This is a genomic window from Micromonospora carbonacea, from assembly GCF_014205165.1.
Classification (GTDB): Bacteria; Actinomycetota; Actinomycetes; order Mycobacteriales; family Micromonosporaceae; genus Micromonospora; species Micromonospora carbonacea.
Genome location: NZ_JACHMZ010000001.1, coordinates 2,879,462 through 2,936,301, shown reverse-complemented (window position 1 = coordinate 2,936,301; position 56,840 = coordinate 2,879,462). Strand labels below are relative to the sequence as shown.

48 protein-coding genes and 2 pseudogenes (1 of these 50 cut by a window edge) are annotated in these 56,840 nt (G+C 74.5%); 27 read left to right on the top strand and 23 right to left on the bottom strand.

The genetic code is table 11. The features are described from left to right. Both HDA31_RS12735 and HDA31_RS12730 read right to left on the bottom strand, forming a co-directional pair. Positions 1-587 carry the 5' portion of an SRPBCC family protein gene (locus tag HDA31_RS12735; protein ID WP_178065225.1) on the bottom strand. 142 nt of this gene lie to the left of the window's left edge, so the window shows 587 of its 729 coding nt (coding positions 1-587); the start codon lies at positions 585-587; the stop codon falls past the left edge of the window. A gap of 121 nt (positions 588-708) precedes the next feature. Next, positions 709-1,041: a TcmI family type II polyketide cyclase gene (locus HDA31_RS12730; RefSeq protein ID WP_178065224.1), complete on the bottom strand. Its 333-nt coding sequence runs from the start codon at positions 1,039-1,041 to the stop codon at positions 709-711. Between the two features lie 422 nt (positions 1,042-1,463). Between HDA31_RS12730 and HDA31_RS12725 the strand changes: the two genes are divergently transcribed. The 5 genes and pseudogenes from HDA31_RS12725 (at position 1,464) to HDA31_RS12705 (ending at position 5,779) form a co-directional block, all read left to right on the top strand. After that, on the top strand, positions 1,464-2,273 hold the full coding sequence (locus tag HDA31_RS12725; protein WP_178065223.1) for an AfsR/SARP family transcriptional regulator: 810 nt from the start codon (positions 1,464-1,466) through the stop codon (positions 2,271-2,273). 95 nt (positions 2,274-2,368) lie between these two features. After that, positions 2,369-2,719 (top strand): TcmI family type II polyketide cyclase, encoded by a 351-nt coding sequence (locus HDA31_RS12720; RefSeq protein WP_074477209.1) that lies wholly within the window; start codon positions 2,369-2,371, stop codon positions 2,717-2,719. Between the two features lie 16 nt (positions 2,720-2,735). Beyond that, positions 2,736-4,085 carry an FAD-dependent oxidoreductase gene (locus HDA31_RS12715; protein WP_178065222.1) on the top strand — a complete coding sequence of 450 codons (1,350 nt, stop codon included), beginning with the start codon at positions 2,736-2,738 and terminating at the stop codon, positions 4,083-4,085. A gap of 1,057 nt (positions 4,086-5,142) precedes the next feature. Next, positions 5,143-5,385, top strand: a pseudogene (locus HDA31_RS33445) (helix-hairpin-helix domain-containing protein); the annotation flags it as partial. Positions 5,386-5,569: 184 nt separating this feature from the next. Next, positions 5,570-5,779, top strand: coding sequence for a hypothetical protein (locus tag HDA31_RS12705; protein WP_178065221.1), 210 nt, complete (start codon positions 5,570-5,572; stop codon positions 5,777-5,779). A gap of 168 nt (positions 5,780-5,947) precedes the next feature. Here the strand turns inward: HDA31_RS12705 and HDA31_RS12700 are convergent, their stop codons facing one another. From HDA31_RS12700 to HDA31_RS12680, 5 genes are all read right to left on the bottom strand, one after another. Continuing rightward, positions 5,948-7,516, bottom strand: coding sequence for a hypothetical protein (locus tag HDA31_RS12700; RefSeq protein ID WP_178067513.1), 1,569 nt, complete (start codon positions 7,514-7,516; stop codon positions 5,948-5,950). Between the two features lie 187 nt (positions 7,517-7,703). Continuing rightward, on the bottom strand, positions 7,704-9,752 hold the full coding sequence (locus HDA31_RS12695) for an APC family permease (protein WP_178065220.1): 2,049 nt from the start codon (positions 9,750-9,752) through the stop codon (positions 7,704-7,706). A 120-nt stretch (positions 9,753-9,872) separates the two neighbouring features. Then, on the bottom strand, positions 9,873-10,622 hold the full coding sequence (locus HDA31_RS32950) for a phosphotransferase (RefSeq protein WP_178065219.1): 750 nt from the start codon (positions 10,620-10,622) through the stop codon (positions 9,873-9,875). Between the two features lie 102 nt (positions 10,623-10,724). Next, on the bottom strand, positions 10,725-11,501 hold the full coding sequence (locus tag HDA31_RS12685) for a DUF5995 family protein (RefSeq protein ID WP_178065218.1): 777 nt from the start codon (positions 11,499-11,501) through the stop codon (positions 10,725-10,727). Between the two features lie 129 nt (positions 11,502-11,630). After that, entirely contained in the window at positions 11,631-14,552 is a 2,922-nt protein-coding gene (locus HDA31_RS12680; RefSeq protein WP_178065217.1) for a helix-turn-helix transcriptional regulator, read from the bottom strand. A gap of 187 nt (positions 14,553-14,739) precedes the next feature. Here HDA31_RS12680 and HDA31_RS33340 point away from each other — a divergent pair. After that, positions 14,740-15,906 (top strand): annotated as a pseudogene (locus tag HDA31_RS33340) (adenylate/guanylate cyclase domain-containing protein); the annotation flags it as partial. A 719-nt stretch (positions 15,907-16,625) separates the two neighbouring features. On the opposite strand, the gene HDA31_RS33335 reads toward HDA31_RS33340, so the two are convergent. Next, entirely contained in the window at positions 16,626-17,051 is a 426-nt protein-coding gene (locus HDA31_RS33335; RefSeq protein WP_343071149.1) for a nucleotide disphospho-sugar-binding domain-containing protein, read from the bottom strand. Between the two features lie 18 nt (positions 17,052-17,069). Between HDA31_RS33335 and HDA31_RS12670 the strand changes: the two genes are divergently transcribed. Further along, the gene (locus HDA31_RS12670; RefSeq protein ID WP_178065216.1) at positions 17,070-18,185 is read left to right on the top strand and encodes a hypothetical protein; all 1,116 of its coding nucleotides are present in this window, start codon (positions 17,070-17,072) and stop codon (positions 18,183-18,185) included. A gap of 81 nt (positions 18,186-18,266) precedes the next feature. On the opposite strand, the gene HDA31_RS12665 is transcribed toward HDA31_RS12670, so the two are convergent. Next, the gene (locus HDA31_RS12665) at positions 18,267-19,235 is read right to left on the bottom strand and encodes a zinc-binding dehydrogenase (protein WP_178065215.1); all 969 of its coding nucleotides are present in this window, start codon (positions 19,233-19,235) and stop codon (positions 18,267-18,269) included. Positions 19,236-19,322: 87 nt separating this feature from the next. Beyond that, a complete protein-coding gene (locus tag HDA31_RS12660; protein WP_219824911.1) occupies positions 19,323-19,757 on the bottom strand; it encodes a DUF6766 family protein in 435 nt (144 codons plus the stop codon). A 323-nt stretch (positions 19,758-20,080) separates the two neighbouring features. Between HDA31_RS12660 and HDA31_RS12655 the strand changes: the two genes are divergently transcribed. The 5 genes from HDA31_RS12655 (at position 20,081) to HDA31_RS12635 (ending at position 22,499) form a co-directional block, all read left to right on the top strand. Then, positions 20,081-20,773, top strand: coding sequence for a class I SAM-dependent methyltransferase (locus HDA31_RS12655; RefSeq protein WP_246384695.1), 693 nt, complete (start codon positions 20,081-20,083; stop codon positions 20,771-20,773). Further along, the gene (locus HDA31_RS33330) at positions 20,662-20,991 is read left to right on the top strand and encodes a pentapeptide repeat-containing protein (RefSeq protein ID WP_376701381.1); all 330 of its coding nucleotides are present in this window, start codon (positions 20,662-20,664) and stop codon (positions 20,989-20,991) included. The genes HDA31_RS12655 and HDA31_RS33330 overlap by 112 nt, the downstream gene beginning before the upstream one ends. A 40-nt stretch (positions 20,992-21,031) precedes the next feature. Next, positions 21,032-21,571, top strand: coding sequence for a FluC/FEX family fluoride channel (locus HDA31_RS12645; RefSeq protein WP_178065212.1), 540 nt, complete (start codon positions 21,032-21,034; stop codon positions 21,569-21,571). After that, complete coding sequence (crcB, locus tag HDA31_RS12640) at positions 21,568-21,930, top strand: fluoride efflux transporter CrcB (RefSeq protein ID WP_178065211.1); 363 nt, start codon at positions 21,568-21,570, stop codon at positions 21,928-21,930. The genes HDA31_RS12645 and crcB overlap by 4 nt, the downstream gene beginning before the upstream one ends. A gap of 101 nt (positions 21,931-22,031) precedes the next feature. Beyond that, complete coding sequence (locus tag HDA31_RS12635; RefSeq protein ID WP_178065210.1) at positions 22,032-22,499, top strand: hypothetical protein; 468 nt, start codon at positions 22,032-22,034, stop codon at positions 22,497-22,499. Positions 22,500-22,635: 136 nt separating this feature from the next. Here the strand turns inward: HDA31_RS12635 and HDA31_RS12630 are convergent, their stop codons facing one another. Next, the gene (locus HDA31_RS12630) at positions 22,636-23,127 is read right to left on the bottom strand and encodes an FBP domain-containing protein (RefSeq protein ID WP_178065209.1); all 492 of its coding nucleotides are present in this window, start codon (positions 23,125-23,127) and stop codon (positions 22,636-22,638) included. A 68-nt stretch (positions 23,128-23,195) separates the two neighbouring features. On the opposite strand from HDA31_RS12630, the gene HDA31_RS12625 reads away from it, so the two are divergent. After that, positions 23,196-23,777: a TetR/AcrR family transcriptional regulator gene (locus HDA31_RS12625; RefSeq protein WP_178065208.1), complete on the top strand. Its 582-nt coding sequence runs from the start codon at positions 23,196-23,198 to the stop codon at positions 23,775-23,777. A 50-nt stretch (positions 23,778-23,827) separates the two neighbouring features. On the opposite strand, the gene HDA31_RS12620 is transcribed toward HDA31_RS12625, so the two are convergent. Continuing rightward, positions 23,828-25,033, bottom strand: coding sequence for a PucR family transcriptional regulator (locus tag HDA31_RS12620; protein ID WP_178065207.1), 1,206 nt, complete (start codon positions 25,031-25,033; stop codon positions 23,828-23,830). 141 nt (positions 25,034-25,174) lie between these two features. Between HDA31_RS12620 and HDA31_RS12615 the strand changes: the two genes are divergently transcribed. Together HDA31_RS12615 and HDA31_RS12610 are read left to right on the top strand one after the other, a co-directional pair. After that, on the top strand, positions 25,175-27,466 hold the full coding sequence (locus HDA31_RS12615; protein ID WP_178065206.1) for an aminotransferase class III-fold pyridoxal phosphate-dependent enzyme: 2,292 nt from the start codon (positions 25,175-25,177) through the stop codon (positions 27,464-27,466). A gap of 4 nt (positions 27,467-27,470) precedes the next feature. Further along, entirely contained in the window at positions 27,471-29,060 is a 1,590-nt protein-coding gene (locus tag HDA31_RS12610; RefSeq protein ID WP_178065205.1) for a xylulokinase, read from the top strand. A gap of 57 nt (positions 29,061-29,117) precedes the next feature. On the opposite strand, the gene HDA31_RS12605 is transcribed toward HDA31_RS12610, so the two are convergent. Further along, on the bottom strand, positions 29,118-29,987 hold the full coding sequence (locus HDA31_RS12605; RefSeq protein ID WP_074477191.1) for an LLM class F420-dependent oxidoreductase: 870 nt from the start codon (positions 29,985-29,987) through the stop codon (positions 29,118-29,120). Between the two features lie 150 nt (positions 29,988-30,137). Here HDA31_RS12605 and metH point away from each other — a divergent pair, with 150 nt between their 5' ends. After that, on the top strand, positions 30,138-33,782 hold the full coding sequence (gene metH, locus HDA31_RS12600) for a methionine synthase (RefSeq protein ID WP_260422039.1): 3,645 nt from the start codon (positions 30,138-30,140) through the stop codon (positions 33,780-33,782). Positions 33,783-33,828: 46 nt separating this feature from the next. Here metH and HDA31_RS12595 read toward each other — a convergent pair whose 3' ends face one another. Then, the gene (locus HDA31_RS12595) at positions 33,829-34,860 is read right to left on the bottom strand and encodes a serine hydrolase (protein WP_178065204.1); all 1,032 of its coding nucleotides are present in this window, start codon (positions 34,858-34,860) and stop codon (positions 33,829-33,831) included. A 249-nt stretch (positions 34,861-35,109) separates the two neighbouring features. Here HDA31_RS12595 and chvE point away from each other — a divergent pair, with 249 nt between their 5' ends. The 3 genes from chvE to mmsB all read left to right on the top strand — a co-directional run bounded on the left by chvE (position 35,110) and on the right by mmsB (position 39,125). Beyond that, complete coding sequence (gene chvE, locus HDA31_RS12590; RefSeq protein WP_141723980.1) at positions 35,110-36,234, top strand: multiple monosaccharide ABC transporter substrate-binding protein; 1,125 nt, start codon at positions 35,110-35,112, stop codon at positions 36,232-36,234. A gap of 102 nt (positions 36,235-36,336) precedes the next feature. Then, positions 36,337-37,872 carry a multiple monosaccharide ABC transporter ATP-binding protein gene (mmsA, locus tag HDA31_RS12585; RefSeq protein WP_178065203.1) on the top strand — a complete coding sequence of 512 codons (1,536 nt, stop codon included), beginning with the start codon at positions 36,337-36,339 and terminating at the stop codon, positions 37,870-37,872. After that, the gene (mmsB, locus tag HDA31_RS12580) at positions 37,872-39,125 is read left to right on the top strand and encodes a multiple monosaccharide ABC transporter permease (RefSeq protein ID WP_178065202.1); all 1,254 of its coding nucleotides are present in this window, start codon (positions 37,872-37,874) and stop codon (positions 39,123-39,125) included. The genes mmsA and mmsB overlap by 1 nt, the downstream gene beginning before the upstream one ends. Positions 39,126-39,154: 29 nt before the next feature. Here mmsB and HDA31_RS12575 read toward each other — a convergent pair whose 3' ends face one another. The 5 genes from HDA31_RS12575 to HDA31_RS12555 form a co-directional block, all read right to left on the bottom strand. Further along, positions 39,155-40,402, bottom strand: a complete 1,248-nt coding sequence (locus HDA31_RS12575) for a dihydroorotase (RefSeq protein WP_178065201.1) — start codon at positions 40,400-40,402, stop codon at positions 39,155-39,157. Continuing rightward, positions 40,389-41,243, bottom strand: coding sequence for an iron-sulfur cluster-binding protein (locus HDA31_RS12570; RefSeq protein ID WP_178065200.1), 855 nt, complete (start codon positions 41,241-41,243; stop codon positions 40,389-40,391). Before HDA31_RS12570 ends, HDA31_RS12575 begins: the two co-directional genes overlap by 14 nt. Beyond that, on the bottom strand, positions 41,240-42,499 hold the full coding sequence (locus HDA31_RS12565) for a Zn-dependent hydrolase (protein WP_178065199.1): 1,260 nt from the start codon (positions 42,497-42,499) through the stop codon (positions 41,240-41,242). Before HDA31_RS12565 ends, HDA31_RS12570 begins: the two co-directional genes overlap by 4 nt. Positions 42,500-42,523: 24 nt before the next feature. Further along, the gene (locus tag HDA31_RS12560) at positions 42,524-42,973 is read right to left on the bottom strand and encodes a hypothetical protein (RefSeq protein WP_178065198.1); all 450 of its coding nucleotides are present in this window, start codon (positions 42,971-42,973) and stop codon (positions 42,524-42,526) included. Positions 42,974-43,041: 68 nt separating this feature from the next. Then, entirely contained in the window at positions 43,042-44,004 is a 963-nt protein-coding gene (locus HDA31_RS12555; protein WP_178065197.1) for a dihydroorotate dehydrogenase, read from the bottom strand. A 151-nt stretch (positions 44,005-44,155) separates the two neighbouring features. Between HDA31_RS12555 and HDA31_RS12550 the strand changes: the two genes are divergently transcribed. The 6 genes from HDA31_RS12550 (at position 44,156) to HDA31_RS12525 (ending at position 51,060) form a co-directional block, all read left to right on the top strand. Continuing rightward, complete coding sequence (locus HDA31_RS12550; RefSeq protein ID WP_178065196.1) at positions 44,156-44,749, top strand: LOG family protein; 594 nt, start codon at positions 44,156-44,158, stop codon at positions 44,747-44,749. A gap of 121 nt (positions 44,750-44,870) precedes the next feature. After that, entirely contained in the window at positions 44,871-45,842 is a 972-nt protein-coding gene (locus HDA31_RS12545; protein ID WP_178065195.1) for a ribokinase, read from the top strand. Continuing rightward, complete coding sequence (locus HDA31_RS12540) at positions 45,839-48,214, top strand: extracellular solute-binding protein (RefSeq protein WP_178065194.1); 2,376 nt, start codon at positions 45,839-45,841, stop codon at positions 48,212-48,214. Before HDA31_RS12545 ends, HDA31_RS12540 begins: the two co-directional genes overlap by 4 nt. 67 nt (positions 48,215-48,281) lie before the next feature. Continuing rightward, positions 48,282-49,172, top strand: a complete 891-nt coding sequence (locus HDA31_RS12535; RefSeq protein WP_219824910.1) for a carbohydrate ABC transporter permease — start codon at positions 48,282-48,284, stop codon at positions 49,170-49,172. Between the two features lie 2 nt (positions 49,173-49,174). After that, the gene (locus tag HDA31_RS12530; RefSeq protein WP_178065193.1) at positions 49,175-50,029 is read left to right on the top strand and encodes a carbohydrate ABC transporter permease; all 855 of its coding nucleotides are present in this window, start codon (positions 49,175-49,177) and stop codon (positions 50,027-50,029) included. Continuing rightward, positions 50,026-51,060: a nucleoside hydrolase gene (locus tag HDA31_RS12525; RefSeq protein ID WP_178065192.1), complete on the top strand. Its 1,035-nt coding sequence runs from the start codon at positions 50,026-50,028 to the stop codon at positions 51,058-51,060. The genes HDA31_RS12530 and HDA31_RS12525 overlap by 4 nt, the downstream gene beginning before the upstream one ends. A gap of 75 nt (positions 51,061-51,135) precedes the next feature. Here the strand turns inward: HDA31_RS12525 and HDA31_RS12520 are convergent, their stop codons facing one another. From HDA31_RS12520 to HDA31_RS12505, 4 genes are all read right to left on the bottom strand, one after another. Beyond that, positions 51,136-52,353, bottom strand: coding sequence for an NAD(P)/FAD-dependent oxidoreductase (locus tag HDA31_RS12520; RefSeq protein ID WP_178065191.1), 1,218 nt, complete (start codon positions 52,351-52,353; stop codon positions 51,136-51,138). Further along, positions 52,350-52,553 (bottom strand): ferredoxin, encoded by a 204-nt coding sequence (locus HDA31_RS12515; RefSeq protein WP_178065190.1) that lies wholly within the window; start codon positions 52,551-52,553, stop codon positions 52,350-52,352. The genes HDA31_RS12520 and HDA31_RS12515 overlap by 4 nt, the downstream gene beginning before the upstream one ends. Beyond that, positions 52,550-53,245 carry an MOSC domain-containing protein gene (locus HDA31_RS12510; protein WP_178065189.1) on the bottom strand — a complete coding sequence of 232 codons (696 nt, stop codon included), beginning with the start codon at positions 53,243-53,245 and terminating at the stop codon, positions 52,550-52,552. The genes HDA31_RS12515 and HDA31_RS12510 overlap by 4 nt, the downstream gene beginning before the upstream one ends. A gap of 244 nt (positions 53,246-53,489) precedes the next feature. Beyond that, the gene (locus HDA31_RS12505; RefSeq protein ID WP_178065188.1) at positions 53,490-54,248 is read right to left on the bottom strand and encodes an IclR family transcriptional regulator; all 759 of its coding nucleotides are present in this window, start codon (positions 54,246-54,248) and stop codon (positions 53,490-53,492) included. Between the two features lie 96 nt (positions 54,249-54,344). Between HDA31_RS12505 and HDA31_RS12500 the strand changes: the two genes are divergently transcribed. Further along, positions 54,345-55,232 (top strand): bifunctional helix-turn-helix transcriptional regulator/GNAT family N-acetyltransferase, encoded by an 888-nt coding sequence (locus HDA31_RS12500; protein ID WP_178065187.1) that lies wholly within the window; start codon positions 54,345-54,347, stop codon positions 55,230-55,232. A 119-nt stretch (positions 55,233-55,351) separates the two neighbouring features. Beyond that, a complete protein-coding gene (locus tag HDA31_RS12495; RefSeq protein WP_221486607.1) occupies positions 55,352-56,695 on the top strand; it encodes a LacI family DNA-binding transcriptional regulator in 1,344 nt (447 codons plus the stop codon). Positions 56,696-56,840 lie beyond the last annotated feature (145 nt).

The following is a 56,840-nucleotide window of genomic DNA, read 5'->3' as shown; positions in this document are numbered from 1 at the left end:
ATCGCGAAGTCCTGCACCCAGGTCATCCGGGTGCCCTCCGGCTCGGTGTCGTAGCGCCAGTGGATGCGCATGTACTCGAACGGGCCGGTCTCCACCCGGTGCGCCCGCACCTCGCGGTTCTCCCAGTCGGTGGTGCGTTCGCTCACCCAGCTCCACACGGCGCCGTTCTCGTCGGGGTGCATGGTGAGGCGGAACCGCACGGTGCGGCCGTCGCGTTCGAGGATCTGCGCCGAGGCGTACTCGGTGAACAGGTCCGGCCAGTGCGCCACGTCGTTGGTCAGGTCCCACACCAGCCGCAGCGGCGCGGCGATGACGATGCTGTTCTCGGTGTGCCCGGGCGGGTCGGTCGCCCCGGCGACCAGGTCGGCGACCTCGGCGATGCTCAGCCGCGTGGCGTCCTCGGGCAGGCGCACCCGGTACCGGTCGGCGACCACCGCCGACAGTTCGAGCAGGGCGAGGGAGTCCATGCCGAGGTCCTCCAGGGACGCCCCGGGCTCCCGGGCCGCGGCCTCGGCGTCCAGGCCGCAGTTCGCCACCAGGATCTCGGTGATCTCGGCGGTGAGCGGGCGGCCGTGGGTGACGGTCATCAGTTTCTCCTCTGGTCGGGGCCGGGCGGACCGGCGGCGGGGACGCGAACGGGGCTTCTCCCGTCGTCCGGTGCGGCGCATCCGGCGCGGCGCGGCCGCACCCGCCCGCCGACGGTGGCGGTCACGGCCGCCGCCCGCCGTGGTCCCAGCGGTAGAAGCAGCGCGCCATGGCGTCGCGGGGCGAGCGCCAGGTCGGCAGGTACGGCGAGACGTACGGCCGCAGCCGCGCGCTGACCCGGGCGAACTCGGGGTGCTCCCGGATGCCCTCCACCGCCGTCTCCCCCGGCCGCTCGGTCTCCAGCAGGTGCACGTAGAGGTCACCCAGCCGGTACAGCGACCGGTGCCGGACCCCGGCCAGGCGCGGCAGCTCCGTGGCGTCGGACTCGGCGAAGATCTCGGCGACCCGCTCCTCGGCGTCGGGGACCACCTTGGCGACGATCAGCGAACGATCCATGGACTGCCTCCCTGGGGCGCGCGGCGGCGCGGCATGAGCTCGCCGTCACGCGGGACGACTGCCGCCACGGTGCGCGCACCGCCGTCACCGAGGCGTCACCGCCGGGCCGCCCGCCGACACGACCAGCGGTGACGCTGCGTTGATGAATCCTGTGGACAATCCATGCCCCTCCTGAGAAGGTGACCCTGATAACGACAAATATTCGCAGTTGGCAGGCACACTCGGTCCGCGATGCCGGCAGCCGCGCCGTACCCAACGTTGACTCACCGTAATCATTGTGGTTAATCTTCGAGCGGGCCAGCCCGGCGGTCGCGACGCCCGGGCCACGACGCGTGGAGCCACCGGAGACAGTGGCGCCCCCGGGGCGAGCGCGCCGGGACGCACGAGGAGTCCGGACCAGGTCCGGTGCAGGGGGTGCCGCCGTGACCGCTGATCCGCCCACGCCGACCACGGGCGACGGCCACGCCCCGGACGTCTCGCTGCGCCTGCTCGGCGGCTTCCAGTTGCTGCACGACGAGACGCCCGTCGTCGTGCCGCGCGGCCTGCAACGGGTCCTCGCGCTCATCGGGCTGCGCCCCGGCGCCACCCGCAGCCACCTCGCCGGCCTGCTCTGGCCCGAGGCGCCGGAGGAACGGGCGCTGTCCTCGCTGCGCACCGCGCTGTGGCGGCTGCGCCAGGACCCGTGCTGCCCCCTGGTCACCAGCGGCGACACCACCCGCCTCGACCCCCGCGTACGGCTCGACGTCGACGACCTGGCCAGCACCGCCGCCCGCGTCCGCGACGGCGACGACCCGGGCAGCACCGGCGTCGCCCTCACCGCCGGCCGGCACGACCTGCTCCCCGGCTGGTACGACGACTGGGTGCTGCTGGAACGCGAACGCCTACGCCAGCTGCGGTTGCACATGCTGGAGCAGGTGGCCCGCAACCACCTCGCGGCGGGACGGCACGGCGAGGCCCTGGAGGCCGCGCTGGAGGCCATGGCGGCCGAACCGCTGCGCGAGACCCCGCACCGGCTGGTGGTGCGCGTCCACCTCGCCGAGGGCAACGTCTTCGAGGCCGTGCACGCCTTCTACGCGTACCGCGACCTGCTCCTGCGGGAACTGCGCCTGGAGCCGTCCCCGGCGATGACCGCCCTGCTGCACGACACGCTCGCGCCCATCCGGCAGGCCAGCCGCCCGACGCCCCCCGAGCCGCGCCGGCCGGGCGCGTCACCGCAAACACACCCACGGTGACGGCAACGTGACAGATCGGTCGGCATGGTGGTCGCAGAAGCGGCGCCACGGTCGCCCGACCTTGATCCAGAGGTGCCGCCTGCGGGAGGGGACCCATGAGTCGTCTACTGATCGTCAGCAGGATCATCCCCGGCGCGGAGGGACGCGTCGCGCAGATCTTCGCCGAGTCCGACGCGACGGAGCTGCCGGGCCTCACCGGCGTGCGGCACCGCTCCCTGTACTGCCTGCACGACCTGTGCGTACACCTGATGGAGACCGCCGACGTCGAGGCCGACGCCCTCGCCGCGGCCCGCAACCATCCGCTCTACCTCCAGGTCAACGAGCGGCTCTCCGCGCACACCTCGCCGTACCTGCCGACCTGGCGCTCGCCGCGCGACGCGATCGCCGGCTGCTTCTACAGCTGGGACGCCACCTCGCCGGTCGGCGTCACCGGCACGGCCGGCTGAGCCGGCGGGCCGCGACATGGTGGCCAACCCGCCGCAGGTGATGATCATCGGGGCCGGCACCGGCGGCCTGTGCCTGGCCCACGGGCTGCGCCGGGCCGGGATCGGCGTCTCCGTCCACGAACGGCACGCCGACCGGGCCGACGGGCTGCTCGGCTACCGGGTCGGCATCGGGCCCACCGGCAGCAGGGCGCTGCGGGAGTGCCTGCCGCCGGAGCTGTTCGACATCTTCGCCGTCACCTGCGCCCGGGGGCCCCGCTACTTCAACGTCGTCACCGAACGGCTGCGGCAGACCGCCTCGTTCCCGCTGCGCCCGGACACCGACGACGTCGGCACCGAACGCTCGGTCGCCCGGATGACCCTGCGCCAGGTCCTGCTCACCGGTCTGGAGGACACCGTCGAGTTCGACCGGACCTTCACCCACTACGAGCAGCGCGACGACGGGACGGTCACCGCCCACTTCGCCGACGGCAGCACGGCCACCGGCGACCTGCTGGTCGCCGCCGACGGCACGCACTCGGCGGTACGCCGCCAGTACCTGCCGCACGCGGTGATCCGCGATGCCGGCACCGTCAACATCGCCACCCGGATCCCGCTGACCGAACACACCCGCTCGCTGCTGCCCGAACGTGTCGCGCAGGGCATCTCGCTGGTCTTCGGCGCGGGCGGGACGATGGGCGTGCTGCACGTGATGGAGTTCAAGTGGGACCGCGGCGGCGACGTCAAGCCCGGCGTCGCCGCCGCCGACGCCGACCTGCTGCGCCGCTGGCCCGGCCTGCGCCACGACACCACCCGCGACAACATCAACTTCATCATCTGGAGCGCGGCCCGCCGGTTCCCCGCCGACGTCATGAGCCGCCGCGGCGAGGACCTCGTCCGGATCGCCCAGGAACTCACCCGCAACTGGCACCCCCGCCTGCGGGAACTGCTGGCCCGCAGCGACCCCGGCAGCGCCCTGCCCATCAGGGTGTCCACCTCCGAGCCCGTGCCGGCCTGGAAGAGCAGCACCGTCACCCTGCTCGGCGACGCCATCCACACCATGACCCCGGGGCGCGGGGTCGGCGCGAACACCGCCCTGCGCGACGCCGCCCTGCTCTGCCGGCAGATCAGGCTGGCCGCCGCCGGGGAGAAGACCCTGGTGCAGGCCGTCGCCGACTACGAGGCCGCCATGCTCCCGTACGGGTTCGCCCGGGTGCACGACTCGCTGCACCGCAGCGGCACCAGCGGCGACGACCGGATCTACCGTCCGGTGATCGGGCGGCTCGCGCTGCTCGGGGCGCGCGGCTACTTCGGCATCACCAGTCGGGTGCCCCGGCTACGGCGCAAGTTCGTCGACGACTTCTACACCTATCGCGGCGAGGAGGACTGACCCCGGCCGACCACGCTCGGTCATCTCGCCGCCACCCCGGGTACGAAGCACCCCACCAGCGCCGGAAGGCCCCGGACCTCCCTGTCGCCGACACGGCGCGTGTGCGAAGCTGCGACGGATTTTCTTCGCGACTTTTCACCGATGCTCTCAAAGAGGGAGGTTCCCCGTGCCGTCGAGTTTCGGGCAATGGCTGATCGTGATCCTGGCGCTGCTGGTGGGTGCGGCAGCCGGATGGGCGCTGCGGGGCCGCCAGGAGACGCCTTCCGGCCCGACGCCCATCGTGGAGGGTGACCCGGTCGCCGGCGTGGCGGTGGTGTCCGGCCCGGCCCCCGAGGCCACGGTCGACGAGCAGCGGCCGGAGGCGACGGTCGCCCCGGCGGCGGCCCCGGTCGCCGTCCTCGACCAGCCCACCCCGGACACCGCCTCCCCCACCCCGCCCGGCGGGGTCCTCGGCGACGCCGACCCGGCCGCCTTCACCCCGGCCGCCACGGACGACGCCCCCACCAGCACGGACGGCACCTCCGCCGCCACGATCGACACCCCCGGCGCGGAGAGCACCCCCACCACGCTCGACGCTCCCGGCACGGACGACACCCCCGCCGCCACGATCGACGCCCCCGCGACCGATGGCTCCCCCGCCGTCGCCACCGACCCGGAGCCGGCGGCGACGCCCGAGCCGGCCGCCGCGACCCTCGCCCCGCCGGCCGACGCGACCCCCGCCGAGCCGACGGCGCCCGAGCCGACCGCGGCTGTCGAGCCCGCGGCCGAGACCACGGCTGTCGAGCCGGCGACCGGAACCGCGGACGTCGAGCCGGTGGCCGCGACCACGGACGTCGAGCCGGCGGCGACCGAGCCGGTCCAGCCGGCGGCCCCAAGCGCGCCGGCCGAGGCCGCAGCGGAGGCCGAGGCCGCCACGCCCGTCGTCCCCGCGCCGCGCACCCCGGTCGACGACGCCCTGCCGCCGGCCGTCGTGGTCGGGCCCGAGGCGCAGCACGTCCCGGTCGAGCCCGAGGCCGCGCCGGGCGTCGCCGCGGCGGCGGACCCGACCACCGGGTCGGCCGACGACTTCCGTCGCATCCAGGGCATCGGCCCGAAGATGGCCGCCGCGCTCCAGGACGCCGGCATCCGCACCTACCGGCAGCTCGCCGACCTCGACGAGGCGACCCTGCGGGAGACGATCCGCTCCGCCGGCCTGCGGGCCGCGCCCAGCCTGGCCACGTGGCCCCAGCAGGCCAAGGTCCTCGTCGGCGCCCCGGCCGAGGCCGACCGGGTGCTCCCGGCCGGCGACGCCGACGCCTGACGGCCCGTCCCGGCGGCGGCGCAGCACGCCAGGTCCGACACACCCGCCTGGCAGCGGCCCCGCACGTCGATCACGGCGCTGCCCCGTCCGCACCTGCGCGGACGGGGCAGCGGTCGTTTAGCCGCGAGTGGCGGTTGGGTACATCGGGCTCACCTCGAAACCCACCACTACCCGGGAGGAAGCCATGCGGCGCGGCCCGTCGATTCTGGGAATCATCCTTGTCATCTGGCTGGTCATCGGCGCCATCGCCGCTGGGCAGCGGGGCTACTACGACGGCGACGACAAGAACTGCGCCGAGGCGGGCACCATCCTGGTGACCATCGTCGCCGGGCCGTTGAACTACATCGGCGCGAACCCGAAGATCGACTGCGAGCTCCCCGAGCCGTCCAAGTAGGTCGAGCGGCACGACACGAGCGGCCCGCCCCCTTGCGGGGGCGGGCCGCTGTCGCTTCACTGATCCTGCGACGTTCCTGGACGGTTGCCGTCACGAGCGAACACGAACCGTCCAAGATCTGCCGCCGGTGCCGGCGGGCCCGCCGAACGCGCCGAGCGGGCCGCACGGTCAGCGGAAGCAGTGGGCGATCGGCACCTTGCTGCCGAGGCAGTTGGTGGGCCGGTTCTCGATGACGACGCTGGCGTCGTCGATCCTGACCTGGGCCCGGTCGGCGAAGATCCCGCCCGGGGGCAGGGTCGCGCTGTTGCCGACCACCTTGCTCTTGAACAACGAGAGCTGCCCGGCGACGGTGTAGACGCCGCCACCGGCGGACTTCGCGCCGACCGCGGCGTTGCCGCCCACCTCGCTGGTACGCACCAGGGTGTTGGAGCGGTCGGCGAAGATGCCGCCGCCGTTGCCCCGGGCGTGGTTGCCGCTGACGACGCTGTCGTCCATCGGCAGCAGGCCCTGGACGCTGGAGATGCCCCCGCCGTTGCCGCTGGCGGCGTTGCCCTGGACGACCAGGCCGCGCAGGACCAGCACCGCGTCGGAGTTGGCGATGCCGCCGCCGATCTTGGCCGTGTTGTCGACGACCCGGGTGTCCTCGACCTTGGTGCGGGCCGAGAAGCTGGCCAGGCCGCCGCCCTGCCCGGCGATGTTGTGCGCGAGGACGGTGGTGGCGACGTCGGCCGCGCCCCGGTAGTTGGCGAGCCCGCCGCCGTAGCCGTTGGCGCTGTTGTCGCGGAACTCGGTCTTGGTCATGGTCAGCACGCCGCCGTTGAGCATGCCGCCGCCCTTGCCCTCGGCGCCGGCGGCCGAGTTGCCGACGAACCGGCTCTCGCGGACCACCATGTTGCCGTCGTTGAAGACCCCGCCGCCGCCCTCCTTCGGCGAGACGGAGGTGCTGCCGACGACCGTGGTGCGTTCGAGGACGGCCGTGGCCCCGTGCACGACGTGGACGCTGCCCCCCTCCGAGGTGGACCGGCCGTTGCGCAGGGTGACGTCGCGCAGCGTCAGCTCGCCGCCGTCGCGCACCGTGAAGAAGCGGAAGGTCTCGGCGTTCTCGCCCCGGGCGATGGTCGCCCCGGAGCCCTCGACGGTGATCGCCTGGTAGATCACCGGCAGGCCGGTGTTGTCGTCGCCCGGCTGGCGCGGCGGCAGTTCGGCGTCCCCAGGGGTCTCGGCGGCGTCGGCGGCCTCCCGGGCGTCGCGGATACCGCCGTCGTACTCGTCGGGCTGCTGGAAGGCGTGGCTGAGCGTGTAGGTGCACTTCGGCGCGAGCCGCACCGTCGCCCCGCCCTCCGCGTTGGCCTGCACGAGCGCGGCGACGAGCCGGGCCGAGTCGCAGGGCACGGTGAGCAGGGGCGGCCGGCGGGTGCCCGGCCCGTCCGGCTTGCCGTCCGGCGTCCCCGGTCCATCCGGGGCACCCGCCCCCTCCGTCCCGGCCTCGGGCCGGCGGGGACCGCCCGGGGCGCCCTCGTCGGTCCACCGTCCCCCGTCGGGGCCGTCGTCGCGCACGGCCGCCGCCGGCCGCCCCTGGTCGGTCACGCCGGGGGCACGGTCGGCGGCCAGTGCGGCGACGCCGGTGACACCGGCCGCGCCGACCACCAGGCTGCCGGCCACCACGCCGCCGGCTAAGAACCACCGGGACCGTCGCCTGCTGGGCGTCGCTCGCCGGTTGCCCTGGTACGTGAACATCACGGTCCTGCCTCTCCTGCACGAAATGACGCGGCGGCACCGGAACGGGGCGCCGGGTGGCGTACCTCGCGGCGGCCACCGAAGGTCACGATACGGAGCAGAATCGGGCAAGGCAGGCGTACGTGAATAAACGTATGATTCATGTCGAGACGGGTGATCGGGGCCGCGCCCGGGGTGTCCCCGCGGCTCAGCCGCCGACGTGGATGCCGGGGCGGCGGGACGGGTCCCGCTCCGACTTGCGGATGATCTCCCGCACCACGGGCGGGGTGTCGCCGCGCCCCAGGATCAGATAGCGCAGCAGGTGGGCGATGGGGTTGCCCTCGGACCACTCGAAGTGCGCGTGCGGGCGGACCCCGGTGGCGTCGCGCAGCGCGAGCAGGATCGCGGCGATCGCGTTGGGCACGGCCGGGCTGGCCGCCCGCAGCACCCGGTACCCGCCGACCTCCACCCCGTGCACCCGCAGGACCCGGCTGAACTCCGACGGGTCGACGACGTCGACCTCCAGGAACAGCACGTCGGCGGCGCCCGGGACCGGGTTCATGCCGCGCTGCGCGCGCTCCTTGACCGTGTACTCCTTCACCGCCCCGCTGTCGCGCTTGTTGGCGATCAGGTGCAGCCGTCCGTCGTGGGCGAGGGACTCGGCGACGAACCGGCGGGCGGCGTCGTCGAACTCGATCCGGTCGGCGCGCAGCTCCGTGGTGCGGGTGACCCGGGAGATCAGCGAGACGCCGATGATGCCCGCGATGAACAGGCCGGAGATGGCGATCCCGTCCGGCTTGGCGATCACGTTCTCCGTGAGGGCGTAGAGCAGGACGACGGTGAGCACGGCGAAGCCGACCGCCGCGAACCTGTGCCGGGCGCGGGCCGTCGCGATCGTCACCGCCACCGCGGCGGAGACCATCATCGCCAGGATCCCGGTCGCGTATGCGCCCGCCTGGGCGTTGACGTCCGCGCGGAAGGCCACGGTGATCGCAATGCTGATCAGCGTGTAGACGATCACCACGGGGCGTACCGCCCGGCCCCACTCCGGGGCCATCCCGTACGAGGGCAGGTAGCGGGGCACGATGTTGATCAGCCCGGCCATCGCCGAGGCCCCGGCGAACCAGAGGATCAGCACGCTGCTGACGTCGTAGGCCGTGCCGAACGCCTCGCCGAGCCGCTCGTGCGCCAGCCAGGCCAGCGCCCGGCCGTTGGCCGCCCCGCCCGGCCGGAACTCCCGCGCGGGGATCAGCACGGTGGTGACGAGCGTCGTGGCGACCAGGTACACCGACATGATCAGCGCGGCGGCGGTGAGCAGCCGGCGCGTGTTGCGGATCCGGGCGGCGAGCCGACGCTCGGCGTCCGGGCCCTCCCCGCGCACCAGGGGCATCATGCTCACCCCGGTCTCGAAGCCCGACAGGCCCAGGACCAGCAGCGGGAACGCCAGCACCGCCGGGCCGAGCAGGCCGGCGACCCCGCCGCCGCCGGCCGTCAGCGCGGCGGTCCAGTCCCCCAGCGTGGCCGGGTCCGCCACGATCGCCGCCACGCCCGCCGCGACGATCACCGCGTTCAGCCCCAGGAAGACCACCACCAGGGGCACCGCCACCGTCACCGCCTCGCGGAACCCGAGCAGGAAGACCCCGCCGAGGACCACCAGCAGCAGCACGGTCACCGCCACCGCCGCGAGGGTGCCGCGCGGGAACGACGCCGGCAGGTACGGGTTCTCCAGCAGGTGGACGGTGGCGTCGGCGGCGGACAGGGTGATCGTGATGATCCACGAGGTGGCCACGAAGCCGAGCAGGACGAGGACGAAGACCTTGCCCCGCCAGAACGGCAGCAGCCGCTCCAGCATCGCCACCGACCCCTGCCCGTGCGGGCTCTCCCGGGCCACCCGCCGGTACATCGGCAGCATCCCGAACAGGGTCAGCGCCACGATCAGCAGCGTCGCCACCGGGGAGAGCGCCCCGGCCGCCAGCGCGGCGATGCCGGGCAGGTACGACAGGGTGGAGAAGTAGTCGACGCCGGTCAGGCACATCACCTGCCACCACGGGTGCGCCCGGCCCTGCGTCTCCCCGGTCTCCGGCCCGACCGGCGGCACCCGGTGCTCGAACAGCCAGCGGCCGAACCGGCCGGCGGGCTGCCGCGGCCGGGTCGCCCGGTCGACGCAGGCCGGGACGACCACGCCGTCGCCCGGGGCCGCCGCACGCCGGTGGCCCCGGGTCCGCCTCGCCTGCCCGCCGTCCCGCCGCTGCGCCATGCGCGCCCCCTCCACGCCCTGAACCGACGGTAGGCGCAACCCGCCGCCCGCTCCGGCCGAACCGGCGAGGAAGGTCGGCCGGTCAGCTCGGCGCGGCGGACCAGGAGGAAGGTCGGCCGGTCAGCTCAGCGCGGCGGACCAGGCGGCCACGTGGGCGTCGAGGTGGTCGGCGGTGGCCCGCCAGTAGGGGCCGTCGTCCACCCAGATCCGCGCCCACGGCTGCCGGCCCTCCCGGGCGCCGGCCGCGAGCAGGTCGTACATGGCGCGGGCCCGCCGGCCGAGCAGCCGGGGCAGCTCGGCCCGCTGCGGGCCGTCGAGGCCGTAGCCGTCGACGAGGGCCCGCAGCCGCGCCGCCGACTCGGGCACCGGCCGGTCCGCCCGCATCCCGGCCATGCTCTGCGCCGCGTACGCCAGCTCCCACGGCCGCGACCCGGGCCCGGCGCCGTCCCAGTCGATCAGGACCCAGCCCCGGGGCGAGCGGATCAGGTTCCACGGCGCGGGGTCGTGGTGGCAGACCAGGTCCTCGCGGTCCGGCGGGATCACCCGCTGCCACACCGCCGGCTGCGGCGGCACGAACCCGGCCGTCGCGCGGTGCAGGTCGGCCAGGAGCGCCCCGATCCCGGCCAGCTCCCCCAGGGAGTACGTGCCGGTGACGTCGCCGGCCGCGCCGGGCACGTACTCCAGCACCTGACGGCCCCGGTCGTCGCGGCCCAGCGGGCGGGGCGCGCCGGGGAACCCCACCCGGTGCAGGTGGGCCAGCAGGGCGTCGACGGTGTCGGTCCACGGGCCGGCCGGCCGGCGGACCGTGTCGCCCACCCGGACCACTCCGGCGGTGGCGTTGCCGGGCAGCGGCTCCTCGCGGGTGCTCACCCCGCCATCGTGGCGGCCGCCCCGCCGGCCCGCCACCCCGTTACGGGACAGGGGGTGTCCCCGCGCTTCCCCCCCGGTAGCGCGGGGACCCCCCGTACCCGGCTACTGCAGGAACGCCCCGAGGGGCGAGAGCAGCAGCCGACCGAGCGCGGCGGCGTTGTCGTCCAGCCGCTCACGCTCACACTCGCGGGCCTCCGGATCGTGCCGGCAGCGCCAGATCTTCTGGGCGTTGCGCCACGCCACGTTGCGCGTGTACTCGACCAGTTCGCCCTGGTACCAGTCGTCGATGTCGCCGTTGAGCATGTCGATCATGAGCTGCCAGTTGTCCAGGTAGCCGCGCCGCAGCTCCGGGATCCGCTCGGCGAAGATCTGGTTGATCTCCAGGTAGTCGTGGTGCTGGTCGGTGCCGTCGACCGGCTCGGACTCCAGGCTGTCGAACGTGGTCACCAACGCGAACGGCAGGTCGAAGTTGATGTGGGCGTTCACCCCGGCCGCGGCCGACGGCAGCGGCCGGGCGTCCGGGCCGCGCATCCGCCGGAACAGGCAGGACCAGGCCCGGGGGGTGGCCGGGCTGGACTCCGTCCAGTAGCGCAGCGCGTCGAAGTAGCGGGCGGCGAACTCCACGTCGAGCCGGGCCAGGAAGACCGGGTCGGCGAAGCGGTCGTCGTACAGGCCGTTCAGCACGCTGGTGGTGATGGTCAGGTACAGCTCGTTGAAGTCCGCGAGGGGGCAGCTTCGCTCCAGCGGAGGCAGCCGCACCAGCAGGTCCTGGAGCTTGGTGAGGTGGTCGACCACCGCCGGCACGTCCGCCGGGTGGTCGGCGAGCAGCCCCACGATGTCCTGGTGCACCGGGCCCCACACCGGTTCGTCCTTCCCCATGCGTCCTCCCCCCTGCGCGCCGCGGCATTCCCGCGCCGTGGCCTCGGGGCACAGCCTCTCAGCCGTGATCCGTGCGGCGGATCAGTAGAACGACGTATAAGCGGGCGACGGGCGTACGTCGTGGGGGATCTACTCGGGACGGTTACGCAGGAAGATCGCGCTGGCCTGGACCCGGGTGCGCACCTGGAGCTTGTCGAAGATGTGCGACACGTGCACGCCGATGGTGCGTTCGCTGATGAACAGCCGCTGGCCGATCTCCTTGTTGGTCAGGCCCTCGGCCACCGCGGCGAGCACCTCGCGCTCCCGGGCCGTCAGCATCGCCAGCTCGTCGCCGGACGGCTCGGCGCCGGCCGCGGGGCGCCCGTCGGCGAGGGCGCCCCGGTCCTCCAGCGCCACCCGGGCCCGGGTGGCCAGGGTGCGGATCTCGGTGCTCAGCGGCTCCGCGCCGAGCCCCTGCGCCACCTGGTACGCCTCGCGCAGCAGCTTGCCGGCGGTGGCCGTGCGGCTGCGCCGGGCCAGCAGCGCCTCGGCCTGCCGCAGCCGCGAGTACGCCGCCGGGTAGGGGTGGTGGCGGCGGTCCCACTCGGTCACCGACCGGGCCCACAGCTGCGGGTCGCTGCCGTCGAGGCGGCTGACCTCGGCCTCGCACAGGGCCAGGAACCCGTCGACGACGTCGCGCACCGGCCGGGCGGCGTGCTCGCTCTTGCGGGCCACCCGCTCGGCCACCTCGCGCAGCCGCCGCACCACCGTCGTGTCCACCGGGACGCGGGCGGCGTGCGCCTCGGCCTCGGCGCGCAGCCCGTGCCAGACCAGGGCGGCGAGGATGCCGACGTCGTCGGAGCGGATCTCGGTGAGGCCGCGCTGCACCGCCTGCCGGGCCAGGTCGTGCCGGCCCTGCCACATGGCCAGGCCGGCGCGCAGGGTCAGCAGCGGGATGACGTGCCGGGCCCCGCCGCCGGCCAGCACGGTGGCCACGGCCTCCAGGTCGCGGTCGGCGGCGGCGATGTCGCCGTAGCCGACCCAGAGCCGGCAGCGGGCCAGCAGCAGCTCGACGGCGTCCGCGCCGGACGGGCGGTGCCGCAGCGCCGCCGCGACCACCTTCTCCGCCTCCGCCCACTGTCCCACCCGGAACAGCCCGTTCGTGGCGATGGCCAGCAGCCGGGTCTCGTAGGTGCGGCCCAGGCCCAGCTCGGCGACCCGCTCGGCGCCCCGGCGGGCCACCACCACCCCTTCCTCCAGGATGTTCAGCGGCCCGGTCAGCAGCTCCGCCAGGTGCAGGTAGGCGCAGGCCACGTCCTCGGGGCGGCCGGCCCGCTCGGCGGTGTCGAGGGCTTCGCGCATGACGGCCAGCCCGGCGTCCGGGTCCTCCAGGTATGCCTCGCTGAAGCCCAGCGCCATGCTGGCCAGCACCACCTCGGAGACGGACCCCTCCACCTCGGCGGCCAGCTCCAGGGCCTCCCGGGCCCACTCGCCGGCGTCGGCGTAGCGGCCCAGGTGCAGCAGCAGCTCGGCCAGGTGCGCGGCGGCGGTGGCCCGCTCCCGGGGGGTGCAGTCGGCGGCGGCCAGGGCCCGCCGGTACTCCGCCTCGGCGGGCGCGGACCGGCCGGCGGCGGCCAGGTAGCGGGCCCGCCGGATGTGCAGCGCGCAGGCCGGGGCCGCGTCCTCGGCGTCGGCCAGCTCCTCCAGCAGGGACAGCGCCCGGGCGTGCTCGCCGCAGTGGTGGGCCGCCTCGGCGGCGTGGCGCAGCAGCTCCGCGCGGTCGGCGGTGATCCCGCCGTCGACCGGGGCGACCCCGGGGGCCTGCGGGCCGGCCAGTTGCAGGGCGACCGACCAGTGGCGGTGCGCCTCGGCGTAGCCGTGCAGCCGCTCGGCCTCCTGCGCCGCCGCGACCGCCGCCGGCAACGCCCGCGCCGGCTCCCCCGCCAACCGCCAGTGGTGCGCCAGCCGCGCCTGGTGCAGCTCCGCCGGGGCCGTCGTCAACGCCTCCGCGTAGCGGCGGTGCAGCACCGACCGCTCCGCCGGCAGCAACTCGTGGGCGAGCACCTCCGCCACCAGCCGGTGCCGGAGCCGGTAACCGTCGTCGTCACCCACCAGCAACCGGTGCGCCACCGCCGCCCGCACCGCGTCGATCAGCTCCCCCTCCGGCAGCCGCATCACCTCGGCCAACAGCCAGTGCGCCACCGGCTCCACCCCGGCCGCCACCGCGTGCACCACCGCGTGCGCGGCCTGCGGCAACGCGTCCACCCGGGACAGGAACACCTCCCGCACCGTCTCCGACAGCCCGTCGCGCCCCTCGCGCAGGTCCCGCGCCAGCTCCTCCACCACGAACGGGTTCCCGCCGCTGCGCTGCCACAGCGACTCCGCCGCCTCCGCGCCCAACGGCCCGCCCAGCACCGCCGCGGCCAACTGCTCGGTGCCCGCCCGGTCCAGCGGCGCCAGGTCGACCACCCGCACCGACCGCAGGCGACGCAGCTCCGTCAGCACCCGCCGCAGCGGGTGCGCGCCCTGCAACGACTCCGCCCGCACCGCCGCCAGCACCGACAACTGGAGGTCGCCGAGCCCGGCGAGCAGATAGAGCAGCAACTGCCGGGTGGTGCGGTCGACCCACTGCAGGTCGTCGAGCACCAGCACCAGCGGCCGCCCCTGCGCCACCAGGTGCAACCCCCGGGAGACCCGCTCCAGCAGGGCGCCCGCCCCGTCCGGGCCGGCCGTCTCGGCGGCGAACGTCTGCAACAGCCCGCGCACCGCCGACGACGTCCGCGCGTGCGAGGCCGTCAGCTCGGCGTCGAAGCGCCGTAACGCCTGCAACAGCGGATGCAGGGGAGACGAGTCGCCGATGTCGAGGCACGAGCCGGTGAGCACGAGCGCTCCCCCGGCGCGGAACCGGTCGCCCGCCTCGCGCAGCAGCCGGGTCTTGCCCACCCCGCTCTCGCCCGTGACGAACACCGCCGCCGTCTGCCCCGGACCCACGCCGTCGAGCAGCGCGGACCGCAGCGTCGCGAGGTGGTCGGCACGGCCGACGAGTGGTGCGAGGTCCACATCGCTGGCCATGTTCGCAGCCTAGTCACAGGTCCCCGGACCGTTCTACGGGTCTTCGCCCCCACTGGTACGCCTCGCGTCGACATTGCGACCAAAGGTTGCGGTAGGCCGACATACGTCGTTCTGCCGATCCCCCGTCGGACCGGTGGTGGGAGTCTCCTGAGGTCGTCAGGCACCAAGCGGGGGGAAAGGCGGTGCGATGCCCATGTCCACGACCGTCAACGGAACGCAGTCGTCGACGCCGGCCGACTGGCCGGTGCCCGAGGAACTACGGACGGTCAGCGTCCTCTTCGCCGACATCGTCGGCTCGACCGCGCTGATCGACCGGCTCGACCCGGAGGAGGTCCGGGCCCTGCAACGCGCCTACTTCGACACCGTCGTCGGGGTGCTGGACCGCTGGGGCGGCGTGGTCGAGAAGTACGTCGGCGACGCCGTGATGGCCCTGTTCGGGGCCCGCGAGTCCGACGGCCACGACGCGTACCGGGCGGTGCGCGCCGGGCTGGAGATCCAGCGCGCCCTGGACGGTCGGGCCCTGCCGGGCGTGGCGGCCCTGCGCACGCGGGTCGGCGTCGCCACCGGCGAGGCCCTGGTGGACGTCGCGGGCATCCGCGCCGGCGCGCACGGCATGGCCAGCGGCGCGGTGATCACCGCCGCCGCCCGTCTCCAGGAACACGCCCCGCCCGGCGGCGTCGTGCTCTGCGCGGCCACCCGCCGCGCCACCGCCGGGGTGATCGTCCACCGGGCACTCGGCCCGCTGAGCGTCGCCGGCAAGCCGCTGCCCATGGACGTGGCGCTCGCCGTCGGGGCCGCCCGCCCCGAGCCGGTCCGCCACCACGGCCCGCTGGTCGGCCGCCGCCGGCAGCTCGCCGCCGCCCGGGACCGGGTGCTGCGGGCCGCCCGCGAGCGCGCCCCCCGCTGGGTGGCGCTGGTCGGCCCGGTCGGCAGCGGCCGCAGTCGGGTGCTGCACGAGCTGGGCCGCACGGTCGGGACCGTCGACGGCGCGCCGGTGCGCTGGTACGCCGCCGCCTGCCCGCCGCGTCCCGAGCAGCCGCTGACCCCCGTCGCCGACCTGCTGCGCGCGTTCGCGGGCCTGCGCGCCGACGAGCCGCCCGCGACCGTACGCCGACGGCTGCTGGCGGCGCTCGACGGCGTGGTCCCTGCGGGACAGGCGCTGTCCACGGTGGTCGCGTTGGAGGGGCTGCTCGTCGGCCCGTCGCCGGTCGGCGCGGCGGTGTGGCAGCGGGTGCTGCTGCGCCTGGCCGACCGCCAGCCCGTCGTGCTGGCGCTCGACGACGCCGACCGGGCCGCCCCGGCGACGGACCGCTTCCTGCGTGCCCTGTTCGCGGCGGCCGTCGCCCGGCGGGTGCCGCTGGCGGTGGTGACGACGCGGCGTCCGCAGTGGAGCGGCGACCGCACCGGCCCCGAGGGCGGCCACGACGAGGTGCCGCTGCCCCCGCTGGCCGCGGTGGAGACCGGTCGGCTGCTCCGCGGCCTGCTGGTCCGGGCCGGACAGCCGGCGGCGCTGGCGGCCCGGCTGCTGCCGCTGGTCGCCGGGTCGCCGGGGCACGCCGAGGCGTACGTGCGGCACGTGGCCGACGGGACGGACCCGGCGCTGCCGCCGCAGCGGGTGCTCGCGGTCGCCGCCGCCCGCCTGGACGCCTGCGCCGGCCGGGAACGCGCCGCGCTGATGGTCGCCGCCGCGCTGGGCTCCGGGACCGCCGCCGCGACGGTCGACCGGGCCCTCGGGTGGCCGGCGGGCCAGGCCGAGCGGACCATGTCCGCGCTCGCCGCGCGCGGGCTGCTGCGTCGAACGCGGGGCGGGTACGACGTCGCCGACCCGGCGCTGCGCCGGGTGGCGCACGACCGGCTGCCCCGGGCGGTCCTGGCGGCCGTCGTGCGCCGCGCCGGTGCGACCGCACCGGTGCCGCCGGCGCGGCCCGCGACGCACCCGGCCCCGGCGCGGCCCCGGCCGACGGCACCGGCCCGGCCGACGCGCCCCGGCCCGCGCGACCGGTCGCCCGGCGGCGGTGCCCGGCCGGACGGGATCCGGGAGCCGGGCCGGCGCGGCCCCCGGCCGAGCCGGGATCAGCGCAGCGTCTCCAGCCGGGGCGCCGGGTCCGCCGGGGCCGGCATGGCGGCGGTCCCGCCGCTGACCCCGCGGGCGGCCCCGGCCGGTGCCGGGTCGGTGAGCAGCCGGGTGAGCAGTTCGGCGGTGATCCGCCGGGCCGGGGCGGCGAGGCCGGACCCCCGGGCGGCGATGAGCCCGGCGTTGTGCCGACGGTCCCCCGGCCCCGTGGTCGCCAACTGCGGGATGCCGGCGACGAACGCACCGTACGCGCTGCCCGAGCCGCCGTGGCACACCAGCGCCGCGCTCGCCGGCACGGCGCGGATGAGGCCGCCGCCCGCGCCAGCTTCCCAACATGTGGACGGTGGCGCGACGCGCCCGGCGTGGACGGCCGCCGGTCCCGGATCGTCGCCCACGGGAGCCGCACAATGACGCTGAGTCGCCATCTCCCGAGAGGACCGCCGATGACCAGCAGCGGAGTCCGCCACGACACTTCACCGTCCGCAGTCGCCTCCCCCGGAGTGCCACCGGCCACCCGCCGGGAGGACCTCGTCACCGTCCTGTTCGGCGCGGTGCTCACCGCCGGGGCGATGTCCGACGGCTGGGCGCACAGCAACATCATCGAGACCATCGAGGGCTTCTTCACCCCGTGGCACGGGCTGCTCTACGCGGGCTTCGTCGCCACGGCGGCGTGGACGTGCTGGCTAGCGTACCGGCGGCGCGGCGGCGCGCCCCGGTGGTGGCGGGACGGCTGGCCCGCCGGCTACCGGGTCGGCGCGATCGCGGCGGCGACCTTCCTGCTCGCCGGCCTGGCCGACCTGACCTGGCACGAGACGCTGGGGGTGGAGGTCGGGCTCGACGCCGCGTTCAGCCCGAGCCACCTGCTCCTCGACGCCTCGGCGGTGCTGCTGGTGACCAGCCCGCTGCGTTCGTGGTGGGCCAGCGGCGAGGGCGGCGCGCGCTCGGCCACGGGCGTCGCCTCGCTCGTGCTCGGCGCGATGGCCCCGTCCATCCTGCTCACCTACGCGTCGGCGTTCCTCACCCTCGCCCCGACCCGGTTCATCGGCGGCCTGGGCACCCAGCAGCAGGCGGTGCTCGGCGTCGACGCGTACCTGCTCACGACGCTGCTGCTGGTGGGACCGTTCCTGCTGGTCCACCGGCGGCGCGCGGCCCCGGGCACGGGCGTGGCCCTGGTCGCCGGGGTGGCGTTGTTCAACCTGGTGATGCAGGAGTTCCCGACGCCGCAGACGTGGGCCGCGCTGGGGACCCTGGGCGGCACCGCCCTCGCCGACGCGCTGCTGTGGCGGCTGGACGCCGTACGCGGCCCGGACGCGCCGCTGCGGCTGCCGCTGGCCGGGGCGCTGCTCGGCGGCCTGCTGGTCGCCGGCCACCTGACCGGCCTCGCGCTGGCCGTCGGGGTGCGCTGGACGCCCGAGGTGACCGGCGGCGTCGTCGTCCTCGCCGCGCTGCTGGGCGCCCTGCTCGGCGGCCTGGCCGCACGCCCCGCCGGGCCCGCCCCGGCACCGGTGCCGCCGACGCCGGCGGTGCCGGCCCAGGCGGTCCCGCTCGGCCGGCGGTGACCGGCCCGACCGCCGCCTGCCCGCGACCGGCCCGGCCGGGCGGGACGCGGTGCAGCGCGGCGGCTCACCCGGCGGTCCCGCTCACGGGGTGAGCAGGGTCTTGCCGACCGCCGCCCGCTCCTCGACGGCGCGGTGCGCGTCGGCGGCGCGGTCCAGCGGGAACGTCCGCCCCACCAGCGGCGTCACCCGGCCGGCCGCGACGGCGTCCAGGGCGGCCAGCAGGTGCGCCCGCCTGGTCTGCGGCCCGGCCGCCTGGAGAGCCCCGATGCCGGTGACCGCGATGCCCCGGGCGCGGGCCGAGGCGGGTTCGGGGACGGCGAAGCCGCCGGCCGGCGCGCCGTACGCGCAGACCCGTCCGCCCGGTGCCACCAGGTCGTGCGCGGCCCGGCCGTACGCGCCGCCGGCGCCGTCGAGGAGCACGTCGACGCCGCCGAGGACGGCGCGTACCCGGTCGGTCCAGTCCGGGGCGGCGTAGTCCACGACGTCGGTGACGCCGAGGCGACGCAGCGCGTCCCCCTTGGCCGTCCCCCGCGCCGCCGCGACCACCCGGGCCCCTGCGGCCCGCGCCGCCTGGACCAGCAGCGCGCCCGCTCCCCCGGCGGCGGCGGTGACCAGCACCCGGTCGCCGGGGCGCACGCCGACCAGGTCGAGCACGGCGAACGCGGTGGCGCCGTCGGTGAGCAGGGCCGCGGCGTCCCGCAACGACACCGTGGCAGGCACGGCGAGGACGTCGTCGACCGGCACCGGGGCCCGGTCGAGGTAGCCGCCGACCGGTCCGGTCCGCGCGACCACCCGCCGGCCGGCCCAGGCCGGATCGACGCCGGGCCCCACCGCGCTCACCGTGCCGGACACCCCCGACCCGGGGCGGTACGGGGGCTGGACCGGGAACCACTGCCCGGCCCGGCCCGCGCGGATCGCCGTGTCGATCCAGAGCACGTTGGCGTACGCCGTCTCGACGACCACCTCGCCCGTCCCGGGCGACGGGTCGGGGGCCTCCGTCAGGGTCAGCACCTCCGGCCCGCCGAACCGGGCCACCTCGATCACTCGCATCCCGCGCCTCCGTGTCGCTCGACCGTGTGCGCACAGCGTCGGAGGTGAAGCGGGGTTGAGGTCAACCGGCGCGCGGGGTGGGCCGGGTCACGGGTTCTCCGGATCCAGGTTGCGTTCGCGCAGCAGCGCGTCCAGCTTGGCCTCGATCCGGTCGTCGGACTCCCGCGACTGGGACGAGCCCCAGTAGTAGAAGAGGGCCAGCCCGGCGGCCTGCCAGATCAGCTGGAGGAACTCCGACTGCCAGTTCTCGAAGGTGCTCGCGAAGAACTGCGGCAGGAACTCGGACCAGGCGAACGCCTGGCCGTGCTGGCCCGCCTCGTTGCGCTGCACCACGAGCTGGAAGAGGAACTGGCCGACCCACGAGAAGAGGAAGAGCGCGCCGGTGACCAGCGCGAAGGCGTACGCCTTGGGCCATCGCGGCTTGCGGAACGGCGGGCCGGCCGCCGGGCCGCGACTGCGGCCACCCCCGGTGTCGGCGCTGACGGACGGGCGCGTGCCGGCCGGTGTGCTGGTCTCCGCCATCACGATCCCCCTCTCGGTAGTCGATCTCACCCGTGATGTGCCCCGCCCGGACCCGGTCGAAACCGTACTGAAAAGGGACGGAGACCGCGAACAGCACTCCCCCCTTGTTGCCAATAACTGGCAACAAGGTCTGGACGTCGACCGTCGGCGTAACTAGCCTGATGCGTATGACTCCTTACATCAGCGAGGGTGTGGCCGAGGCGGCCGCCGGGTGCCCCGCGACGATCACCGAGGGTTCCGCCGACCCCGCCGACCCCGCCCCCGGGCTCGCCGCGACGGCGGCGGCCTGGCAGGTGAGCTGGGATCGGCAGCAGGAGGGGTTCATGCCGGACCGGGAGGAACGCCTCGCCGCCATGCTCGACGCCGTCGAGGCCGTGGTCGACACGGACTCACCCCGCCTGCTCGACCTCGCCGGTGGCACCGGCACGATCACGCTGCGCGCCCTGGCCCGCTTCCCCCGGGCCCGGGTCACCCTGGTCGACCTCGACCCCGCCCTGCTCGCCCTGGCCCGCGCGTCGCTGGGCGACCGCGCCGTCGTGCTCACCGCCGACCTGACCCGCCCCGACTGGTCCGACCGGCTGCCGCACCGCGACTACGACGCCGCGCTCACCGCCACCGCCCTGCACTGGCTGCCCGCCGAGCGCCTCACCGCCCTCTACGGCGAGCTGCGGGACCTGCTGCGCCCGGGCGGCCTGTGCGTCAACGCCGACCACATGCCCGACGACGCGCTGAAAACGCTGACCGACCGGCTGACCGCCCGGGCCCGGGAGCGACGCGCCGCCCGGCACGCCACCGGCGCGGCCCTGTCCTGGTCCGACTGGTGGGCGCGGGCCGGCGCCGACCCGGTGCTGGGCCCGCTGGTGCGCCGCCGCCACGAGATCTACCCGACCGGGCACAGCCCCGAGTGGAACCCGCCGGTCTCCTGGCACCTCGGCGCGCTGACCGCCGCCGGCTTCACCGAGGCCGGCACGCTGTGGCGGGGCGGCGCGGACGCGGCGGTGGCCGCCCTACGCTGACGCCCCGCCCCGCCTGCCCCGCCCCGCTGCGCCACGCCACGCTGCGCCACGCCACGCTGCGCCGCGCCACGCTGCGCCGCGCCACGCTGCGCCGCGCCACGCTGCGCCGCGCCGCGCCGCGCCTTGATCGTCTGCGCGGAAAGGAGACGACACGCCGGCCGCACTCTCCGTTTCCCGCAGACGATCAAGGGGCCCTCCGTGCGGGGCGGCGGGGGTAGGCTCGCGCTCGTACGCCCAGGCGGCTGGTGGGAGGGCGAGGTGGCAGGACCGACCCCGCGCCGGGTCGACCCCGACGTCGACCTGCGGGTGCCGGAAGACCGGGGCGAGCTGCGCGCCCACCCGGCGGTCGTGCTCGGCGTGATCGCGGCCGGGGGCGTGCTCGGCGCGCTCGCCCGGGCGGGCGTCCAGGCGGCGTTCCCGCACCCGCCGACCGGGTTCCCGTGGGCGACGTTCGGCGTCAACGTGTCCGGGTGCCTGCTGATCGGGGCGCTGATGGCGGTGGTCACCGCCGGCCGCGTCCCGCCGCTCACCCGGCCGTTCCTGGGCGTGGGCGTGCTCGGCGGCTACACCACCTTCTCCACGTACGTGGTGGACGTGCGGCAGGCGGCGCTCGCCGGCGCGGCGGGCACCGCGCTGGCGTACCTCGTCGCCACCCTGCTGGGGGCGCTCGCCGCGGTCTGGGTCGGCGACGCCGCCGCGGCCCGGCTGCTCGGCCGCGCGACCGGCTCGCACGCCCACCCGACGACACCGGGGCCCGCGGGCCCCGACGGGGCACGGGCCGACGGCGGGCCGGCGTGACGGCCCTGCTGATCGCCCTCGGCGCGGCCGTCGGTGCGCCGCTGCGCTACCTCACCGACCGGACCGTGCAGGCCCGGCACGCCTCACCGTTCCCCTGGGGCACCCTGACGGTGAACGTGGTCGGCTCGCTGGTGCTCGGCGCCCTGGTCGCCGCCCCGGTCGGCCCGGCGGTGGGCGCGCTGCTGGCCACCGGGTTCTGCGGCGCGCTCACCACCTACTCCACCTTCGGGCACGAGACGCTGCGCCTGGCCCGGGACGGCTCCCGCCTGCTCGCGCTGGTGAACGCGCTGACCAGCGTCGCCGCCGGGCTGGGCGCGGCGACCCTGGGTTTCGCGGTAACCCGCGCGCTGGTCGGCTAGCCGCCGCCCCCGCACGGGGTCGTGTCGTCCATGGGTCGTTCCCGGAACACGGTCCGGCCGGCGGCGATCATGGTGCGGGAGAGGCCAACTAGGATGAGTTGGTGAGCACGCCCCGGCAAGCGGAAGCCCGCCTCGGCCCAATCGGCGCGTTGTTGTGCCGGCTGGTGTTCCTCGCCATCTGCCTTCCCGGGCCGGCCCTGCTCGTCGCCGCCCTGACGGTGGAGCCGCCACCGTCGACCAAGGACTTCTGGGGCCTGCTCGCCGGTGGCGTACTCACGACGATCGTCGGCGTCGGTTTCGGCGTCCTCGGCTTGCGGCTGGTCGCCCGGTCGCGACGCGACGCGCGTCACCTGTCCGCCGCGGGTGTCGCCGCGACGGCGGAGATCCTCTCCGTGGCGGACCGCGTGGACGGAGAGGACCCGGGGCTGACGCTCCGCCTGCGCATCAGCGGGCCCGGGTTCGCCGCGTTCGAGGCGGACGTGAACCGCCCCGGCGACCCGGCCCTCGTGCCCGGCGCGGCGCTGCCCGCCACCGTCGTACCCGCGGACCGGCTCTTCTCGATCCCCTGACCGCCTGCGGAACCTCGGCCGGCCACCCCGCGCGCCGGGGCCGCCTGCGTGGCGTCCGGGCTCCTTCCGCGCCCGCTGTCACGGCTCGCCGGACGGCGGCCGGGCGGTCACCCCGCCGCCTCGCCACCGACGCCGGTCAGGCGGTCACTCTGGCGACGAACGCGGCGAGGTGGGCCACCGTCCGCTGGACCTTCTCCTCCAGGGTCAACGACTCCTGGAGGCGCGCGCCGGGCCCGGCGTCCTTCCTGCCGCGCACGTACAGGGAACAGGCGAGGTCGCTACAGACGTACGTGCCGACGGTGTTGCCCTGCTGCCCGGGCCGGCCCGCCCGGCGCGCGACCATCAGCGAGACGCCGCCGGCCGGGGTGGTGAGGCAGATCGAGCACATGCCGCGCGGTCGCTGCGCGGCGGTGGGGCTGGGGCAGCGCAGCGCGAGGGCCGTCGGGCGACCGTCGAGCACGGTGACGAGGTAGGCGCGGTCCGGTGCCTGCGGGTCCCGCCAGCCGAGGTAGTCCAGGTCGGCCCAGGGGCGGTCGGCCAGGTCGCGCGGCACGGACAGGCGCTTCGCCTCGCCCTTGGTGCAGTTGAGGAACGCGGCACGGATCTGTTGCTCGGTCAGCGGCTCCATGATGGCACGCTAGGTTGCCTAAAGACTTTAGGCAAACGCATAATCGACTTAGGCAACCGAGGAGGATCGTGGCCCGCGCCGGACTCACCGCAGCACGCCTGACCCTGGCCGGGGCGGAGCTGGCCGACGAGGTCGGCTTCGACCAGGTGACCGTCTCGGCGGTCGCCAGGCGGTTCGGCGTCACCGTCGCCAGCCTCTACTCACACCTGCGAAACTCCCAGGACCTCAGGACCCGGATCGCCCTGCTCGCCCTGGACGAGCTCGCCACCCGCGCCGCCGACGCCCTGGCCGGGCGGTCCGGCAAGGACGCGCTGACCGCCGTGGCGAACGTCTACCGCGGCTATGCCCGGGAGCACCCGGGCCGCTACGCCGCCGCCCAGCTCCGGCTCGACCCGCAGACGGCCGCCGCCAGCGCCGGCGTCCGGCACGCGCGGATGCTCCGGGCGATCCTGCGGGGGTACGACCTGGCCGAACCCGACCAGACGCACGCGGTCCGGCTGCTGGGCAGCGTCTTCCACGGCTACGTCAGCCTGGAGCTGGGGGGCGGGTTCGACCACAGCGCCCCCGACACCCAGGAGACCTGGACCCGGATCCTGGACGCCCTGGACACCCTCCTCACCACCTGGCCCCACCCCACCCCGCCCGGGTGATCAAGAGGTCTGCGTCGCCGTGAAGATCGAAGTTGACGCTGTCCTCCTGGTCACCGAGCGGGCCCGAGGGCCGAGCCGTGGCCGGACGCCGAGCCGGGGGTGGGGCGGGCGGCCAGGACCAGGAGGAGTTCCGTGCGGGCGGTCGGGTCGGTCAGGTCGTCGCCGTACAGCTCACGCAGGCGTCTGATGCGGTAGCTGACGGTCTGCGGGTGCACGTACAGCTCGCTGGCGACCTCGGCGCGCGAGCCCCAGTGCCGCAGCCAGCTGTGCAGGGTCACCAGCAGGCTCTCCCGCTGGGCCGGGCGCAGGTGCGCCAGGGGCGCGAGCCGGCGGGCGGTGAGCACGGCCAGCGCGCCGGCCTCCCCGCGCAGGGTCAGCGCGACCAGGTGGTCGTCGACGAAGACCGGGCCCGGGTCCGCCCCGGCCGGCCCGGCGGTCAGCTCGGCGAGCCGGACCGCCGCCGGCAGCTGCGCCCAGCCCAGCGCCGGCCCCACCACCGCCCCGCGCCCCGCGAGGGCCTCGGCGAGCTGCGGGCGGGCGGAGCGGGGGCCGGCCCGCAGCAGCAGCACGGCGTCGCGGGCGCGTTCGACCACGAGGCCGTCCGCGCCGTAGCGGAACCGGGCGTCGCGGGCCTGTTCCAGCGGCAGCAGGACCGGCGTCACCTCGTCGAGGCGCGGCCAGCCGATCCGCGCGGCGGCGGCCCCGACTGCGGCGGGCAGCCCGTCGCCGCGCAGCAGCAGCTCGGCGAGCTGCCGGCGTCGCCGGTCGCCCTCCCCGGCCTGCTCGCGCAGCTGGAGGGCGTAGCCGTCGGTGCTCGCGGCGGCCAGCTCGTCGACGTACGCGGTGATGGCGTCGGACAGGTCGATCAGCTCCGCGGTGTCGACGGGGCGCAGCCGGGCCAGCGACTCCGACGCGGTGCGCAGCATCAGCCGTGCCGCCGTCCGCTGCGCCGCCAGCAGCGCCTCCGGCCCCCGGTCCTCGCGCGCCTCGCCCGCGCCGAGCGCCACGAACACGTCCCGCACGCGCGGCGGCAGGGCGGGCTCGGCGGTGCCGACGAGGTCGACGAAGCGCTCGAACGCGACCTGCACGGCGGTGCGCACGTCCCGGGCGAACTTGGCGTCGGAGATGGCGGCGAAGGCCGGGGTGGCCTCGGTGACCGCCGCCGCGACCGCCCCGACGGTGGCGGGCAGGTGGGGGCGCATCGCGGCGGCCAGGTCGGCGGGGAGCCGCTGCCAGGGCGTGACGGGCGCGGTCATCCCGCGATTTTGTCACGCGGTGACAATCGGGGGCCCGATTCTCGCGTCCGGCGGGACGGTGCTCCGCGTCGGCCGCCCGGCGACGATGGACCCCGACGGGCATCCCCGCCGATCCGCCGTGGCCCGACCGAGGAGAGCGCCGTGGAGCACCGCACGTCCCGCCAGCACGTCGTCGACATGTGCCGCACCATGCTCGCCCGTGGCTACCTCAAGGCCACGGAGGGCAACGTGTCGGTCCGGGTGCCCGGCCACGAGCTGTACGCGGTCACCCCCAGCAACTACGACTACGACCGGATGCGCGTCGAGGACGTCTGCATCGTCGACTTCGCCGGAAAGCACGTGCCCGACGACTCCGGCACGGGCCTCGCGCCGTCGATCGAGTGCGGGATGCACGCCAACATCTACCGGCAGCGGCCGGACGTCAACGCGATCGTGCACACCCACCAGCCGTACGCCTCGGCGCTGGCCTTCCTGCGCCGGCCGATCCCGGCGCTCACCGACGAGCAGGTGCGCTTCCTCGGCAAGCGGGTCGCCATCGTCGACTACGCCCCGTCGGGCACGGGGTTCCTGGCGAGGAACGTGCAGAAGAAGGTCGCCGGCGGGGACAACGCGTTCATCATCGCCAACCACGGGATCGTCGCCCTCGGCACGGACCCGGACCGGGCGGTGTTCAACATGGCGCTGCTGGAGAAGGTGTCGATCGCCTACCTGCTGGCGCTGACCACCGAGACGGGGAAGGTCTACACGATCCCGACGGCGATCCGCGAGGTCGCCTTCGGCAAGCTGCGCGCCGACGAGAAGCGGATCGCCGCCCAGATCACCGAGGCGGTGTCGCCGCTGCGGGTGCCCGCCGACGAGGAGCTGCCCAGCGCCGACGCGACGGCCGCCGCGCTCGCCGCGCCCACCGAGGGAAAGCCCGCCGCGCCCACCGAGGGAAAGCTCGCCGCGCCCAGCGAGGGGAAGACGGAAGGCGGCGAGGCGGCCCGGCTCGGCTACGCGATCAGCGAGTATCCCGACGTCGACGACGTGCTGCGCCGGCTGAGGGCGCTGGTCGCCCAGCCGATCCGCGGGCTGCGCCACGACGCGCTGCTCGACGTGCTCAACTACTACGACACCAAGTGCCGGGCCAGCCGGGAGATCACCGACCGGGCGAAGCGGCGCATCCCCGGCGGCGTGCAGCACAACCTGGCGTTCAACTACCCGTTCCCCCTGGCGATCGAGCGGGCCGAGGGCGCGCACCTGGTCGACCGCGACGGCAACACCTACATCGACTTCCTCCAGGCCGGCGGCCCGACGATCCTGGGCAGCAACTACGGGCCGGTCAACGAGCGGGTCGCGGAGGTGGTTCGGGCGTCCGGGCCGGTCACCGGCCTGTTCCACGAGTACGAGCTGAAGCTCGCCGAGATCATCCACCGGTACCTGCCGCACGTGGAGATGTACCGGGCGCTCGGCTCGGGCACCGAGGCGGTGATGGCCGCCGTGCGCGGGGCGCGGGCGTTCACCGGCAAGAAGATGGTGATCAAGGTCGGCGGCGCGTACCACGGCTGGTCCGACACGATGGTCTACGGGCTGCGGGTGCCCGGCACCTACCGGATGAACGCCAAGGGCATCCCCTTCGGCGCGACGAGCCGCACCCGGGAGGCGTTCCCGCACGACCTGGGGCAGCTGCGACGCAAGCTGATCGAGAACCGGCTGCGGGGCGGCACGGCCGCCGTCGTGGTCGAGCCCGTCGGCCCGGAGTCCGGCACCCGGCCGGTGCCGCGCGACTTCAACGCCAAGGTACGCCAGCTCTGCGACGAGTTCGGCGCGCTGCTGGTCTTCGACGAGGTGGTCACCGGGTTCCGCCTCGGCCTGGGCGGCGCGGCCGGCTACTTCGGCGTCACCCCCGACCTGACGGTGCTGGGCAAGGCGGTCTCCGGCGGGTACCCGATGGCCGGCGGCGTCGGCGGTCGCGCCGACGTGATGGCGGTCTTCGGCTCCGGCCTGGACGGCAAGAGCGGCGCGCACATCCAGGTCGGCGGGACCCTGTCGGCGAACCCGCTGTCCTGCGCGGCCGGCTACTTCGCCATCGAGGAGATGGCGCGCACGAACGCGCCGGTCATCGCCGGGCGGGCCGGCGACCGGCTCACCCGGGGCCTGCAACGGCTCATCGACCGCTACGGCCTGCCGTACGTCGCCTACAACCAGGGCTCGATCGTGCACCTGGAGTGCAGCGGCGTCATGCTGCTGGACATGCGCCACCCGGTGAAGCTGCTCAAGGAGAACAAGGCCCGCAAGCGGCTGATGGAGCAGATGGGCGCGGCGTACGCTGCGCACGGCATCATCACCCTGGCCGGCTCGCGGATGTACACCTCGATGGCCGACACCGACGAGGTCATCGACGACGCGCTCGCGCGGTTCGACCAGGTGTTCGCGCTGGTCGAAGGGGTCTGATCAGGTGGCAGCCACGGCACCGCAGGTGCTCGCGATCGACCTGGGCACCTCGGGGATGAAGGCCGCCCTCGTCGCCGCCGACGGCACCGTCACCGGCTGGGCCGAGCGGGCCGTGCCGCTGCGGGTGCTGCCCGGCGGCGGGGCCGAGCAGGATCCCCGCGCCTGGTGGGACGCGCTCGGGCAGGTCGCCGCCGACCTGGGCCGGGCCCACCCCGAGCACCTGCGCGCGGTCACCGTGGTGTGCGCCTCCACGCAGGGCGAGGGGACCATCGCCGTCGACGCGGCCGGTGAGCCGTTGACGGCGTGCATCAGCTGGCTGGACATGCGGGGCGCGGCGAACCTGCGCCGCCAGTTCGGCGGCTTTCCCGCGTACCACGGATTGTCGGCGCGTCGGATCGCCCGCTGGCTGCGGCTCACCGGCGGCATGCCGTCGCCGACCGGCAAGGACCCGGCGGCGCACATGCTGCTGGTCCGCGACGAGATGCCGCAGGTGTACGCGCGCACCGCGTCGTTCCTCAACGTGCTCGACTGGATCAACCTGAAGCTGACCGGGCGGACGGTGGCCACCGTCGACTCGATCCTCACCTCGTGGGTGACCGACAACCGGCGGCCGGGCGACGTCCGCTACTCCCCCGCCCTGGTCGCCGACTGCGGCATCGACCGGGACAAGCTGCCGCCGATCGTCGCCTGCACCGACGTGATCGGCACGCTGTCGCCGGCCGCCGCCGCGCACCTGGGCCTGCCGGGGTCGGTGCGGGTGGTGGCCGGGGCCATCGACAACACGGCCGCCGCGATCGGGGCGGGCACGACCGGCGACAACCAGCCGCACCTCTATCTCGGCACCTCGTCGTGGGTCGCCGCGCACGTGCCGGCGAAGAAGACCGACGTGGTCGCCGGGATCGCCGCGGTGCCGTGCGCCATCCCCGACCGCTACCTGATGACCGCGTTGCAGGCCACCGCCGGGGCCAACCTGACGTGGCTGCGCGACAAGGTCGTCGAGTACGACGACCCGCTGCTGGGCGCCGGGCACGTCAGCCGCGACGAGGGCACGATCTTCGACGCGTTCGACCGGATCATCCCGACGGTGCCGCCGGGGGCGAACGGCGTCATCTACACCCCGTGGCTCTACGGCGAACGCGCCCCGGTCGACGACCCGCACCTGCGCGCGGCGTTCCTCAACATCTCGCTGGACACCAACCGCTCCGACCTGCTGCGGGCGGTCTTCGAGGGCGTCGCCCTGAACACCCGGTGGCTGTTCCGGGCCGTCGACCGGTTCCTCGGCGCGCCGGTCACCTCGCTGGCGATCACCGGCGGCGGGGCGCTGTCGGACTCGTGGTGCCAGATCTTCGCCGACGTGCTCGGCGTCGAGATCCGGCGCGACGCGAACCCCCTGGCGGTCAACGCCCGGGGCGCGGGCTGGATCGGCGCGGTCGGCACCGGGATGGTCGGCTTCGGCGACCTGCCCGGGCTGATGCGCAGCGACCGGGTGTTCGCGCCGACGCCCGCGCACCGGGCCACGTACGACGAGATCTTCGACGTCTACCGCCTGCTGCACCGGCGGCTGGCCCCGGTCTACCGGCGGCTGCGCCGGTAGACCGGCCGGCCCGCGCGCCGCCGGGCGGGGCGCGCGGCCGGTCAGCCGGGCGGCCGGTCAGCCGATGTCGGCCAGCCTCGGCAGCACCTCGTCGGCGATCCGCCGGGTGAACTCCACCGGGTGCCGGTCCGGCATCGTCTGCACCTCGGTCACCCCGAGCGCGGCGTACGCGGCCACGTCGGCGACGAACGCGTCGACGTCGGCCAGCGGCGGCCGCAGCACGATCGCCGTCTTCTCGATGGCGTCGTAGTCGCGGCCCTCGGCGGCGCAGTGGCCGCGCAGCACGTCCAGCTTGCGGGCCACGTCGTCGGGGCTGGAGCCGAACAGGTTGCACGCGTCGGCGTACCGGGCGACCAGCAGCAGCGTCTTGCGCTCGCCGCCGCCGCCGATCATGATCGGCGGGTGCGGGCGGCGCAGCGGCTGCGGCGAGTTGAGCGTCTCGGCCAGCCGGTAGTGGCGGCCCTCGAAGGGCCCGTCGTCGTCGCTGAACATCTGCCGGCAGATGCGCAGCGTCTCCTCCAGCCGCTCGAACCGCTCGGCCACCGGCACGACCGGCACGCCGAGCCCGCGCTGTTCCCGCTCGTACCAGGACGCGCCGATGCCGAGGCGGGCCCGGCCGCCGGAGAGCACGTCCAGCGTCGTGACGATCTTGGCGAGCAGGCCCGGGTGGCGGTACATGACGCCGGTGACCAGCACACCCAGCGTCATCCGCCGGGTCAGCGCCGCGACGTAGCCGAGGGTCGTGTACGCCTCCAGCATCGGCTCCTCGGCCGGGGCCTGGGCCTCCATCTGGAAGTAGTGGTCCATCACGGTGAACGACGCGAACCCCGCCTGCTCGGCGAGGGTGGCGGTCTCGGCCAGGGTCGGCGCGATCGCCGCCGCGTCGGCCGGGGTCGAGAACGTCCAGTAGTGCAGTCCGAGTTTCATCTCCACACCTCCGGGTCGAGCCTAGTGGCGATCGGGCCGTCGCACTGGGTGGGATCGATTCGACGGTTCTGGGCCGGTATCCGGTAGTCTCTCGATACCAGGCCGAGAGGCGCTGCGACGGGCCCGGCCCGCCACGCTCGACCTGGGAGCATGTGGACCAAGGGCGCCTCCGAGACTTCGGGGGTGGTCGGTGTGGGTTCGTCCGTCGACGGTTCAGGTGCGGTTGCGGCGCTGCGGCGGTTGCTGGCCGAGCGCATCGCGGTGCTCGACGGCGCCTGGGGCACGATGTTGCAGGGCGCGAAGCTCTCCCCCGCCGACTACCGGGGCGACCTGATCGGCGCGGACCATCCCCGCGACGTCACCGGCGACCCCGACCTGCTCAACCTGACCCGCCCGGACCTGATCCTCGACGTGCACCGGCAATACCTGGCGGCCGGGGCCGACATCACCACCACCAACACGTTCACCGCCACGAGCATCGGGCAGGCCGACTACGGCCTGGAGGCGCTGGCGCGCGAGATGAACGTGCGCGGCGCGCAGCTCGCCCGGCAGGCCGCGGACGAGGCGGGCGGGCGGTTCGTCGCCGGCTCCGTCGGCCCGCTCAACGTCACCCTGTCGCTGTCGCCGCGGGTGGAGGACCCGGCGTACCGGGCGGTCACGTTCGACGACGTCAAGGCCGCGTACGCGGAGCAGATGGCGGCGCTCGCCGAGGGCGGGGTCGACCTGCTGCTGGTGGAGACGATCTTCGACACGCTCAACGCGAAGGCCGCGATCGCCGCGGCCCGCGAGGCGGCCCCCCACCTGCCGCTGTGGATCTCCGTCACGGTGGTGGACCTGAGCGGCCGCACGCTGTCGGGGCAGACGGTCGAGGCGTTCTGGCGCTCCATCGCGCACGCCGAACCGCTGGTCGTCGGCGTCAACTGCGCGCTCGGCGCGGCCGAGATGCGCCCACACGTGGCGGAGCTGTCCCGGCTGGCCGGCGCCTACGTCGCCGCGCACCCCAACGCCGGGCTGCCCAACGCCTTCGGCGGCTACGACCAGACGCCGGAGGAGATCGGCGCGCTGCTCGGCGGGTTCGCCGGCGACGGCCTGGTCAACATCGTCGGCGGCTGCTGCGGCACGACCCCGCCGCACATCGCCGGGATCGCGGCGGCGGTGCGGGGCGTGCCGCCGCGCCGGGTCGCCGAGGAGCCCCCGGCGACCCGGTTCAGCGGCCTGGAGCCGTTCACGATCGGGCCCGACACCGGCTTCGTGATGATCGGCGAGCGCACCAACGTGACCGGCTCGGCGCGGTTCCGCCGGCTCATCGAGGCCGACGACCACCAGGGCGCGGTCGACGTGGCCGTCGAGCAGGTGCGCGGCGGCGCGAACCTGCTCGACGTCAACATGGACGCCGACCTGCTCGACAGCGAGCGGGCGATGACCACGTTCCTCAACCTGATCGCCACCGAGCCCGAGGTGGCCCGGATCCCCATCATGATCGACAGTTCCCGGTGGAGCGTGCTCGAAGCCGGCCTGAAGTGCGTGCAGGGCAAGGGCGTGGTCAACTCGATCAGCCTGAAGGAGGGCCCGGAGCCGTTCCTCGCCCAGGCCCGGGCCATCCGCGGCTACGGCGCGGGCGTGGTGGTGATGGCCTTCGACGAGCAGGGCCAGGCCGACACCACCGCGCGCAAGGTGGAGATCTGCGGGCGGGCGTACGACCTGCTGGTCGGCGAGGCCGGCTTCGCCCCCGAGGACATCATCTTCGACCCGAACGTGCTGGCCGTGGCCACCGGCATCGCCGAGCACAACGGCTACGCGAAGGCGTTCATCGACGCCCTGCCGCTGATCAAGGCCCGCTGCCCCGGCGCGCGCACCAGCGGCGGCATCTCCAACCTGTCGTTCGCCTTCCGGGGCAACGACGTGGTGCGCGAGGCGATGCACTCGGCGTTCCTGCTCCACGCCGTGCGGGCCGGGCTGGACATGGGCATCGTCAACGCCGGTCAGCTCAGCGTCTACGAGAACATCCCGGCGGACCTGCTCGAACTGGTCGAGGACGTCATCTTCGACCGCCGGCCCGACGCCACGGACCGGCTGGTCACCTTCGCGTCCACCGTCACCGGTTCGGGGACGAAGCGGGAGGTCGACCTGTCCTGGCGGGCCGCGCCGGTCGCCGAGCGGCTCACCTACGCGCTGGTGCACGGCATCGTCGACCACGTCGAGGCCGACACCGAGGAGGCCCGGCTGCTGCTGGACCGGCCCCTCGACGTCATCGAGGGCCCGCTGATGGACGGCATGAAGGTCGTCGGCGACCTGTTCGGCGCGGGCAAGATGTTCCTGCCGCAGGTGGTCAAGAGCGCCCGGGTGATGAAGCGGTCGGTGGCCTACCTGGAGCCCTACATGACCAAGGAGCGGGCCGCCGGGCAGGGGCAGGGCAAGGTCGTCCTCGCCACCGTCAAGGGCGACGTGCACGACATCGGCAAGAACATCGTCGGCGTCGTGCTCGGCTGCAACAACTACGAGGTCGTCGACCTGGGCGTGATGGTGCCGGCGGCGCGGATCCTGGACACCGCCGTGGCCGAGGGCGCCGACGCGATCGGCCTGTCGGGGCTGATCACCCCGTCGCTGGACGAGATGGTCGCCGTCGCGGGCGAGATGCAGCGCCGGGGGCTGCGGATGCCGCTGCTCATCGGCGGGGCCACCACGTCCCGGCAGCACACGGCGGTGCGGATCGCCCCCGCCTACGAGGGGCCGACCGTCCACGTGCTCGACGCGTCCCGGGTCGTCGGCGTGGTCTCCGACCTGCTCGACGCCGACCGCGCGCAGACCCTCGACACGGCCAACCGGGCCGAGCAGGAGCGGCTGCGCGAGCAGCACGCCAACCGGCACGCCCAGCCGCTGCTCACCCTCGCCCAGGCCCGCGCCAACCGCGAGCGGGTCGACTTCGCCGACCTGCCGGTGCCGGCGTTCACCGGCGTGCGCGTCGTCGAGCCGTCCCTCACCGAGCTGCGCGAGATGATCGACTGGCAGTTCCTGTTCCTGGCGTGGGAGCTGAAGGGGAAGTTCCCGGCGATCCTCGACCAGCCCGTCGCCCGCGAGCTGTACGACGACGCCAACACCCTGCTCGACGCGATCATCGCCGACGGGTCGTTGCACGCCCGGGGCGCGTACGGCTTCTGGACGGCGCACGCCGAGGGCGACGACATCGTCCTCGACGACGCCGGGGTGCGCCTGCCGATGCTGCGCCAGCAGACCGCGAAGCCCACCGGCCGGGCCAACCGGTGCCTCGCCGACTACGTCGCGCCGGCCGGCGACCACCTGGGTGGCTTCGCGGTGGCGGTGCACGGCGCGGAGGAGTTGGCCGCCCGCTACGAGGCCGAGCACGACGACTACCGCGCCATCATGGTCAAGGCGCTGGCCGACCGGCTCGCCGAGGCGTTCGCCGAGCACCTGCACCTGCGGGCCCGCCGCGACTGGTTCGAGCCCGACGCCGCCCCGGCGCTGGCGGACCTGCACGCCGAGCGGTTCCGGGGCATCCGGCCCGCGCTGGGCTATCCGGCCAGCCCCGACCACAGCGAGAAGCGGGACCTGTTCGACCTGCTCGGCGCGCAGACGCTGGGCATCGGCCTGACGGAGTCGTACGCGATGACGCCCGCGGCCGCCGTCAGCGGCCTCATCTTCGCCCACCCCGACTCGCGGTACTTCACGGTCGGGCGGATCGGCCGCGACCAGGCCGAGGACTACGCGGCCCGGCGTCGCGTGGCCCTCGCCGAGGTCGAGCGCTGGCTGCGCCCGAACCTCGCCTACGAGCCGTGACCCCCGCCGGCCGGGCCCGCCTGACAGCGGGCCCGGCCGGCGGGGGTCAGCCGCCGTCGACCGGGCGGAACGGCGGGACGTGGTGCCGGGCGCGGGCCGCGCGGTTGGTGGTGGTGCAGATCGCGTCGAACATGGTCCGGCCGAGGACCGCGTGGGCCTGCACCGCCGGGTGGGTCGACCCGTAGTTGTCCAGGTCGCCGAGGGAGTCGGCGAACAGCGCGTAGGTCAGGGTGGGCGCGCCCGCCGGGTCGAACATGATGCCGGCCTCGTGCCGGGCCGCGCCCAGCTCGTCGTAGTCGGCGCCGTACTTGGTGGCGACCCGGCTGCGCTCGGCCGAGGACATGGTGCGCCGGATCCCGTCGTGGTAGCCGTTGATCCACCGCAGGATGCCGAGCAGGAAGTCGGCGGACCGCGGGGTCAGGATGGTCTTGTTGGCCAGCCGCCAGAGCAGGTCGTGGGTCTCGCGGGGCGTGGTGACGCCGAGGTAGAACCGGTTCGGGTTGGCCACGGGCTCGACGCGGGTGTGGACGAACCCCTTCGCGGCGAGGATGTCGTTGATCTCCAGCGCCGGCACCACCCGGCCGCACATCCGCACGGCCGTGTTGTCGGAGACGAGCAGCATCGCGGTGAGGAAGTTGGCGACGGTGACCTGGTCGCCCCAGACGGTCTGCAGGAAGTAGATGCCGCTGCCGCCGAGGATGATGTCGGCGGTCAGGTCGAGCCGCTGGTCCAGCCGGAGCTGCCCGCGGTCGATCTTGTCCATCACGGCGACGGCGACGGCGAGCTTCTGCACGCTGTAGCCGTGCGTGACGCGGTCGGCGTCGTCGGCCACGACGGTGGCGAGCGTGCCGGCCCGGTCGACCATCGCGATGTGCGAGTGCCACACGCCGCCGGCCGCGGCCTTCTGTTCGAGGTAGGTCCGCCGGATCACCTCGACGCCGCCGGTGGCGCGGGTCCCCGTGGCCGGCGCGGCGGACGCCCGGCCCTCGGCGGCGGCGGCGGGCCGGCCGGTGGCGGCGAGCGCGGCGGCTGCCGCGCCCAGCCCGATCGCGGTCCGGCGGGTGACGTTGCTGTTCATGTGAGCCTCCCCAGTGGTCGCCCACGATGCTCTCAGACGTGTCGATCGAGCGGTGTCCCAGCGGGTCCGCCCTGCTCCGAACGGCCCGGCTCCGAAGTGGTCGGAGCTGTTACGAGAACGTGACCCCGGCATTTCCCGAAACATGTTGACCAAGGCGGATGTGAGCGCTAACACTGACCGGGGCGTGGACACGCTCCGCACTTTCGGCACGAGGTCCTGGGAGGGAAGCCTGTGTCCAGAAGATTCTTGATGGCACTCGGCAGCGCCGTGCTGGCGCTCAGCATCGCGGCGTGCAGCGGCGAGGGGGCCGGCGGAGGCGGCGACACCGCCGACAAGAAGCCCACCGACCTGACCATCGGCGTCTCGATGCCGACGCAGACCTCGGAGCGGTGGATCGCCGACGGCAACTCGGTGAAGGAGAAGCTGCAGGCCAAGGGCTACAAGGTCGACCTGCAGTACGCCGGGGACGAGATCCCCACCCAGTCGCAGCAGATCGACCAGATGATCACGCAGGGCGCGGACGTCCTGATCATCGCGGCGATCGACGGCACGGCGCTCACCGGTCAGCTCCAGGCCGCCGCCCAGGCGAAGATCCCGGTCATCTCCTACGACCGGCTCATCCTCGGCAGCCCCAACGTCGACTTCTACGTCAGCTTCGACAACTACAAGGTCGGCGTCGCCCAGGCCACCGCGCTGCTCGTCGGCCTCGGTCTGCAGAACAAGGACGGCTCGAAGGGCACGGCGACCGGTCCGTTCACCATCGAGCTGTTCGCCGGCTCGCTCGACGACAACAACACGCAGTACTTCTTCGGCGGGGCGATGGACACCCTCAAGCCGTTCTTCGACAACGGCACGCTGAAGGTGAAGTCCGGCCAGACGAAGATCGAGCAGATCGCCACCCTCCGGTGGCAGCAGGGGGTCGCCCAGACCCGGATGGAGGACCTGCTGACGTCGAGCTACAACGACGGGTCCACGGTGGACGGCGTGCTGTCGCCGTACGACGGGATCTCCCGGGGCATCATCACCGCCCTGCAGAACGCCGGCTACGGCAAGGGTAAGAAGAAGCTGCCCGTGGTGACCGGCCAGGACGCCGAGATCGCCTCGATCAAGCTGATCAACGACGGCGTGCAGAGCTCCACCGTGTTCAAGGACACCCGGCTGCTGGCCGAGCAGGCCGCCATCGCCGCCGAGGCGTTCCTCCAGGACAAGGAGCCGCAGGCCAACGACACCACCACCTACAACAACAAGGTCAAGGTCGTCCCGGCGTACCTGCTGCCGATCCAGACCGTCTTCAAGGACGACATCAAGCCCGTCCTCGTCGACTCCGGCTACTGGACGGCCGAGGAGGTCGCCGCCGGCCAGGCCAAGAAGTAACGCGGTTTCCGTCGGGCCCGGGCGACCGCCCGGGCCCGGCGGACGCCGGCCCGGCCCGGCCCGGCGACGCCACCCGACGACCCGAACAGCGGGAGGATGCCCGTGAGCGACACCATCCTCGAGATGCGCACCATCACCAAGACGTTCCCCGGGGTGGCGGCGCTCCAGGACGTCTCGATCACCGTGCGGCGCGGCGAGATCCACGCCATCTGCGGCGAGAACGGCGCCGGCAAGTCCACCCTGATGAAGGTGCTGTCGGGGGTGTACCCGGCGGGCAGCTACGACGGCGAGATCGTCTTCGACGGCCGGCCCGTGCACTTCCGGGGCATCCGCGACAGCGAGACCCACGGCATCGTCATCATCCACCAGGAACTCGCCCTGGTCCCGCACCTGTCGATCGCCGAGAACATCTTCCTCGGCAACGAGCGGCGCGGGCGCAGCGGCCTCATCGACTGGAACCGCGCCAACGCCGACGCGGCGGCCCTGCTGGAGTCCGTCGGCCTGCGGGAGAACGCCGTGACGCCGATCGCGGCGCTCGGCGTCGGCAAGCAGCAGCTCGTCGAGATCGCCAAGGCGCTGTCGAAGAAGGTGAAGCTGCTCATCCTGGACGAGCCGACCGCCGCCCTCAACGACGTCGACTCGGCGCACCTGCTCGACCTCCTGCGGCGGCTGCGCGACCAGGGCATCACCTGCATCATGATCTCGCACAAGTTGGGCGAGATCACCGCGATCGCCGACTCGATCACCGTCCTGCGCGACGGGCGCACGGTCGAGCGGCTCGACGTGCGCGCGGGTGAGGTGACCCAGGACCGGATCATCCGCGGCATGGTCGGGCGCGACCTGCACAGCTTCTACCCCGACCGGGTGTCGTCCCCCGGCGAGGAGGTGCTGCGGGTGGAGAACTGGACGGTGCGCCACCCCACCCAGGACCGCACGGTGGTCGACGACGTCGGCTTCACCGTCCGCGCGGGCGAGGTCGTCGGCATCGCCGGGCTCATGGGGGCCGGGCGCACCGAGCTGGCCATGAGCATCTTCGGCCGGTCGTACGGGCGCGACATCAGCGGCCGGCTCTTCCTGCGCGGCCGCCCGATCAGGGCGCGCACGGTCGCCGAGGCGATCGGCAACGGCATCGCGTACGCCACGGAGGACCGCAAGCGGTACGGGCTCAACCTCATCGACGACATCCGCCACAACGTCTCGGCGGCGGCGCTGCGCAAGCTCGCCCGCCTCGGCTGGGTGCACGACAACGAGGAGATCCGGGTCGCCGAGGCCAGCCGGCGCGACATGAACATCAAGGCGCCCAGCGTCATGGCGACGGTCGGCAAGCTCTCCGGCGGCAACCAGCAGAAGGTCGTCCTGTCGAAGTGGCTGTTCACCGACCCGGACGTGCTGATCCTCGACGAGCCGACGCGCGGCATCGACGTCGGGGCGAAGTTCGAGATCTACACGATCGTCAACCGGCTGGTGGCGCAGGGCAAGGCGGTCGTGCTCATCTCCTCCGAGCTGCCGGAGCTGCTCGGGATGTGCGACCGCATCTACACGCTCGCGGCGGGCCGGCTCACCGGCGAACTGCCGGCGGGCGAGGCCACCCAGGAGAAGCTCATGCAGCTCATGGCGAAGGACAAGGAACCGGCCTGATGACCGACATCAAATCCTCCTCCCCCGGGCAGCGCCCGTCGGCCGACGACGCCGCCCCCGCCCTCGCCCTGCACACCGGCATCAGCGACCCGCGTACGCTGATCATGCGCAACCTGCGCCAGAGCGGCATCTTCGTCGCCCTCGTGGTCATCGTCGCGCTCTTCGCGGTGCTGACCGACGGCGTCTCGCTGAGCCCGGGCAACATCACCAACATCGTCCTGCAGTACTCCTACATCCTGGTGCTCGCCATCGGCATGGTCATCGTGATCATCGGCGGGCACATCGACCTGTCGGTCGGCTCGGTGGTCGCCCTCACCGGCGCGGTCTCCGCCGTGCTCGTCATCCAGCAGGGCCACCCGTGGTGGCTCGGCGTGCTGGCCGCGTTGGCCGTCGGCCTCGCCGTCGGCGCCTGGCACGGCTTCTGGGTCGCCTACGCGGGCATTCCCGCCTTCATCGTGACCCTCGCCGGCATGCTGCTGTTCCGCGGCCTCACCCTGCGGGTGCTGGACAACATCTCGCTGTCGCCGTTCCCGGCCGAATACCAGCAGATCGCGGCGGGCTTCCTCAACGGGCTGCTCGGCGGCCAGGGCTTCGACGCGTTCACCCTGCTCATCGGCGCGGTGGCGGTCGCCGGGTACGCGGTCGGCGGCTTCCGCACCCGGGTGGCGCGCATCCGCTACCAGCAGCCGGTCGAGTCGTTCCCGCTGTTCGTCGCCCGGGTCGTGCTGGTGGGCGCGGTCGTCATGTACTTCGCCTGGCAGCTCGCGCACGCCCGGGGCCTGCCGATCGTGCTGATCGTCCTCGCGGTGCTCGTCCTCGCGTACGGGCTGCTGACCCGGCGCACCGTGTTCGGCCGCCAGGTCTACGCGATCGGCGGCAACCTCCCCGCCGCCATGCTCTCCGGGGTGAAGGTGAAGACCGTCAACTTCTGGGTCTTCGTCAACATGGGCTTCCTGTCGGCGGTGGCGGGCATCATCTACTCGTCGCGGTCCAACGGCGCGCAGCCCGCCGCCGGCAACATGTTCGAGCTGGACGCGATCGCGGCGGCGTTCATCGGCGGCGCGGCGGTCACCGGCGGGGTCGGCACGGTCGTGGGCGCGATGGTCGGCGGCCTGATCATGGCCGTGATGAGCAACGGCATGCAGCTCATGGGCGTCGACCAGTCGATGCAGTCGGTGGTGAAGGGCCTGGTGCTGCTCGTCGCCGTCGCGTTCGACGTCTACAACAAGCGCCGCGCCGGGTCGGCCCGCTGACGCCTGCGGGGTCACGTCGGCGGTCGCGGTCAGTGCGCGACGCGACCGCCGACGAGGGTACGGGCGACCCGCTCGCGCACGGTCCAGCCGCCGAACGGGTTGTTCCGGGACCGGCTGCGGTGCCGGTCGACGCGGATGCGCTGCGGGACACCCGTCTCGACCACGCAGAGATCGGCCGGCTCCCCCACCCGCACGGAGCGGCCCGTCCGGCGCGCGATGCCGCCGATGCGGGCCGGCACGACGGAGAGCACCTCGGTGAGCCGCGCCCAGTCGACCAGACCGGTGTCGGGTGCGCGCAGCACCGTGGCGACGATGGGCAGGGCCGTCTCCAGCCCCGTCAGCCCGAACGCCGAGTCGGCCCAACCGCGCGCCTTCGTCGCCGCCGGGTGCGGCGCGTGGTCGGTGGCGACGACGTCGATGATGCCGTCGGCGAGCGCGGCGCGCAGGGCCAGCACGTCGGCGGCGGCCCGCAGCGGCGGGTTGACCTTGAGCGGGCCGCCCGCGCGCAGCGCCGCCTCGTCGTCCAGGACGAGGTGGTGCGGGGTGACCTCGCAGGTGACCCGGACGCCCGACCGTTTCGCCTGCCGGATCAGCTCGACCGAGCCGGCGGTGGAGAGGTGGCAGACGTGCAGGTGTCCACCGGTGTCGGCGGCGATCGACAGGTCCCGGTCGACGACGCGTTCCTCGCCTGCCGCCGGCCACGGCGCTGCGCCGGCCCGGGCCGCCACCCGGGCGTTGACGACGCCGGCCCCGACGGCGTGCGGGTCCTGGGCGTGCTGGGCGAAGACGACGCCGAGGTCCCGGGAAGCCTCCAGCATCGCGCGGACGAGGGACGGGTCCGTGACGCAGCGGCCGTCGTCGGAGAAGACCCGCACCCCGGCCGCGACGAGCGCCGGCACGTCCACGAGCCGCCGGCCCGCGAGGTCGCGCGTCACCGCGGCCACCGGGTGCACGCGGGTGGTGCCCCGTGGCACCCGCGCCAGCAGCGCGGCGACCCGGGACACGCGGTCGGTGGGCGGTGCGGTGTTGGCCATGGCGAACACGTCCGAGTACCCGCCCGCCGCCGCGGCGGCCGTACCCGAGCGGAGGTCCTCGGCCTCGGGGTGGCCGGGGTCGCGCAGGTGGGTGTGCAGGTCGACCAGGGCGGGCAGGGCGAGCCGCTCGGTGGCCGGCGGCCCGCCGTCGCGGGGCTCGATCGCGCCGATCACGCCGTCGGCGACGGTGACGTCGACCAGCGGGCCGTCCGGCGTCAGCCGGACGGCCTCAAGCCGGTGCACCGGGGTTCCCCTGCACGGCGAAGACGGGCCCGTCGAAGCAGACGAGGGGGCCCTCCCGTTCCGGGTCGGCTGGGCCGGGCAGGGCGCAGCCGTGGCAGTAGCCGAGGCCGCAGGCCATGTGCGCCTCGACGGACACCTGCAGCGACGCCCGCCACCGTCCCGCGAGGGTCACGGCGAGTCCGGTGAGCCGCTGGGAGCCGCACACCACGACCAGGGCGGGGGGCCGGTCGGCGAACCGGGCGGCCAGCGCGCGGCCGAGGGCCCCGACGGCGCTGGTGCCGTCGAGGTCGGTCACGGCGATGGCCTCGGCCCCGAGCTCGGCGCAGTCGGCGCGGCCGATGACGCGGTCGTCGGTGCGGGCGCTCAGGACCACGGTGCTGGGCGTGCCGGCGGCCGCGGCGTCCTCGACGAGGGTCATGAACGAACACACCCCGATCCCCCGGCCGATCGCCAGGAGCGGGCCGGCGGTGGCGGGGAGGTCGAAGCCCCGGCCGAGGGGGCCGGTGACCGGGAGGCTGTCACCGGCCCGCACCCGGCTCAGCGCCTCGGTGCCCCGCCCCTGGACGTTGTAGACCACCTCGATGTCGCCGCCGGGCCGGCGGCGGTGCACGGCCATCGGCCGGGGCAGCTGGATCAGCTCCCCGGTGGCCTGCGGCACGCTGAGCATCACGAACTGGCCGGCCTGGGCGGTAGCGGCGACGCGGGGCGCGCGCAGCACCAGCCGGTGGATGGCCGGCGCGAGCGGCGTGTGGTCGACGACGACGGCCGGATCGCAGGCGGGCGTCGGCCGATCGCGGGTGGGCAGCACGTCCAGGACGGCCGCCGGTGGCACCGTGGTCATGCCGTCGCGTCCAGCCGGTACATGGTCTCCAGGAGCACGGCCGCGCCGGCGGCGACCTGGTCGGCGGCGCTGAACTCCTCGGGCGAGTGGGACAGCCCGCCGCGGCTGGGGACGAAGACGATCCCGGCCGGCATGAGCCGGCTGATCTGCTGGGTGTCGTGGCTCGCGCCGCTGGCCAGCACCTCGGCGGGCAGCCCCAGCGCGGTCGCCGCGGCGCGGGCCGCCGCCGTCACCTCGCGGGACAGGGTCACCGGCGGGGTGTCGGCCAGCTCCTCCAGCTCGACGTCGACGCCGCGCCGGGCGGCGACGGCGCGGCACCGCTGGCCGACGGCGTGCGCCGCCGCGCGTTGGCGGTCGTAGTCGGTCTCGCGGACGTCGACGGTGAACATCACCCGGCCGGGGATGACGGTGATCGCGCCGGGTTCGACGGTGAGGGTGCCCACGGTGATCCGGGTGTTGACGTCGGCGGCGGCCAGGGCCAGCCGTTCGCAGTCGAGCACGCACTCCGCGGCGGCGGCGAGCGCGTCGCGGCGGTCGTCCATCGGGGTGCCGCCGGTGTGCGCGGCCACGCCGGTCAGGCAGACCCGCAGCCGGGTCGAGCCGGAGACGGTGTCGACCACCCCGATGGGCACCCGCCGGCGCTCCAGCACGGTGCCCTGTTCGATGTGCAGCTCCACGAAGGCCCGCCAGTCCCGGGGCTCCCACCGCGCCGTCGCGGCCCGCTGCGGCGCGAGGCCGCACTCGGTCATGGCGGCGGCCATCGTCGTGCCGGTGCGGTCGGTGAGCCGGTGCAGGTCGGCGGCGTCGGTGAGGCCGGCGACGATCCGGCTGCCATTGCACGCCTGCCCGAACCGGGCGCCTTCCTCGGCGGCGAAGGCGACGAAGCGCCACGGGCGGTGCCGGGGGCGGCCGGCCCGCGCGGCGGCGGCCACCGCGAGGGCGGCCACGACCCCGGCGGTCCCGTCGTACGCGCCCCCGTGCGGGACGCTGTCCAGGTGGGAACCGGTGCCGATCGCGCCGGGGCGGGGCTCGGCGTCGGGGGCCAGCTCGCCGATGGTGTTGCCGGCGGCGTCGGTGTACGACGCGATGCCGAGGTCGGCGAGCAGGGCCGCGAAGAGGTCGTGGGCCTGGCGTTCGAGGCGCGTGTAGGCCAGGCGGGAGACCCCCGCGCCGGGCTCGGACAGGGCGGCGAACCGCCGCAGCGTCTCCTCCAGCCGGGCCGGTTGCAGGGCGGGGACGGTGGCGAGGGTGGACATGGTGCTCCTGGCTGTCGGAGGGGGCTAGTGACCGTCGGGCGTCGGATCGGACGGCGGGGCCGGCAGGTGCAGTCGGGGCGGTTGCAGGGTGACCGCGCAGTCGAGCCGGTGTCCCCGCTCGCGCATCATCGCGGCGACCGGCGTGACGGCCCGGGTGCTGGTGAGCCGGGTGGCGACGAGGGCGACGGTCGACCTGTCGGGCAGGTCGGCGGAGGTGAAGAGGAGGCCGCGTTCCTGCACGACGGTGACCCGGCGGGTGCGCATCGCGGCCGCGACGACGTGGGCGAGCACCGCTTCCTCCTCGCCCTCCCAGTGCAGGACGGCGGTCACGGCGCGGGCGGAGAGGACGGCGGCGAGCGCGTCGCCGAGGCGGATGGACGCCAGCGGGTCGTGGCCGAGGTCGAACCACCGTTCGGGGCCGTCGGTCCGGGCCAGCGGCGCGGTGAGCGCGGAGAGGCCGGCGAGTTCGGGCATGCTCTTCTCGTTCCTGGTCGGCGCGCGGCGGCGGCCGGGCGCGGCGGGCTGGGCGGGCTCGCCCTGGGTCAGGCGAGCGTGAGATCGGTGCGCAGCAGGGCGGGGAGTGTGGTGACGCCCGCCGCGCGGCACCGGGTGCGCAGGCCACGGACGACGTCGACCATGGCGGTGGGCCGGCTGAAGTTGGCGGTGCCGACCTGCACGGCCGACGCGCCGACGGAGAGGTACTCCAGGGCGTGATCCGCGGTGGCGATTCCGCCACAGGCGATGACGGGCACGTCGACGGCCCTGGCCGCGAGCCAGACGAGCCGCAGGACGATGGGGCGGATGTGCGGGCCGGTGAGGCCACCCACGTGGTTGCCGAGCGCCGGCCGCAGGCTGCCGGGTTCGAGGGGAAGCGACGGGACCGAGTTGGCCACGCAGACCGCGTCGGCGCCTGCCTCCTGGGCGGCGCGGGCGCACTCGGCGATGGAGGCCACCATCACGGGCAGCTTCGCGATGATCGGCTTGTCGGTGACCGCCCGCACCCGGGCCACGGTCTCGGCGAGCGCGACCGGATCGGAGCCGATGTCCCGGCCGTCGGTGTCGAGGTTGGGGCAGGAGACGTTGATCTCGTATCCGGCCCCGGCCCCGCCGAGTTGCTCCGCGACCTGTTCGTACTCCGCCGGGGAGTGGCCGCCGATGCTGATGATCGTCGGGGCGGGCAGCGCCCGGTAGCCGGGGTACTGGTGGGTGAGGAAGCCGCGCGGGCCCCGGCTGGGGATGCCGACGCTGTTGACGACGCCGGCCGGGATCTCGGTGAGCCGGTGCGCCGGGTTGCCGGCGCGGGGCTGGAGGAAGACCGTCTTGGTGACGGCGGCGGCGAGCTCCCGCATGGGGAGCAGCCGGCCCAGCTCCGGGCCGAAGCAGCCCGAGGCGGGCATCACCGGGGAGGTCAGGGCGAGGCCCCGGATGCGCACGGACAGATCGACGCCGGCGGCGGCACCGAGGAGATCGTCGGACGGACCCGGTTCCCGGGCGGATGGCTGCACTCCCACTCCCTCGGTCGAACAATCGCCACACTTTCCGCCTAGCGGAAAGCCTGCTTCCACAAGTAGGCTACGGAGTATCGGCCGCCCCGTTCGGCGTGTCAAGCCCACCGCCGGCCGGCGGCCCCGCCACCCACCCCCCCTTGGAGGACCCGTGCGGGTCGGTCTGTACGGCGGCGCGGCCAGCGGCCACGAGGAGCTGCACCCCGCCGTGGTGTCGCTGGTCTCCGCGCTCGCCGACGACGGTTGCGAGTTCGTCTACGGCGGCGGCGCGGACGGCGTCATGGGCCTTGCCGCCCGGACGGCGCTGGCCCGCGACGCCCGGGTGACCGGCGTCCTGGCCCCTCCCGGCGCGGGCGACGAGACCCCGCACCCGGGACTGACCCGGGTGGAGGTCACCGCCTCGCGTCCCGCCCGGCGGGCCCGCATCCTGGCGCTGTCGGACGTCGTCGTCGCCCTGCCCGGCGGCCCCGGCACACTGGAGGAGATCACCGAGGCGGTCAACCTGCGACGGCTCGGCCTCACCCGGGCCAGGTGCGCGGTGCTCGACGCGCACGGCTTCTTCGACGCGTTCCTGCGGCAGCTCGACCAGATGGCCGCACAGGGGTTCCTGCGGCAGCCGCGTCACGAACTCGTCGCCACCGTCGCCACCGCGCGCGATGTCACCGCCCTGTGCGCCGGTGCGCCGACCGGCCCGGGCGGCGGGCCGCAAGCCGGCAGGGCCACCCGGCTGCTCCCCGACGCCTGACCCCCGACCGGCGCGCCACCAGCCGAAACCAGTTTGGAAACCACTCTTCCACAACCGTTGACGGCGCAGATTCAACGCGCGTAGATTACGGAACCTCACGCCGGCCGGAAGGAACGCCCTAATGATCGACTTGGTGCGGGCGACACCAAAAGCCCTGGTCATCGGCTCGATCCACCACGACCGCTCGCTGGACGTCGCCCGACTGCCAGGGCGGGGCGAGACGGTGATCTCCCGGCGTGCCCGCGACGGGCTCGGCGGCAAGGGAGCCAACCAGGCGGTGGCCATCGCCCGGATGGGCGTTGCCTGCGAACTGCTCGGTGTCGTCGGCGACGACGCCAGCGCGACGGTCGTCCGGGACGCACTGGCCAACCACGGCGTCTCGGTCACGCAGGTCGGCGTCGTCCCCGGCCGGCACACCGGGCGGGCCACCGTCGTGGTCGAGGCGACCGGCGAGAACCTGATCGTCGTCGAGCCCGGCCCGGTGGACCGAATCGACCGGGCCACGGTCGACGCGAACCTCCGCGACCACGCGACGCCGCCGGCCGTCGTGGTGGTCCAGGGCGAGGTGCCGCCCGCGGTCGTCGCGTGGGCGGCCGACTCGGCCGGCGCGGCCGGCACGAGATTCGTGCTGAACCTGGCCCCGGTCGTCCCGGTCGACCACGGGACGCTGCGCCGCGCCGATCCGCTCGTGGTCAACGAGCACGAGGCCGGCCACCTGCTCGAACTGCTCGACGGCGGGCCGGCCCGCATCGACGATGTCGACGACGCGCTCGGGGTGGCCCGCCGGCTCGTCGCCGCCGGCCCCCGGTCGGCCGTCGTCACCCTCGGCGCCGAGGGCGCGGTGCTCGCGGACGGGCCGACGGCTCACCACCTGGCGGCGTTCGCCGCCACGGTCGCCGACACGACGGGCGCCGGCGACTGCTTCACCGGGACGCTGGCCGCCGCGCTCGCCAGGGGCCACTCCCTGCCGGAGGCCGCCCGGTGGGGCCTGGCGGCGGCCTCCCTGGCGGTGAGCCGACCGGGCGCAGCCTCGGCCTTCCCGACGTGGGAGCAGGCCGGCGACGTGCTGCGCCGCGAGGCGACACCGCGATGACCGGGCCACGCCGGGTGACCCGGCAGGACGTCGCCCGCGAGGCGGGAACCTCGGTGGCGGTCGTCAGCTACGTCGTCAACGACGGACCACGCGCGGTCGCACCGGCCACGCGTCAGCGCGTCCTCGACGCGATCGAGCGGACCGGCTACCGACCCAACGCCATCGCGCAGGCCCTGGCCGGCGGCCGCTCCGGCGTGCTCGGCCTGGTCGTGCCGGACGTGTCCAACCCGTTCTTCTCCGCCCTGGCCAGGGCGATCGAGGACGAGGTCTTCCGGGAGGGGCAGGTTCTCCTGGTGGGCAACTCCGCCGAGAGCGCCGTGCGGGAGGCCCGACTCATCACCAGCTTCGTCGAGCGGCAGGTCGACGGCCTGCTGTACGTCGGGGTGGGCCACCACTCACCCGTCGAGGCGGCGATCCGGGCCGGGATACCGGTCGTCGCCCTCGACCGGCGCGACAGGTTCTCCGACATCTCCTCGGTCGTCGTCGACAACTTCGACGGCGCCGCCATGGCCACCGAACACCTCATCGCGCACGGCCACCGCCGCATCGCCGTCATCGCCGGCCCGTCGCACCTGTTCACGTCCGTCGAGCGGATCGGCGGGTGGCGCAAGGCCCTCAAGGCGCACGGCCTGCCCAACGACGAGAGCCTCTTCTTCGAGGCGCCGTTCTCGCGGGCCGGCGGCTACCAGGCGGCGGTCGCCCTGTTCGCGCGCGCAACGGCCGACGCGGTGCTCGTCACCGACGAGATGCAGGCCCTCGGCGTCCTGGCTGCCGCAGCCGACGCCGGCGTGGCGGTGCCGAACGGACTGGCCGTCGTGACCTTCGACGGCACCGAGCAGTCCCTGTTCAGCGTGCCACCGCTGACCACCGTCAGTCAGCCGCTGGCCAGCATCGCGCGACACGCGGTCGCCCTGACCCGACCCACGAGCCCGGGGGAGCCAAGGCACATCGTGTGCGACACCGAGCTCCTCCGTCGCCGCTCCTGCGGCTGCACCACGCACCACAGAGAGAACCACCAGGTGTCGACTCAGATGGCAGTCGGTGGCGACACCCGGGGCCCCCTATCGAAAGAGGACCATACCATGACAAAGAAGGTCGGCCGGATCGCCGGCGCTTCGTTGGCGGTCGCCGCCCTGGCGCTGAGCGCCTGCGGCTCCTCCGCCAACGACGATCCCAACGCGGACGTCACCATCACGTTCGTCACCCCGCACAAGGGCGTCTTCGACGAGGCGGTGGCGGCCTTCCACGAGGAGCACCCGAACATCGACGTCGAGGTGCAGATCATCCCCTTCGCCGAGATCGCGGCACAGACCCAGGCGCGGCTCGGCTCGAAGGACACCTCCATCGACGTCATCGCGGTGGACCCGCCGCGCCTGCCCGGCCTCGCCGCCCAGGGCTTCCTGCGGGACGTCTCCGCCGACGCCCCGGCCATGAAGGAGAGCCTGACCGCGGGCGGCATCTCCTCGGTCACCTGGGACGGCAAGCAGTACGGCTATCCGCTGTGGACCAGCGACAACTTCCTCTTCTACAACAAGGCCCTGCTCGCCAAGGCCGGGATCGCCGAGCCCGGGCCGGACAACGCCAGCCGCTGGACGTGGGACCAAACCCTGGAGGCCGCCACGAAGGCCAAGGCCGCCGGCGCCCAGTACGGCTTCGCCTTCGAGCAGGTCGACGCCTACTACGCCCTCCAGCCCGTGATCATGTCGATGGGCGGCGACGCCGGGCTGGCCGGCGACGGCAACCTCACCCCGGCCGTCGACACCGCGCAGTGGCGCGCCTTCGGCGACTGGTACGGCAAGCTCTACTCCTCCGGCCTGTCCCCCCGTGGCCTGGCGTCCGCCCAGATGCCGGACCTGTTCAAGAACGGCTCCGTCGCCTTCTACGTCGCCGGTCCGGCCCGCATCACCGACCTGCAGAAGAGCGGCCTCGCCGACAAGTGGGGCATGGCCCCGCTGCCGTACGCCGCGGGTGGGAAGGTCGTCACGCCGACCGACTCGTGGGCCGTCGGGGTCAGCAACGTCAGCGAGCACCCGACCGCGGCGCAGGAGTTCGCCCGCTACCTGTCGCTGTCCACGGACGGCGCGACGTCCGCATCGACGAAGTTCAACCTGCCGCCGGTCAACCAGAAGGCGTACCCGAAGTACATCCACTACATCGACGGCATCGCCCCCCGGCAGACCACCCAGTACGGCACCCTGCTCACCACCGACACCGACGAGCACGCGGTCCGGCGGCCGTCCTCGGTGGGGTACGTGGACTTCGAGACGATCGTGAACAAGGCGTTCGCCGACATCCGCAACGGCGGCGACCCGGCGCAGATCCTCGCCACCGCGCAGGACGCCCTCGCCCGGCAGCTGTCCCAGTACAAGTAGCGCGCCCGCCCCGGGCGGCGGGTCGCGCCGCCCGGGGCCGGCAGGCCCCGATCGGAAAGACACGAACGTGACACAAGCACCCCCGCGCCCCCGAGCTGGTCGCAGCCGCAACCGCGCGCGCCTGCGGACGCTCGGCACCGCCGGACTGTTCCTCCTGCCGGCCCTGACCGGCCTGGTCTTCCTACGACTCGTCCCGTCCGTCGAGGCGGTCACCTCGGCGGTGACGAACCGGCTCGGCGAGTTCTCGCTGACGAACTTCACCTACCTGTTCGGCGACCCCGCGTTCCTCGGCTCGCTGAAGGTCACCCTGCTGTTCTCGCTGGTCATCAACCCGTTCCAGATCGCGGTCGCGTTGTTCCTGGCCGTCCTACTCACCCGGCACATCCCGCTGGTGGGCCTCTGGCGCACGCTGATCCTGCTGCCCATCGCGATCCCGCAGACCGTGTCGGCGATCGTCTGGGGCGTGCTGTTCCGCCCGGACGGCCCGCTCAACGGCCTCCTCGGCACCCTCGGCATCCCGGCCGTGCCGTGGCTGGTGAGCCCGGACACCGCGCTGATGTCGATCGTCATCCTGTGCAGCTGGGTCGGGGTCGGCTACTGGATGACCTTCCTGGTCGCCGGCATCCACGAGATCCCCCGCAGCCTGTACGAGGCGTCGGACCTCGACGGCGCAGGCGGGTGGAAGCAGTTCGTCCACATCACCCTGCCCGGCATCCGCCGGCCCCTGCTGTTCGTCCTCGTCGCCGACACGGTCGCCAACTTCCTGGTCTTCGCCCCGGTGCGGATCCTGACCCAGGGCGGGCCAGAGGGATCGACCAACCTCATCATGAACTTCATCTTCGAACGCGCCTACACGCTGGCCGACACCGGCAGTTCCGCCGCGGCGACGGTCGTCCTCGTCAGCATCGTCATCGTGGTGGTCGCCGCGCAGTTCCGGCTGCTGCCCGGGAAGGACTAGCCATGGCCGACATCGTCGCAAGACGCAACGAGCGGCGCACCGGACGCCGCACGCTCTGGCTCGTCGTGCCGGTCGCCGCCCTGGCCGTCGCGCCCCTGCTGTGGGCCGTCGTCTCCTCGCTGCGCCCCGGCGAGGAGATCTTCCGCTACCTCTCCCCCGTCTCCGTCCGGACGGTGGTCCCCTCCACGGTCTCGCTGGACAATTACCGCGCGGTGCTCGAGAGCAGCTTCACCCTCGCGCTGCTGAACTCGGTGCTGGTCACCACGGTCAGCGTGGCCCTCGGGCTGGCCGTGTCGTCGCTGGCCGCGTTCGCGCTGGCGATGATCCCGTTCCCCGGGCGCGCGGCGCTGTTCGGCGTCATGGTCGTCAGCTTCCTGGTGCCGTTCGAGGCGATCGCCATCCCGCTCGCGTCGACGTTCCGCGAGGCCGACCTGCAGAACACGCTCGTCGGGCTGATCCTGCCGGCGATCGGCAACGGCCTGGCCATCTTCCTGCTGCGGCAGTTCTTCCTCGGCATCCCGACCTCGCTCAGCGAGGCCGCCCGGATGGACGGGTTGTCCTGGTTCGGCATCTACCTGCGGATCTACCTGCCGCTGTCGCGGGCGTCGATGGTCGGCGCCGGCCTGATCCTGTTCGTCTTCCAGTGGCAGTCGTTCCTGTGGCCGCTGCTCATCGCCCCCGCGCCGGCCGTGCGGGTCGCGCCCGTGGCCATCGCCGACTTCGCCCAGGAGTCCGGCGTCGACTACGGCCAGATGTTCGCCGCCGCCACCCTCACCGCCGTGGTCCCGCTGCTCGTGCTCCTCTTCGCGCAGCGGCAGTTCGCCTCGTCGCTCGCCTCCACCGGGGAGCGGGAGTGAGCGCCGGCCGCCCGCCGTCGCGGCGACGGATCATCGTCGACTGCGACCCGGGCAACGGCGTCCCGGGCGCGGACATCGACGACGGGCTCGCCCTGGCGCTCGCCGTCGCCTCCGACGCCATCCAGCTCGACATGATCACCGTCGTGTCCGGCAACACCCATCGGGACCAGGGCTACGCCGTCGCCCGCACCTTCGTCGACCTGGTCGGGCTCGACATCCCGGTGCACGCCGGCGCGGGCACCGCGCTGCTGGAGCCGAGCGGCCCCTGGCGCAGCCGGCAGGACCGGGTCACCCGCAGCGACGCGGTCCGCGCCGCGTGGTCCGCCGTGCCGCCGCCGGCGCCCCACGACCCCGGCACGGCGTTCGACGCCGCAGCGGAGATCGTCCGGCACGTCCGCGCCCACCCGGGTGAGATCACCATCGTGGCGATCGGTCCATTGACGAACGTGGCGCAGGCCCTGCAACTCGACCCCGGGTTGCCGGAGGTCGTCCGGGAGATCGTCGTCATGGGGGGCGCCTTCGACGTGCCCGGGTTCCTCCAGGAGCTGAACTTCGGCATCGACCCGGACGCGGCCCGGATCGTGCTGACCTCGGGGTGCCCGATCACGCTGCTCCCGCTGGACGCGACGTCGCAGACGCTGCTGCGCCATCAGGATCTCGACCTCGTGGACGTGGAGCGCTCCGCGCTGGCCCGGTACGTGGTCCAGACGACCCGCCCCTGGATCGACCTGGCCGCGGCCTGGCGCGACATCGACGGCTGCCTGCTGCACGATCCCCTCGCGGTGGCGCTGCTCGTCGATCCGGGCATCGTCACCGTCGAGGAGATGATGGTCGACGTCGAGACCCGGGGGACGCTCACCCGGGGCCGCCCGGTCGCCTGGACGCGGGAGAACCTGCGGCTGCACGTCGGGCTCGACATCTCCCGGGCCAAGCCCGTGCGGATCGTGAAGACGGTCGACAACGACCGGCTCCTGCGGACCATGTTCGCGGCGTACCACGGCTGGTCGGACCGGGCCGGATCCCGGGCGTAGCGGTCACCGGCCCGGGGCCGACGGGGCTTGCGCTGCAAGTCCGGTCGGCCCCGGGCCGGCGTGCGTCGCGGGCGCTCAGGCCGGGGCGGGCCGGCGTCCGGGGACGCCGGCGTCGGGTGTCCCGCCGGCCCGTTGCAGGGCCCGGCGCAGCTGCCCCGCGCCCCGGGGATCGTCCACGAAGAGCCCGCCCACCACCTCGCCGCGGTCGTCGAGGTAGAGGCAGTGCCGCCGACGGTCCGCGGTGTGCCAGCCGTCCGACACGATCCGGCCCGACCGGGCCGGGACCTCGCCGACGGTCTGGAGCTTGCGGCCGTACTGGTCGGACCACGCGTACGGCACGAAGGTCCCGGGGTCGAAGGACGGCCCCTCGACCACGACCCGGGCGACGGTCCTGGCCTGTTCGACGGCGTGCGACCAGTGCTCCGAACGTCGGCGGCCCCGGCCGGCGGGCCCCGGCCAGGCCGCGACGTCGCCGAGGGCGAGGATCGCCGGGTCGGCCGTCTGCCCGTGCGGCGACACCGGCACGCCGTCGGGCCCGGCGAGGCCGCTGCCGGCCAGCCACTCGACGTTCGGGACGCCGCCGATGCCGACGACGACCACGTCCGCATCGAGGACCGTCCCGTCGGCGAGCACGACCGAGGCGGCGTCGCCGCCGGCCGGCCCGACCGAGCGGACGTGCGCGCCGAGCAGCAGCCGGACCCCGGCGTCGCGGTGCAGCCGGGCCAGGTAGGTGGAGACGTCCGGGCCGAACTGCGGCAGCAGCGCGGTCTCGCGGGACACCAGGGTCACGGCGGCGCCGCCGGCCACGGCGGCGCAGGCGACCTCGCAGCCGATGAAGCCGGCGCCGATCACCACCAGGCGGCGTCCCGGGCCGAGTTTCGCCGCGATCAGCCGGGCGTCGTCGAGGGTGCGCAGCGTGTGCACGTGCGGGCCGCCGTTCGGGGCGGGCAGCTCGCGGGGCCGCGAGCCGGTCGCGACGACGAGGAAGTCGTACGGGACCAGGCCGCCGTCGACGAGCGTGACGAGCCTGCGCTCCCGGTCCAGGCCCGTGGCCGCCACGCCGAGCCGGACGTCGACCCGCAGCTCGGCGAGTTGTCCCTCGGTTACCAGGTGCGTGCGCCTCGCGGGCCACTCCCCCAGCAGCACCTGCTTGGACAGCGGCGGCCGGTCGTACGGCAGGTGCGGCTCCGCGCCGATCAGCGTCACCGGTTCGGCGTAGCCGAGGGCCCGGAGGTGCTGCGCGGTCCGCAGCCCGGCCAGGGAGGCGCCGACGACGACCGTTCCGCCCGTCACCGCGCGCTCCGTTCGAGTCGGATCGCGACCGCCGGGCAGGACTCGGCCGCCTCGCGCAGCTCGCCCTCGTCGGTGTCGGGGAAGGTCTCGCGCAGCGCCACCGCCTTGCCGTTCGCGTCGAGGTCGACGAGGTCCGGCGCGACCATCACGCAGTTGGCGAAGCCCTGACAGAGATCGAGGTCGACGTGCACGCGGATCATGACAGCTCCTTGGGGTCGGTGGGTGGGGCGGCGGCGAGCCGGTCCCGCAGTTCGGCCTTCTTCGCCTCGGCGAGCGAGTCGACCCGCAGCAGGGCACGGGCGCCGGCGAGGTCCCTGCGGTCGATGAGGATGCGGTTGGCGTCGGCGATCGAGTAGCCGTGCGGCTCGCGGGCGACGAGCCGCATGGTGTCGCCGACGCGGACGACACCCTCGCGGAGCACCCGGTAGAGGATGCCCGTCCGGTGGCTGCGGGCGACCTCGATGGTGAACCTGGGCCGGCGGTGGCGGGCGGCCACCTTGTGACAGGGGGACCGGGGCTGGGCCGCCTGCACGACGGCGTCGCCGACGGCGAAGACGTCGCCCACGTGCACCTCGAACTCGGTCAGCCCGGTGGTGGTGAAGTTCTCCCCGAGGGCCGCGTACTGCGGCAGGTCGAGCCCGAGGGTGTCGCGCCAGAACGCGTAGTTCTCGACGGAGTAGCTCAGCACCACCCGGTCCGGGCCGCCGTGGGTCTCGTAGACCTGCTCGTCCCCGGGCAGCCCGGCACGGGACACCCGGACCTCGTCGACCGGGGTCTTGAGGTATCCCGTGCGGATCTCCTGGTCGCCGCTGCGCAGCAGGGACGCGCCGCCCACGCAGAGCCACACGATGCGTCCCGCGAGGTCTTCCACCGGCAGGTCAGGACTCTCCATCACCACGACTCCTTCCGTATCATGGAAGGCATGTTTCCACAGCATCGCGCGCGTACACCAGTGGCGATGAATCCCCTTCGCCCCGATCCCGCCCCTCGTGGGCACTGGTCAGGGCTGTGTCCTCCGACACCGGCGGGCGAACAGGGCCGGTGCGGCGTGCCGGCGGCGCGGGAGGCGGGGCAGGACGAGCGGCGAGGGACGGGCGCGCGCCACCGCCGGGAGGCGGTGGCAGCACGGACCGGGGCTACTCCCCGGGGGTCCAGCCGAGGTGCGCCGACATTCGGGCGGCGGCCCCGGTCACGCTGCGGATGGCGGCGCTGCGGGCGGCCTCGGTGGCGAACCGACCGGACGAACCGGCGAGCGTCACGCTGGCGGTCGCCCGGCCGGTCGAGGTGAAGACCGGGGCGGCGACCGCCCAGACGCCCTCGTCGAGCTCGTCGGCGGCGATGTCGTAGCCCCGCTCCCGGATGACCGGCAGGCGCTCCAGGACGGACTCGGCGGTGTGCGGGCTCGCCGGCGTGAACTCGCCGAGCACGCTCGCGCCGAGCAGTTCCGCGGCGACCGCGGTCGGCAGGTGGGCGAGGAGCACCCGGGCCGCCGCGGCCGCGTTCAGCGGCATGACCTGCCCCAGGCGCACGAAGAGCCGGAGCGGATAGGTGCCCTCCACCAACGAGACGCAGACGGCCTCGCTGCCGTGCAACTCGGTCAGGAAGACCGTCTCGCCGGTGGCCTGGGACAACTCGCGCACGACGGTCGTGAGCGACTGCATGCCGCCGGCCCCGCTCACGTTCCTCTCGGTGAGATCGCGCACGGCCGGACCGAGGAAGTAGCGCAGGTCGATCGGCGACCGGCTGACGAATCGCTGTTCGCGCAGCACGGCAAGGATGCGGTGCATGCTGCCCAGCGGGATGTCGAGCGCCAGGTGCAGTTCCTGGAGGGTCATTCCGTCAGGCCGGCTGGACAGCGCCTGGAGGACCTGGAGCGCGCGCACGACGGGTTGCATCCCTCCACCCTATGAAGCACTCCGCGGCACGCCGTGCGGGGGTGGCGGGCGACCCCCGTCGCACCCCCCGACATTTACCTGACTAAGGTCAGGCACATGGACACGGAGCTTGTCGCGACGGTACGGCGGTTCAACCGGACGGTGACCCGGCGGGTGGGCGCGCTGGACGACGCGTACATGGCGCGCGGGCGGCCCCTCGCCCAGGCGCGCCTGCTGTGGGAGATCGGCCCGGACGGCGCCGAGGTCGCGGCGCTGCGGAACCGGCTCGGCCTGGACTCCGGGCACCTCAGCCGGCTCCTGCGCGCCCTGGAGGGCGACGGGCTCGTCACCGTCGCGCCGGGCGGCGGCGACGGCCGGGTCCGGCAGGCCACGCTCACCGACGCCGGCCGGGCCGAGTGGGCCGAGCTCGACGAACGCTCCGACGCGTTCGCCTGGTCGATCCTCGCGCCGCTCAGCGGGCCACGCCGCACCCGGCTCGTCGCGGCGATGGCCGAGGTGGAGCGGCTGCTCGTCGCGTCGAGGGTGACCATCGCGCCGTGCTCGCCGGGCGACCCACGGGCGCGGGTGTGCGTGCGGGCCTACGCCCGCGACGTCGCCCGGCGCTTCGACGGCGGCTTCGACCCGGCGCTGAGCAGCCCGCTCGGCGACGACGAGCTGACCCCGCCCGCCGGTGTGTTCCTGCTGGCCACCCTCGACGCCGAGCCCGTCGGCTGCGGCGCGGTGAAGCTGCGCCCCGGCGCGCCGGCCGAGATCAAGCGCGTGTGGGTCTCCGCGGCGGTGCGCGGCCTCGGCGTCGGCCGGCGGCTGCTCGACGAGCTGGAGGGGTACGCCGCCGCGCGCGGCTGGACCGCCGTCCGGCTGGACACCAACCGCAGCCTCACCGAGGCCATCGCCCTGTACCGCTCCGCCGGGTACCACGAGGTCGAGCCGTTCAACACCGAGCGCTACGCCCACCACTGGTTCGAGAAGCGCCTCGTCCCCTGACCGACGGGGCCGACCGGCAGGGCTGTCCGGTCGCCGAGCCCGGGCGTGACCGCCGGACCCTGCGTGGAGCCGTGGAGCCAGGGCATCGACGTGGAGCCACTGTGGAGTAGCCTGGCTCCATGTCGGACGAGCCCGGGCCCCGCCGGCGGGCGCGCGGCGAGATCGAGGAACTGCCCAGCGGCTCCCTGCGGGTCCGGGTCTATGCCGGGATCGACCCCGTGTCGAAGCGACGCCGCTACCTCACCCGGACGATACCGGCAGGGCCGGGCGCGATCGAGACGGCCGAGGCGGTGCGGGCCGAACTGCTCGCCACGGCGGGCCGGCACCGCCGGCCGCCCGCCCGCGCGCAGGTCGACGCGGCGGCGGCCGGTGCGGCGGCCGCCCGCCCCCCGGCCGCCCCGCCCGGCCAGCAGCGCACGGACGGCGCGGCGGGCGTCGAACGGCGGGGGCGCAGGCGGGGGGAACACACGCTCACCACGATCGCGCGCCTCGCGGACGTGTCGGTGCCGACGGTGTCGAAGGTGCTCAACGGCAGGTCGGGCGTCGCCGCCGGGACCCGGTCCCGGGTGGAGGCCCTGCTGCGGGAGCACGGCTACCGCCGGCCGGAGCTGGGCACCCCGAGCGCCATCGTGGAGGTGGTCTTCTACGGGATGCAGAGCAACCTGGCGGTGGCGATCATGCACGGGGTGGAGCAGGTCGCCGGCGAGCACCGGCTGGCCGTCGGCTTCACCGACGCCCGGCGGCAGCTGTCGCAGGGCCGGTTCTGGTCCCGCGACCTGCTGGCGCGGCGGCCGACGGGGGTGATCGCGGTGCACCTCGGCTTCACCTCCGAGCAGCACGCCCTGCTGCGGGCGAGCGCGATCCCGCTGGTGGTGCTGGATCCGACGGACGAGCTGCCGCTGCACACCGTCCCCTCGGTGACGGCGACGAACTGGAGCGGCGGCTTCGAGGCCGCGCGGCACCTGCTCGACCTGGGTCACCGGCGGATCGCCGTGATCACCGGCCCGACCGAGCGGCTCTGCGCCCGGGCCAGGCTCGACGGCGCGCGGGCGGCGATGGAGGCCGCCGGGGCCGGGCTGGAGCCGAGGCTGCTGCGCACGGGGGCCTGGTTCTCCTTCGAGGACGGTCTCAGCCTCGGCCAGGACCTGCTGCGCCTCAACCCGACCCCGACGGCGGTGCTGTGCGGCAACGACCTTCAGGCCCTGGGGGTCTACGAGGCCGCCCGCCGGACCGGCCGGCGTATCCCCCAGGATCTCAGCGTCGTGGGTTTCGACGACATCCCGCACACCAGGCTGTGCGGCCCGACGATGACCTCGGTGCAGCAGCCGCTCACCGACATGGGGGCCGCCGCCGCCCGCATGGTGCTGGCCCTGGCCACCAACCAGCGCCTCCCCCAGACCCGCGTCGAGCTGGCGACCACGCTCGTCGTACGGGACAGCACCGCCGCTCCCGGCGTGCGGTGACCGGTGCCGCGGCGGTCCTCGGAAACCTCTCCTTGTCGCCGCCGACTCGTTTCGATAGCATCCGAACCGATCGATACCGCCCGTCCCCTGCGCGCGCCGCCGGCCACGGCGGCCGGCGAAGAAGGAAGGTGCCGTCCCAGGCCGC

What these genes read in the sequence shown, in the direction of transcription:
- HDA31_RS12655 (WP_246384695.1), top strand. Translation starts at nt 20,081, where the DNA reads ATGCCGGACCGGGAGGAACGCCTCGCCGCCATGCTCGACGCCGTCGAG.
- HDA31_RS12730 (WP_178065224.1), bottom strand. Translation starts at nt 1,041, where the DNA reads ATGGATCGTTCGCTGATCGTCGCCAAGGTGGTCCCCGACGCCGAGGAG.
- HDA31_RS12670 (WP_178065216.1), top strand. Translation starts at nt 17,070, where the DNA reads ATGACCAGCAGCGGAGTCCGCCACGACACTTCACCGTCCGCAGTCGCC.
- HDA31_RS12515 (WP_178065190.1), bottom strand. Translation starts at nt 52,553, where the DNA reads ATGATCCGCGTGCACGTCGACCTCGATCTCTGTCAGGGCTTCGCCAAC.
- chvE (WP_141723980.1), top strand. Translation starts at nt 35,110, where the DNA reads ATGGCACTCGGCAGCGCCGTGCTGGCGCTCAGCATCGCGGCGTGCAGC.
- HDA31_RS12700 (WP_178067513.1), bottom strand. Translation starts at nt 7,516, where the DNA reads ATGTTCACGTACCAGGGCAACCGGCGAGCGACGCCCAGCAGGCGACGG.
- HDA31_RS12570 (WP_178065200.1), bottom strand. Translation starts at nt 41,243, where the DNA reads ATGACCACGGTGCCACCGGCGGCCGTCCTGGACGTGCTGCCCACCCGC.
- HDA31_RS12605 (WP_074477191.1), bottom strand. Translation starts at nt 29,987, where the DNA reads ATGAAACTCGGACTGCACTACTGGACGTTCTCGACCCCGGCCGACGCG.
- HDA31_RS12705 (WP_178065221.1), top strand. Translation starts at nt 5,570, where the DNA reads ATGCGGCGCGGCCCGTCGATTCTGGGAATCATCCTTGTCATCTGGCTG.
- HDA31_RS12685 (WP_178065218.1), bottom strand. Translation starts at nt 11,501, where the DNA reads ATGGGGAAGGACGAACCGGTGTGGGGCCCGGTGCACCAGGACATCGTG.
- HDA31_RS33335 (WP_343071149.1), bottom strand. Translation starts at nt 17,051, where the DNA reads ATGGCGACTCAGCGTCATTGTGCGGCTCCCGTGGGCGACGATCCGGGA.
- HDA31_RS12530 (WP_178065193.1), top strand. Translation starts at nt 49,175, where the DNA reads ATGGCCGACATCGTCGCAAGACGCAACGAGCGGCGCACCGGACGCCGC.
- HDA31_RS12620 (WP_178065207.1), bottom strand. Translation starts at nt 25,033, where the DNA reads ATGACCGCGCCCGTCACGCCCTGGCAGCGGCTCCCCGCCGACCTGGCC.
- HDA31_RS12665 (WP_178065215.1), bottom strand. Translation starts at nt 19,235, where the DNA reads ATGCGAGTGATCGAGGTGGCCCGGTTCGGCGGGCCGGAGGTGCTGACC.
- mmsB (WP_178065202.1), top strand. Translation starts at nt 37,872, where the DNA reads ATGACCGACATCAAATCCTCCTCCCCCGGGCAGCGCCCGTCGGCCGAC.
- HDA31_RS12560 (WP_178065198.1), bottom strand. Translation starts at nt 42,973, where the DNA reads ATGCCCGAACTCGCCGGCCTCTCCGCGCTCACCGCGCCGCTGGCCCGG.
- HDA31_RS12695 (WP_178065220.1), bottom strand. Translation starts at nt 9,752, where the DNA reads ATGGCGCAGCGGCGGGACGGCGGGCAGGCGAGGCGGACCCGGGGCCAC.
- HDA31_RS12720 (WP_074477209.1), top strand. Translation starts at nt 2,369, where the DNA reads ATGAGTCGTCTACTGATCGTCAGCAGGATCATCCCCGGCGCGGAGGGA.
- HDA31_RS12660 (WP_219824911.1), bottom strand. Translation starts at nt 19,757, where the DNA reads ATGGCGGAGACCAGCACACCGGCCGGCACGCGCCCGTCCGTCAGCGCC.
- HDA31_RS12540 (WP_178065194.1), top strand. Translation starts at nt 45,839, where the DNA reads ATGACCGGGCCACGCCGGGTGACCCGGCAGGACGTCGCCCGCGAGGCG.
- HDA31_RS12565 (WP_178065199.1), bottom strand. Translation starts at nt 42,499, where the DNA reads ATGTCCACCCTCGCCACCGTCCCCGCCCTGCAACCGGCCCGGCTGGAG.
- HDA31_RS12595 (WP_178065204.1), bottom strand. Translation starts at nt 34,860, where the DNA reads ATGAACAGCAACGTCACCCGCCGGACCGCGATCGGGCTGGGCGCGGCA.
- HDA31_RS12545 (WP_178065195.1), top strand. Translation starts at nt 44,871, where the DNA reads ATGATCGACTTGGTGCGGGCGACACCAAAAGCCCTGGTCATCGGCTCG.
- HDA31_RS12505 (WP_178065188.1), bottom strand. Translation starts at nt 54,248, where the DNA reads ATGCAACCCGTCGTGCGCGCGCTCCAGGTCCTCCAGGCGCTGTCCAGC.
- HDA31_RS12500 (WP_178065187.1), top strand. Translation starts at nt 54,345, where the DNA reads ATGGACACGGAGCTTGTCGCGACGGTACGGCGGTTCAACCGGACGGTG.
- HDA31_RS12630 (WP_178065209.1), bottom strand. Translation starts at nt 23,127, where the DNA reads ATGGAGCCGCTGACCGAGCAACAGATCCGTGCCGCGTTCCTCAACTGC.
- HDA31_RS12680 (WP_178065217.1), bottom strand. Translation starts at nt 14,552, where the DNA reads ATGGCCAGCGATGTGGACCTCGCACCACTCGTCGGCCGTGCCGACCAC.
- HDA31_RS12510 (WP_178065189.1), bottom strand. Translation starts at nt 53,245, where the DNA reads ATGGAGAGTCCTGACCTGCCGGTGGAAGACCTCGCGGGACGCATCGTG.
- HDA31_RS12495 (WP_221486607.1), top strand. Translation starts at nt 55,352, where the DNA reads ATGTCGGACGAGCCCGGGCCCCGCCGGCGGGCGCGCGGCGAGATCGAG.
- HDA31_RS12715 (WP_178065222.1), top strand. Translation starts at nt 2,736, where the DNA reads ATGGTGGCCAACCCGCCGCAGGTGATGATCATCGGGGCCGGCACCGGC.
- metH (WP_260422039.1), top strand. Translation starts at nt 30,138, where the DNA reads ATGTGGACCAAGGGCGCCTCCGAGACTTCGGGGGTGGTCGGTGTGGGT.